General features: G+C 59.4%; 48 protein-coding genes and 4 tRNA genes (2 of these 52 cut by a window edge). 24 read left to right on the top strand and 28 right to left on the bottom strand.

What is annotated here, in order from left to right; genetic code table 11:
- Both lpdA and AB5Y99_RS18705 read left to right on the top strand, forming a co-directional pair.
- A protein-coding gene (lpdA, locus tag AB5Y99_RS18710) for a dihydrolipoyl dehydrogenase (RefSeq protein ID WP_005336123.1) crosses the window boundary here: on the top strand, positions 1 to 1018 show its 3' portion. The gene continues 410 nt to the left of window position 1, outside the view; only the last 1018 of its 1428 coding nucleotides appear in the window; its start codon lies off the left edge, out of view; the stop codon is at positions 1016 to 1018.
- A 124-nt stretch (positions 1019 to 1142) separates the two neighbouring features.
- Positions 1143 to 2105 (top strand): sensor domain-containing diguanylate cyclase, encoded by a 963-nt coding sequence (locus AB5Y99_RS18705; RefSeq protein ID WP_058057552.1) that lies wholly within the window; start codon positions 1143 to 1145, stop codon positions 2103 to 2105.
- Positions 2106 to 2189: 84 nt separating this feature from the next.
- Here AB5Y99_RS18705 and AB5Y99_RS18700 read toward each other — a convergent pair whose 3' ends face one another.
- Positions 2190 to 4100, bottom strand: coding sequence for a methyl-accepting chemotaxis protein (locus AB5Y99_RS18700; RefSeq protein WP_100654743.1), 1911 nt, complete (start codon positions 4098 to 4100; stop codon positions 2190 to 2192).
- A gap of 234 nt (positions 4101 to 4334) precedes the next feature.
- On the opposite strand from AB5Y99_RS18700, the gene AB5Y99_RS18695 reads away from it, so the two are divergent.
- The 5 genes from AB5Y99_RS18695 to AB5Y99_RS18675 all read left to right on the top strand — a co-directional run bounded on the left by AB5Y99_RS18695 (position 4335) and on the right by AB5Y99_RS18675 (position 13996).
- Positions 4335 to 6596 (top strand): patatin-like phospholipase family protein, encoded by a 2262-nt coding sequence (locus AB5Y99_RS18695; protein WP_368210605.1) that lies wholly within the window; start codon positions 4335 to 4337, stop codon positions 6594 to 6596.
- A 229-nt stretch (positions 6597 to 6825) separates the two neighbouring features.
- A complete protein-coding gene (acnB, locus tag AB5Y99_RS18690) occupies positions 6826 to 9423 on the top strand; it encodes a bifunctional aconitate hydratase 2/2-methylisocitrate dehydratase (protein WP_368210484.1) in 2598 nt (865 codons plus the stop codon).
- A gap of 280 nt (positions 9424 to 9703) precedes the next feature.
- Positions 9704 to 11290 (top strand): EAL domain-containing protein, encoded by a 1587-nt coding sequence (locus AB5Y99_RS18685; RefSeq protein WP_005355079.1) that lies wholly within the window; start codon positions 9704 to 9706, stop codon positions 11288 to 11290.
- 162 nt (positions 11291 to 11452) lie between these two features.
- On the top strand, positions 11453 to 12859 hold the full coding sequence (locus AB5Y99_RS18680; protein ID WP_317114168.1) for a D-arabinono-1,4-lactone oxidase: 1407 nt from the start codon (positions 11453 to 11455) through the stop codon (positions 12857 to 12859).
- Between the two features lie 9 nt (positions 12860 to 12868).
- On the top strand, positions 12869 to 13996 hold the full coding sequence (locus tag AB5Y99_RS18675; RefSeq protein ID WP_317114167.1) for a GTP-binding protein: 1128 nt from the start codon (positions 12869 to 12871) through the stop codon (positions 13994 to 13996).
- Here the strand turns inward: AB5Y99_RS18675 and AB5Y99_RS18670 are convergent.
- Together AB5Y99_RS18670 and AB5Y99_RS18665 are read right to left on the bottom strand one after the other, a co-directional pair.
- Positions 13981 to 17088 (bottom strand): efflux RND transporter permease subunit, encoded by a 3108-nt coding sequence (locus AB5Y99_RS18670; protein WP_368210480.1) that lies wholly within the window; start codon positions 17086 to 17088, stop codon positions 13981 to 13983. The genes AB5Y99_RS18675 and AB5Y99_RS18670 overlap by 16 nt on opposite strands.
- Entirely contained in the window at positions 17085 to 18185 is a 1101-nt protein-coding gene (locus AB5Y99_RS18665) for an efflux RND transporter periplasmic adaptor subunit (protein ID WP_335841155.1), read from the bottom strand. The genes AB5Y99_RS18670 and AB5Y99_RS18665 overlap by 4 nt, the downstream gene beginning before the upstream one ends.
- 90 nt (positions 18186 to 18275) lie before the next feature.
- Between AB5Y99_RS18665 and AB5Y99_RS18660 the strand changes: the two genes are divergently transcribed.
- Complete coding sequence (locus tag AB5Y99_RS18660) at positions 18276 to 18884, top strand: TetR/AcrR family transcriptional regulator (protein ID WP_368210477.1); 609 nt, start codon at positions 18276 to 18278, stop codon at positions 18882 to 18884.
- Between the two features lie 11 nt (positions 18885 to 18895).
- Positions 18896 to 20299, top strand: a complete 1404-nt coding sequence (gene mdtD / locus AB5Y99_RS18655) for a multidrug transporter subunit MdtD (RefSeq protein WP_368210475.1) — start codon at positions 18896 to 18898, stop codon at positions 20297 to 20299.
- Here mdtD and AB5Y99_RS18650 read toward each other — a convergent pair.
- The 3 genes from AB5Y99_RS18650 to folB all read right to left on the bottom strand — a co-directional run bounded on the left by AB5Y99_RS18650 (position 20271) and on the right by folB (position 21766).
- Positions 20271 to 20759 carry a YbaK/EbsC family protein gene (locus AB5Y99_RS18650; RefSeq protein ID WP_368210474.1) on the bottom strand — a complete coding sequence of 163 codons (489 nt, stop codon included), beginning with the start codon at positions 20757 to 20759 and terminating at the stop codon, positions 20271 to 20273. The genes mdtD and AB5Y99_RS18650 overlap by 29 nt on opposite strands.
- Positions 20760 to 20885: 126 nt before the next feature.
- The gene (gene folK / locus AB5Y99_RS18645; RefSeq protein ID WP_201907863.1) at positions 20886 to 21395 is read right to left on the bottom strand and encodes a 2-amino-4-hydroxy-6-hydroxymethyldihydropteridine diphosphokinase; all 510 of its coding nucleotides are present in this window, start codon (positions 21393 to 21395) and stop codon (positions 20886 to 20888) included.
- Positions 21395 to 21766 carry a dihydroneopterin aldolase gene (gene folB / locus AB5Y99_RS18640; RefSeq protein WP_040068960.1) on the bottom strand — a complete coding sequence of 124 codons (372 nt, stop codon included), beginning with the start codon at positions 21764 to 21766 and terminating at the stop codon, positions 21395 to 21397. Before folB ends, folK begins: the two co-directional genes overlap by 1 nt.
- Positions 21767 to 21923: 157 nt before the next feature.
- On the opposite strand from folB, the gene plsY reads away from it, so the two are divergent.
- Positions 21924 to 22538, top strand: coding sequence for a glycerol-3-phosphate 1-O-acyltransferase PlsY (gene plsY / locus AB5Y99_RS18635; protein ID WP_368210472.1), 615 nt, complete (start codon positions 21924 to 21926; stop codon positions 22536 to 22538).
- Positions 22539 to 22596: 58 nt separating this feature from the next.
- On the opposite strand, the gene citG is transcribed toward plsY, so the two are convergent.
- Genes citG through AB5Y99_RS18595 form a run of 8 tightly spaced genes read right to left on the bottom strand, consistent with a single transcriptional unit; the run spans position 22597 to position 29957 of the window.
- Complete coding sequence (gene citG, locus AB5Y99_RS18630) at positions 22597 to 23436, bottom strand: triphosphoribosyl-dephospho-CoA synthase CitG (RefSeq protein ID WP_323892349.1); 840 nt, start codon at positions 23434 to 23436, stop codon at positions 22597 to 22599.
- A complete protein-coding gene (citX, locus tag AB5Y99_RS18625; protein ID WP_368210470.1) occupies positions 23411 to 23959 on the bottom strand; it encodes a citrate lyase holo-[acyl-carrier protein] synthase in 549 nt (182 codons plus the stop codon). Before citX ends, citG begins: the two co-directional genes overlap by 26 nt.
- Positions 23956 to 25476: a citrate lyase subunit alpha gene (gene citF / locus AB5Y99_RS18620; RefSeq protein WP_323892348.1), complete on the bottom strand. Its 1521-nt coding sequence runs from the start codon at positions 25474 to 25476 to the stop codon at positions 23956 to 23958. The genes citX and citF overlap by 4 nt, the downstream gene beginning before the upstream one ends.
- A gap of 10 nt (positions 25477 to 25486) precedes the next feature.
- On the bottom strand, positions 25487 to 26362 hold the full coding sequence (gene citE, locus AB5Y99_RS18615; protein ID WP_323892347.1) for a citrate (pro-3S)-lyase subunit beta: 876 nt from the start codon (positions 26360 to 26362) through the stop codon (positions 25487 to 25489).
- Positions 26359 to 26652, bottom strand: coding sequence for a citrate lyase acyl carrier protein (gene citD / locus AB5Y99_RS18610; RefSeq protein ID WP_155603920.1), 294 nt, complete (start codon positions 26650 to 26652; stop codon positions 26359 to 26361). Before citD ends, citE begins: the two co-directional genes overlap by 4 nt.
- 17 nt (positions 26653 to 26669) lie before the next feature.
- Positions 26670 to 27659, bottom strand: a complete 990-nt coding sequence (gene citC / locus AB5Y99_RS18605; protein ID WP_368210466.1) for a [citrate (pro-3S)-lyase] ligase — start codon at positions 27657 to 27659, stop codon at positions 26670 to 26672.
- 48 nt (positions 27660 to 27707) lie between these two features.
- Positions 27708 to 28568: a fumarylacetoacetate hydrolase family protein gene (locus AB5Y99_RS18600; protein WP_323892345.1), complete on the bottom strand. Its 861-nt coding sequence runs from the start codon at positions 28566 to 28568 to the stop codon at positions 27708 to 27710.
- A gap of 27 nt (positions 28569 to 28595) precedes the next feature.
- The gene (locus AB5Y99_RS18595) at positions 28596 to 29957 is read right to left on the bottom strand and encodes a 2-hydroxycarboxylate transporter family protein (protein WP_323892344.1); all 1362 of its coding nucleotides are present in this window, start codon (positions 29955 to 29957) and stop codon (positions 28596 to 28598) included.
- Positions 29958 to 30312: 355 nt separating this feature from the next.
- Here AB5Y99_RS18595 and AB5Y99_RS18590 point away from each other — a divergent pair, with 355 nt between their 5' ends.
- From AB5Y99_RS18590 to AB5Y99_RS18560, 7 genes are all read left to right on the top strand, one after another.
- A complete protein-coding gene (locus AB5Y99_RS18590) occupies positions 30313 to 31938 on the top strand; it encodes a sensor histidine kinase (RefSeq protein WP_323892343.1) in 1626 nt (541 codons plus the stop codon).
- Positions 31928 to 32641: a response regulator gene (locus AB5Y99_RS18585; RefSeq protein ID WP_323892342.1), complete on the top strand. Its 714-nt coding sequence runs from the start codon at positions 31928 to 31930 to the stop codon at positions 32639 to 32641. Before AB5Y99_RS18590 ends, AB5Y99_RS18585 begins: the two co-directional genes overlap by 11 nt.
- Before the next feature lie 377 nt (positions 32642 to 33018).
- Positions 33019 to 33094, top strand: a tRNA-Phe gene (locus tag AB5Y99_RS18580).
- Positions 33095 to 33146: 52 nt separating this feature from the next.
- Positions 33147 to 33222 (top strand) — tRNA-Thr (locus tag AB5Y99_RS18575).
- 3 nt (positions 33223 to 33225) lie between these two features.
- Positions 33226 to 33301: transfer RNA gene (locus tag AB5Y99_RS18570), tRNA-Phe, on the top strand.
- Between the two features lie 8 nt (positions 33302 to 33309).
- A tRNA-Asn gene (locus AB5Y99_RS18565) sits at positions 33310 to 33385 on the top strand.
- A gap of 105 nt (positions 33386 to 33490) precedes the next feature.
- A complete protein-coding gene (locus AB5Y99_RS18560) occupies positions 33491 to 34663 on the top strand; it encodes a nucleoside recognition domain-containing protein (protein ID WP_368210463.1) in 1173 nt (390 codons plus the stop codon).
- A 63-nt stretch (positions 34664 to 34726) separates the two neighbouring features.
- Here AB5Y99_RS18560 and AB5Y99_RS18555 read toward each other — a convergent pair whose 3' ends face one another.
- Positions 34727 to 35419, bottom strand: a complete 693-nt coding sequence (locus AB5Y99_RS18555; protein WP_368210461.1) for a B3/4 domain-containing protein — start codon at positions 35417 to 35419, stop codon at positions 34727 to 34729.
- 443 nt (positions 35420 to 35862) lie between these two features.
- Between AB5Y99_RS18555 and AB5Y99_RS18550 the strand changes: the two genes are divergently transcribed.
- Positions 35863 to 36318 (top strand): hypothetical protein, encoded by a 456-nt coding sequence (locus AB5Y99_RS18550; protein WP_201908697.1) that lies wholly within the window; start codon positions 35863 to 35865, stop codon positions 36316 to 36318.
- Between the two features lie 61 nt (positions 36319 to 36379).
- On the opposite strand, the gene AB5Y99_RS18545 is transcribed toward AB5Y99_RS18550, so the two are convergent.
- From AB5Y99_RS18545 to argC, 6 genes are all read right to left on the bottom strand, one after another.
- Positions 36380 to 37015, bottom strand: coding sequence for an FMN-binding negative transcriptional regulator (locus AB5Y99_RS18545; RefSeq protein WP_139732675.1), 636 nt, complete (start codon positions 37013 to 37015; stop codon positions 36380 to 36382).
- Between the two features lie 119 nt (positions 37016 to 37134).
- On the bottom strand, positions 37135 to 38517 hold the full coding sequence (gene argH, locus AB5Y99_RS18540) for an argininosuccinate lyase (protein ID WP_368210459.1): 1383 nt from the start codon (positions 38515 to 38517) through the stop codon (positions 37135 to 37137).
- A gap of 210 nt (positions 38518 to 38727) precedes the next feature.
- Positions 38728 to 39963, bottom strand: coding sequence for an argininosuccinate synthase (locus tag AB5Y99_RS18535; protein ID WP_033115910.1), 1236 nt, complete (start codon positions 39961 to 39963; stop codon positions 38728 to 38730).
- Positions 39964 to 40035: 72 nt separating this feature from the next.
- A complete protein-coding gene (locus AB5Y99_RS18530; RefSeq protein WP_368210456.1) occupies positions 40036 to 40947 on the bottom strand; it encodes an ornithine carbamoyltransferase in 912 nt (303 codons plus the stop codon).
- 25 nt (positions 40948 to 40972) lie between these two features.
- The gene (argB, locus tag AB5Y99_RS18525; RefSeq protein ID WP_043851575.1) at positions 40973 to 41752 is read right to left on the bottom strand and encodes an acetylglutamate kinase; all 780 of its coding nucleotides are present in this window, start codon (positions 41750 to 41752) and stop codon (positions 40973 to 40975) included.
- Between the two features lie 22 nt (positions 41753 to 41774).
- On the bottom strand, positions 41775 to 42782 hold the full coding sequence (argC, locus tag AB5Y99_RS18520) for an N-acetyl-gamma-glutamyl-phosphate reductase (RefSeq protein WP_368210454.1): 1008 nt from the start codon (positions 42780 to 42782) through the stop codon (positions 41775 to 41777).
- 271 nt (positions 42783 to 43053) lie between these two features.
- Here argC and argE point away from each other — a divergent pair, with 271 nt between their 5' ends.
- Both argE and ppc read left to right on the top strand, forming a co-directional pair.
- On the top strand, positions 43054 to 44199 hold the full coding sequence (gene argE / locus AB5Y99_RS18515; RefSeq protein WP_139494798.1) for an acetylornithine deacetylase: 1146 nt from the start codon (positions 43054 to 43056) through the stop codon (positions 44197 to 44199).
- Between the two features lie 231 nt (positions 44200 to 44430).
- A complete protein-coding gene (ppc, locus tag AB5Y99_RS18510; protein WP_069554237.1) occupies positions 44431 to 47064 on the top strand; it encodes a phosphoenolpyruvate carboxylase in 2634 nt (877 codons plus the stop codon).
- A 105-nt stretch (positions 47065 to 47169) separates the two neighbouring features.
- On the opposite strand, the gene AB5Y99_RS18505 is transcribed toward ppc, so the two are convergent.
- Positions 47170 to 47805: a Vat family streptogramin A O-acetyltransferase gene (locus AB5Y99_RS18505; protein ID WP_236356059.1), complete on the bottom strand. Its 636-nt coding sequence runs from the start codon at positions 47803 to 47805 to the stop codon at positions 47170 to 47172.
- 23 nt (positions 47806 to 47828) lie between these two features.
- Positions 47829 to 48146, bottom strand: a complete 318-nt coding sequence (locus AB5Y99_RS18500) for a hypothetical protein (protein WP_005355042.1) — start codon at positions 48144 to 48146, stop codon at positions 47829 to 47831.
- Between the two features lie 348 nt (positions 48147 to 48494).
- Here AB5Y99_RS18500 and AB5Y99_RS18495 point away from each other — a divergent pair, with 348 nt between their 5' ends.
- Both AB5Y99_RS18495 and AB5Y99_RS18490 read left to right on the top strand, forming a co-directional pair.
- On the top strand, positions 48495 to 49385 hold the full coding sequence (locus AB5Y99_RS18495) for a sensor domain-containing diguanylate cyclase (RefSeq protein ID WP_103252252.1): 891 nt from the start codon (positions 48495 to 48497) through the stop codon (positions 49383 to 49385).
- Positions 49386 to 49856: 471 nt separating this feature from the next.
- A complete protein-coding gene (locus AB5Y99_RS18490; protein ID WP_005340121.1) occupies positions 49857 to 51131 on the top strand; it encodes an amino acid permease in 1275 nt (424 codons plus the stop codon).
- A 66-nt stretch (positions 51132 to 51197) separates the two neighbouring features.
- On the opposite strand, the gene AB5Y99_RS18485 is transcribed toward AB5Y99_RS18490, so the two are convergent.
- Positions 51198 to 51836 carry an exopolysaccharide biosynthesis protein gene (locus tag AB5Y99_RS18485; RefSeq protein WP_368210449.1) on the bottom strand — a complete coding sequence of 213 codons (639 nt, stop codon included), beginning with the start codon at positions 51834 to 51836 and terminating at the stop codon, positions 51198 to 51200.
- A gap of 252 nt (positions 51837 to 52088) precedes the next feature.
- On the opposite strand from AB5Y99_RS18485, the gene AB5Y99_RS18480 reads away from it, so the two are divergent.
- Complete coding sequence (locus tag AB5Y99_RS18480) at positions 52089 to 52712, top strand: outer membrane beta-barrel protein (protein ID WP_368210603.1); 624 nt, start codon at positions 52089 to 52091, stop codon at positions 52710 to 52712.
- Between the two features lie 90 nt (positions 52713 to 52802).
- Here AB5Y99_RS18480 and AB5Y99_RS18475 read toward each other — a convergent pair whose 3' ends face one another.
- Positions 52803 to 53726, bottom strand: coding sequence for a GGDEF domain-containing protein (locus tag AB5Y99_RS18475; protein WP_368210447.1), 924 nt, complete (start codon positions 53724 to 53726; stop codon positions 52803 to 52805).
- Between the two features lie 505 nt (positions 53727 to 54231).
- On the opposite strand from AB5Y99_RS18475, the gene amt reads away from it, so the two are divergent.
- Positions 54232 to 55659: an ammonium transporter gene (gene amt / locus AB5Y99_RS18470; RefSeq protein ID WP_005355035.1), complete on the top strand. Its 1428-nt coding sequence runs from the start codon at positions 54232 to 54234 to the stop codon at positions 55657 to 55659.
- Positions 55660 to 55741: 82 nt separating this feature from the next.
- Here the strand turns inward: amt and AB5Y99_RS18465 are convergent, their stop codons facing one another.
- The 3 genes from AB5Y99_RS18465 to AB5Y99_RS18455 all read right to left on the bottom strand — a co-directional run.
- A complete protein-coding gene (locus AB5Y99_RS18465) occupies positions 55742 to 56209 on the bottom strand; it encodes a glycine zipper 2TM domain-containing protein (protein WP_005340126.1) in 468 nt (155 codons plus the stop codon).
- Positions 56210 to 56306: 97 nt separating this feature from the next.
- A complete protein-coding gene (locus AB5Y99_RS18460; protein ID WP_368210444.1) occupies positions 56307 to 56804 on the bottom strand; it encodes a GNAT family N-acetyltransferase in 498 nt (165 codons plus the stop codon).
- A 112-nt stretch (positions 56805 to 56916) separates the two neighbouring features.
- Positions 56917 to 57110, bottom strand: the 3' end of a protein-coding gene (locus AB5Y99_RS18455; protein ID WP_139732665.1) for a nitrous oxide-stimulated promoter family protein. Its footprint extends 211 nt past the window's final position; 194 of the gene's 405 nt are visible here — the last part of the coding sequence; the start codon falls outside the window, past its right edge; its stop codon occupies positions 56917 to 56919.

Genomic DNA, 57110 nt, shown 5'->3' with positions numbered 1-57110 from the left:
CTTCGACAACGCCATTATCGCGGCCGGTTCCCGTCCGGTGAAGCTGCCGTTCATCCCCCACGATGACCCGCGCGTATGGGACTCTACCGATGCGCTGGAGCTGAAAACCGTTCCCGGCAAACTGCTGGTTATCGGTGGCGGCATCATCGGTCTGGAGATGGGTACCGTTTACTCCTCTCTGGGTTCCGAGATCGACGTGGTGGAATTTGCCGACCAGCTGGTTCCGGCTGCCGACAAAGACATCGTCAAGATCTACACCAAGCGCGTCGCCAAGAAATTCAACATCATGCTGGAGACCAAGGTCACCGCAGTTGAAGCGCGCGAAGACGGTCTGTACGTCTCCTACGAAGGCAAGCACGCTCCGGCCGAGCCGGTTCGTTACGACAACGTGCTGGTTGCCGTAGGTCGTGTGCCGAACGGCAAGATGCTGGATGCCGAGAAGGCAGGCGTTGCCGTGACCGAGCGTGGTTTCATCGAGGTGGACAAGCAGCTGCGTACCAACGTGGCGCACATCCACGCCATCGGTGACATCGTTGGCCAGCCGATGCTGGCACACAAAGGTGTTCACGAAGGTCACGTTGCCGCCGAAGTGATCGCCGGCAAGAAGCACTACTTCGACCCGAAAGTGATCCCGTCCATCGCCTACACCGAGCCGGAGATGGCATGGGTTGGTCTGACCGAGAAGGAAGCCAAGCAACAGGGCCTGAACTTCGAAGTCGCCACCTTCCCGTGGGCTGCTTCCGGTCGCGCAATTGCGTCCGACTGCTCCGACGGTATGACCAAGCTGATCTTCGACAAGGAGAGCGGCCGCGTCATCGGTGGTGCCATTGTCGGTACCAACGGTGGTGAACTGCTGGGTGAAATCGGTCTGGCCATAGAGATGGGTGCCGACGCCGAAGACATCGCGCTGACCATCCACGCTCACCCGACTCTGCACGAGTCCGTGGGTCTGGCTGCCGAAGTGTTCGAAGGCTCCATCACCGACCTGCCGAACGCCAAGGCCAAGAAGAAAAAGTAATTTTCTTCCCCGCTTGTCTAAAAAGCCGCTCGAATGAGCGGCTTTTTGTTTTCTCCGTGCAGCCCCGACTTCGACAAAGCCCAATATGCTAAAGATAGGTTTTGGCACTGACGAGAGAGGCACGATGCTAGAAGCACCCATTCCACCCGATGAGGCATTGCGGTTGGAGACCTTGCGGCGGCTCTCTTTGCTGGATTCCGAGGCCGAGGAGCGGTTTGATCGGCTGACCCGCATGGCCCGACGGGTGTTCAATGTCCCCATCGCGCTGGTGAGTCTGGTGGATGAAGATCGCCAGTGGTTCAAATCCTGTATTGGACTGGAGGTCCGTGAGACCGCGCGGGACATTTCGTTCTGTGGCCACGCCATCATGGGCAATGAGACCTTTATCGTGCCGGATGCTTCGCAGGATCCCCGCTTTGCCGACAATCCGCTGGTGGTAGGCGGGCCCGGCATCCGCTTCTATGCCGGACAGCCACTGCGGATCGCCAACGGCTGCAAACTGGGGACACTCTGCATCATCGATACGGTGCCGCGGGAATTGAGTGAGGAGGATGTGGTGCTGCTCAAGGATCTGGCGGCGATGGTGGTGCGGGAGCTCGAAGCGGTGCAGCTGGCCACCATTGATGAGTTGACCCTGATCTCCAATCGGCGCGGGTTCGTGATGCTGGCGGAGAAGAGCCTCTCGCTGGCCAGTCGCTTGCAGATGCCGCTGGCGCTGCTCTATCTGGATCTCAATGGCTTCAAGGGGATCAACGATCGGTGGGGGCATGCAGAAGGGGATCGGGCTCTGATCGCCTTTGCCACTCTGCTCAAGCAGGCTTTTCGGGGCGCAGACGTGTTTGCCCGCATGGGCGGCGATGAGTTCGCCGTCCTGTTGCCCAATGTGCTAGAGGCGCAGGCACAACTGGCCTATGAGCGTTTCAATGCCATGTTGGCCGAGCACAATCAGCACAGTGGTTGCGGCTATGCGCTGACCTGCAGCACCGGGATTGTCTGCTATGACGGGCACGGCTGTGTCTCCCTGGCCGAGCTGCTCACCCGCGCGGATGAGCTGATGTATCAGCGCAAACGGGATGGCAAGGGCTGACTGCTATGCCGGATTAGCCGCCACCAAAACAACAGAGAGCGCCACGGCGCTCTCTGTTGTTGATGACTCAGGTCAAGGTCGGGGTCAGAGCCGGAAGTTGCCGACCAGCTTGTCCAGCTGACCGGAGAGCTGCTGCAGGCTGCGGCTGGACTCGGTCAGCTGGTGGGCGATATCGGCGGTCTCCATTGTGAGCTGGTTGATATCTTCCACGTTGCGGTTGATCTCGCCGACCACGCTCGACTGCTCCTCGGTGGCGGTGGCGACCTGGATATTCATGTCGTTGATCTGGGTGATGTGGGCGGTGATCTGGCCGAGGGCGGCGTTGGCCTCATCGGCCTGGCTCACCACCTCCAGACTCTGGTTGCGCCCCTGTGCCATGGCGCTGACCGCGCGGGCACTCTGCTCCTGCAAGCGGTTGATCATCCCCTGGATCTCGGCAGTCGAGGCGGCGGAGCGGTTGGCCAGATTGCGCACCTCATCTGCCACCACGGCGAAACCGCGACCCTGTTCACCGGCGCGAGCGGCCTCGATAGCGGCGTTCAATGCCAGCAGGTTGGTCTGCTCCGAGATGCTGCGGATGGTTTCGAGGATGCTACCGATGGAGTCGGTCTGGCTCGCCAACGACTCGATAACCCCTGCCACCTGCTCAATCTCGCCTGAGAGGTCGACGATGCCGTGGCGCGCCTGCGCCACCACTACCGCACCTGCATCGGCCTGATCGTTGGCCTGTCTGGCTACTTCGGCTGCCAGCGAAGCGTTACCGGCGATCTCGCTCACCGTGGCCCCCATTTCGTGGATGGCGGTGGCCACCTGCACGGTGCGGTCACGCTGGGCAGTACAGTTGTGCTGGGTCAGCTGCGCCTTGTTGGCCACCTCGTTGGCGGTGGCCGCGAGCTGGCGGGAGTTTTCCGCTACCTGCTCGATGGAGCCGTGGATCTTGGCGACGAAGTTGTTGAAACCGGTGGCGACCTGACTCAGCTCGTCACGTCCTTCCACTTTCAGGCGCTGGGTAAGATCCCCATCGCCGCTGCCCAGCTCCTTGAACAGGCGGGCCAGCTCGTTGAGCGGGCGGCTGACCGAGCCTGCCAGCAGCATCCCTATCAGCCCCATGGCGAGCGCAATCACCAGCGAGATCATCAGGATCTCGTTGCGGGTCTGATCCAGCTCGGCATAGATCTCGGCTTCTGGCACCTGGGCCACCAGATACCAGTCGAGCAGCGGGATATAGCTGCTGGCCAGTACCATGGGCTCGCCATTGACTTCGGCGTTGATGACGGCAAAGGGGCGTTTGGCCAGCAGGCTGCCGGTATCACCGCTGGCAATGTTGCCAAGTGTGTCACGCTCGATGCGATTAGCCTCGGGGTGCAGCTTCACCTTGCCGCTGCCATCGACCATAAAGACGATGCCGCTCTCTTCCAGCCGGAAGTTGGAGACCATGGTCACCATGGTGTCGAGGGATTTGGCAAAGCCGGCCAGCCCGCGCCCGTTGAGCTGCTGGAAGTTTACGAATAGCTTCACCTCGCCGTTGCTCTCGCGGAAGATGCTGAGGGTCATCTCCTTCTGGCTCTTGGTGTAGTCATAGAACCAGGCATCTTGTGTGGGGGTCAGGTTGCGCAGAAAGCCATCCTGGTTGTAGTAGGCAGCGGTCTGGCGATCGGCGAAGGAGGCGGTCACCAGACCATACTGGTTGGCCACATCCTTGAGCTGGTTGATGAGGATTGGCTCCTGCTCTTTGGGCATGCCCCGATCCACCCAGTCGAGGATAAAGCGGTCGGTGGCCAGTTGGCGGGCGGCCTGGGCGATGCCGTGGAGATCCTGTTCAATCTCCTTGCTGATCCGCTGGGTCAGGTTGGGGAGTTCCTGCTCGAACATCCGGTTTTCGATCAGTTGCTGGGCCGAGCGTTGACTGAAGTAGCCTACCAGCAGGCAGGAGACGACCACGGCCAGGGTGACCGTGGCCAGTATTTTCTGTTTAAGAGTGAGGGTTGCCAGCATAAAGGTGCTCAAAAGGTTGAGATTGACGACGCTCATATTAGCGGCAGCGCGGCGCTACCCATGAGGCTTGCAGCCCTTTATTTGCGGATTACGTTTGCGCTCACAGGGGCGGCGGCGTGTCCCTTCGCCATGCAGCACAGGCGGGATGCGGATTGACGGTTGCGCTAACTGCCGGGCCCCTTATAGTAGAGGCCATCCTTGGTGACTGACCCTCTGAATAATATGGAAAATATGATGCGCAGCTTAGGTGCGGGATGGACCCGTCTGCTTTTGGTGATGCTGGCGGCCTGCCCGCTGCTGGCTGTGGCGGCACAGGGAGATCGCCCGAAAATTGCGGTGGTGCTCAGCGGCGGCGGTGCCAAGGGGTCGGCCCATATCGGCATCCTCAAGGTGCTGGAGCAGAAACGGATTCCGGTCGACATCATAGTCGGTACCAGCATGGGCTCTTATGTGGCGGGGATGTATGCCATGGGGCTCAGTGCCGAAGAGGTGGAGCGCACCACCTTGGCCATCGACTGGAACAAGGGCTATCAGGACAAGGTGGGTCGCGACGAATTGTCGCTGCGCAAAAAGCAGCAGAACGAGCAGTATCAGCTGCGCACCGACATAGGGGTGAATGGTGACACCACCCAGTTGCCGGACGGTTTCTTCCAGGGCCAATCCATGGCCAGCCTGCTGCGGGGGGCCACCTCCAACCTGCCGGTGCAGGAGAGCTTCGATGATCTCCCCATTCCCTACCGCGCCATGGCGACTGACATGGAGACGGTCACCCCCTTTGTGCTGGATCACGGCAGCCTGGCCAAGGCGATGCAGGCCTCAATGTCCATTCCCGGCGCCCTCAAGCCGGTGGAGTGGGAGGGGCACATCCTGGCGGACGGCGGCAGCGTCAACAACATGCCGGTGGATGTCGCCAAGGCGATGGGGGCCGACGTGGTGATCGCGGTGGATATCGGTGCCAAGCTGCGTACCCGGGAGTCCCTCAAGTCAGGGTTGGCGATGATCGACCAGCTCACCACCTACATGACCCAGGTGGGTACCGACAAGCAGAAGGCGCTGATGGGACCGAAGGATATTCTGATCGCCCCCGAGTTTGGCGATATGGGGATCGCCGACTTTGCCCGCATGCCGGAGGGGATCAAGATCGGTGAGGCGGCGGCTGACAAGGTGTCGCTGCAACTCGATAAGCTGTCGCTCACCAAGGCGCAGTACCACGCCTATCGCAACCAGAAGCTGAGCCGCCGTGCCGAGCGTAGCGGTCAGCCCGCCTACTTCATCGACAAGGTGGAGATCATCAACAAGTCGCGCCTCTCCGACGAGACGGTGCGCGCCATGCTGAAAGTGCGGCCGGACAAGGTACAGACCAATGAGAGTCTGGAAGCGGGCATTCGCCGCCTCTATGCCCTTGAGTCGTTCGATCGCATCACCTACGAGGTGGAGGAGCGTGATGGTGAGAACGTGCTGCTGGTGGATGCCAGCGAGAAGAACTGGGGGCCGGGCTACCTCAACTTCCAGTTCGGTTTCACCGATGACTTCGAGAACACCTCCAACTACAACGTCGGCATGTCCTACACCCTCACCAACGTCAACGAGTGGGGGGCCGAGTGGTTGACCGAGGCATCACTGGGCACGGCCAAACATATCAAGACCGACTTCTATACCCCGCTCGAACCCTCCCAGACCTTCTATGGTGAGGCGAGTCTGGCCTATGACCAGACCCTGCGCCGCCTGTTTTTCCCCAATCCGGATCCCGAGGCGGTTTCGATAAGCTATCTCGACTCCGAATACTCCTTCTTCAGCGGTGATCTGGCGGTGGGCTGGAACCGCCAGCCCTGGAGCCGCCTGTCTATGGGGCTGGAAGGGCAGACGGGTAGTATCGAGATCAAAAACTTCAAAGAGCTGCAAGGGGATGCCACGGCGTGGGGCCCCTATGTCCGCTTTGAACACGACAATCTGGATAGCCGCTATTTCCCCTATCAGGGGGTGAAGTGGGATATGAAACTGGGCCACTCCCACGTCAGTGTGGATGGACTCGAGTCGGCAGATGGTCGCAGTGAAGGCTGGAATTATCAGCTCTCGATGATCAAGCCCTGGTCATGGGACAGGCACAGCCTCAACCTGATCCTCGAAGGGGGTGGCTCGGGCAGTGAAGAGGTGGTGCCGCTGCATATTCAGGATCTGGGCGGGCTGTTCCGCCTCTCCGGTTTCCAGCGCTACCAGCTGAGCGGTCGCTACAGCCTGTTTGGTGGCCTGCGCTACATCTATCGGGTGGCGGACAATGACTTTGGTGCCCTCAAGATGCCTCTCTATCTGGGTGGCTCTCTGGAGCAGGGCGGGGTCTGGAACAAGGGTGAGGATATCAGTCTGGAGAGCTCGTTTACCGCCGGTTCGGTTTATGTCGGGGTGGAGAGCTTCCTCGGCCCTGTGTTCCTCGGCTACGGCATGGCGGAGGGGGGCAATGACGTCTTCTATCTGCAATTGGGCAGTACGTTCGAATAATGCCTAAATGATGCCAATTTGTTAACTTTAGTTGAGGGCGTTCAATTAATTTTCAAAAAATACCAGTCTGTTTAATTGGTTACGATTTTGTGGTGAATAAGTAAACAGGGTTTGGATTTTAATTAGTCGTTAAAACTTATATAGTGGGGAGCACCCTACGGGGTGTCCCGCAAGGACGATCGCCGCGAGCGTGGGCGAACCCCAAAAAAAGACCAAAGAGGAATTAGTCGTGCTTGAAACATACCGTAAACACGTCGCAGAACGTGCCGCCGAGGGCGTGGTTGCCAAACCTCTGGATGCAGAGCAGGTCGCCGCCTTGGTTGAGCTGCTCAAGAACCCGCCCGCTGGCGAAGAAGACTTTCTGAAAGAGCTGTTGTCCTCCCGTATTCCCCCCGGTGTTGATGAAGCGGCCTATGTCAAAGCCGGTTTCCTCACCGCCGTCGCCAAGGGCGAAGCCCACTCTCCCATCCTGACTGCCGCCGAAGCTGTCGAGCTGCTGGGCACCATGCAGGGTGGTTACAACATTCAGCCGCTGATCGACCTGCTGGATCACGCCACCCTGGCGCCGCTTGCCGCCAAGGGGCTCTCCCATACCCTGCTGATGTTTGACTCCTTCCACGACGTGGAAGAGAAGGCCAAGGCGGGCAATGTCCACGCCAAACAGGTGATGCAATCCTGGGCTGATGCCGAGTGGTTCCTCTCCCGCTCGGAGCTGGCCGATAAGATCACCGTCACCGTGTTCAAGGTGACCGGCGAAACCAACACCGACGACCTCTCTCCGGCACCGGACGCCTGGTCCCGCCCGGACATTCCGCTGCACGCGCTGGCGATGCTGAAAAACGCCCGTCCCGGCATTACCCCCGACAAGGATGGCGCCGTCGGCCCCATCAAGACCATCGATGCCCTGAAAGAGAAAGGCTTCCCGCTGGCCTATGTGGGTGACGTGGTCGGTACCGGCTCTTCCCGTAAATCCGCCACCAACTCGGTGCTCTGGTTTATGGGCGACGACATTCCGTTCGTGCCGAACAAGCGCGCTGGCGGTGTCTGTCTGGGTGGCAAGATTGCCCCGATCTTCTTCAACACCATGGAAGATGCCGGCGCACTGCCTATCGAAGTGGACGTCTCCAAGCTGGAAATGGGCGATGTGATCGACATCTACCCCTATGCCGGCAAGATCTGCAAACACGGCACCGAACAGGTGCTGGCGCAGTTTGAACTGAAAACCGACGTGCTGATCGACGAAGTGCGCGCCGGTGGCCGTATCCCGCTGATCATCGGCCGCGGCCTCACTGACAAGGCCCGCGAAGCGCTGGGTCTGCCGTTCTCCACCGTATTCCGTCGCCCGCAGCCGGTGGCCGATACCGGTAAAGGCTTCACCCTGGCCCAGAAGATGGTGGGCAAGGCGTGCGGCGTGAAGGGCATTCGCCCGGGCACTTACTGCGAGCCCAAGATGACCACGGTCGGCTCTCAGGACACCACGGGCCCGATGACCCGCGACGAGCTCAAAGATCTGGCCTGCCTCGGCTTCTCTGCCGACCTGACCATGCAGTCCTTCTGCCACACCGCGGCCTATCCGAAGCCCATCGACGTACAGACCCACCACACCCTGCCGGACTTCATCATGAACCGCGGCGGTGTGAGCTTGCGTCCGGGTGACGGGGTCATCCACTCCTGGCTGAACCGCATGCTGCTGCCGGATACCGTGGGTACCGGTGGTGACTCCCACACCCGTTTCCCCATCGGCATCTCCTTCCCGGCGGGCTCCGGTCTGGTGGCCTTCGCCGCCGCCACCGGCGTGATGCCGCTGGACATGCCGGAGTCCGTGCTGGTGCGCTTCAAGGGCGAGCTGCAACCGGGCATCACTTTGCGTGATCTGGTCCATGCCATCCCCTACGCCGCCATCCAGAAAGGGCTGCTGACCGTCGAGAAAGCGGGCAAGAAGAACATCTTCTCCGGCCGTATCCTCGAGATCGAAGGCCTGCCGACCCTGAAAGTGGAACAAGCCTTCGAACTGGCTGACGCCAGCGCCGAGCGTTCCGCTGCCGGTTGCACCATCAAGTTGGATAAAGAGCCGATCATCGAGTACCTGAAGTCCAACATCGTGATGCTGAAATGGATGCTCTCCGAAGGTTACGGTGACCCGCGCACCATCACCCGTCGCATCAAGGGGATGGAAGAGTGGCTGGCCAACCCGACCCTGATGGAAGCGGACAAGGATGCCGAGTATGCCGAGATCATCGAGATCGATCTGGCCACCATCAAGGAGCCGATCCTGTGTGCGCCGAACGATCCGGACGATGCCCGTCTGCTGAGCGACGTGGCTGGCGACAAGATCGACGAAGTGTTCATCGGTTCCTGCATGACCAACATCGGTCACTTCCGTGCAGCCGGCAAACTGCTCGAGAAGTATCAGGGCGAGCTGCCTACCCGCATGTGGATTGCGCCGCCCACCAAGATGGACAAGGATCAGCTGACCGAAGAGGGCTACTACGGCATCTTCGGCCGGGTCGGTGCCCGCATCGAGATCCCGGGCTGCTCTCTGTGCATGGGCAACCAGGCGCGGGTAGCGGAAGGGGCCTCGGTGGTCTCCACCTCCACCCGTAACTTCCCAAACCGTCTGGGTAAAGGTGCCAACGTCTATCTGGCCTCTGCGGAGCTGGCAGCCGTTGCCGCCATCCTCGGCAAGATCCCGACCGTGGCGGAGTACCTGCAATACGCCAAGGCGCTGGATGCCACTGCGGCAGACACTTACCGCTACCTCAACTTCAACGAGATCGCCTCCTACACCAAGAAGGCTGATGCGGTGATCCTGCAGCAAGCCGTTTAACGGAGTTCTTGCGCGATTTGCGCGATAAGAAGCCAATAATGCCGCGTATTTACGCGGCATTATTTATTTGTGTGTTATTCACCGTCTTTTTTGAAGATTGTTTGCACGATCCTTGCTAGAGAGATCCAACCACCTGTTTGGTGGTTCGTTTTATAAACGCTTTGGGTTATGTTGTTCGGTTATGTGCGGTAATGATGAGGCATCGTTATCGAGGGAAAGTGGATATCTGTTCACTGGGTGCTTGCGTTGGCAGGCCTGACGAATTGCGGCGTGGTTCTTTATGTTTCTGTTCAGGATCGATCTCTCCCGAACCGGGTTACGCTTCGGCGGTGCCTTGCTGGTCTTTACCCTGCCGCTGCTGGTGGGAGCTTGGCTCATCCACAGCAATTATGTGCAGGAGCTGAAAGCGGAATCCAGTGCTTCGGCCCACAAGGCCAGAACCCTGATGGAGTCGATGCTGGATCATGCGGAGCAGGCCAATCGCTCTGTGCTGCCTCTGGTGAATGCTCCCTGTCGCGACAACCTGCTGGTGCTGCGCAAGAAGGTCGCCATCGAGCCCTTCCTGCGTTCGGTCAATCTGGTGCGAAACGGCATCATCAATTGCACTTCGCTGTTTGGTGAGGCCAATGATGCCGATGACGGCTCCATCTACACCGGCCGCAAGCTGCTGCTGATGAGTGGCAACCGGGTGCGGCAAAATCACCCGCTGCTGGTGGTGCGCACCGAGCAGGGAAAGGATGCCGCCTTGAGCGCCATCGACAGTACCCAGCTTAGCTTCATGCTCTCCATGAGCGGAAAATCCAGTGCGCTCTATCTGCAGGTGGGATCGGCCTGGCTCAATGAGTCTGGCCGCTATCTGAGCGAGGCGCCCACCCTCCATCGCGGGATCAGCCAGGCCCTCACCTCATCCCATTATCCTTTCACCATCCATGCCGGTTATGCCATGCCGGTCTACTGGAAGTCGCTGTGGGCCGCGCGGCATGTGGCGTTGTCGTGGCTGGCGGTTTCCTCGCTTTTGCTGGCCTGGCTGGTGTGGTGGGTGCTGGGGCGTCCCGGCTCGCCAACAGATGAGTTGCGACGTGCCCTGCGGGCCAGGGAGTTTGTACCTTATCTGCAGCCGCTGATTGCCAGCCACGATGGCAAGATGATGGGCGCCGAGGTGCTGATGCGCTGGGAACATGTCAATGAAGGGGTGATCCGGCCCGATCTCTTTATCCCGCAAGCGGAGGAGTCGGGACTGATCGTTCCCATGACCACCCATATCATGAAGCAGGTGGCGACAAGGTTGAACCGCTCTCAGGAGCAGTTGCCCGATGGGTTTCATATCAGCTTCAACATCAGCGCCGCTCATTGCCACGATTTTGCCCTGCTGGCCGAGTGTCGCGCCTTTCTCGGTCACTTCCTCCCCGGCAAGGTGGTACTGGTGCTGGAGCTGACCGAGCGGGAGCTGCTGATGTCCGATCCCCAGACTCTCTCCCTGTTCCGCCAGCTGGACGAGATGGGGGTCAAACTCGCCATCGACGACTTTGGCACCGGCCACTCCAGCCTGGCTTACCTGCAGCAGTTTCATGTGGATTACCTCAAGATCGACAAATCCTTTATCGCCCGCATCGGTACCGAGTCGCTCTCGGAACATATCGTGGATAACGTGATCGATCTGGCGACCCGGCTCGGTCTGGCGCTGGTGGCGGAAGGGGTGGAGAGCGAGCGTCAGGCTGACTACCTCAGGGCCAAAGGGGTCGATTATCTGCAGGGATACCTGTTTGCCCGCCCCATGCCGCTGCGCCAGTTCTGCGAGGAGCTGCTGCCGGAAGAGGCACAAACCCGCCAGCCAGATGGGGTGCGAGGCATCCCGAATGCGACCTGATTTATCGGTGACAGACGGGCGGACAAGCTCCCGTCTGGCAGGGTAGGGGAGTGCTCTCTCCCTATCCCCCCTCGAGTGCAGGGGCTTGTTTTCCATGCCTTGTGGCTCGCTTTTCGGTAGAATCGGCGCTCATTTTGACGTCAGTAAAAGATGAGGCGCGGTATGACGGTTCAGTTCCAGGCATTTCACAGCATCAAGGCGATCGGTAATCGGGAGGTGCTGTTCAACTGGTCGAGAACCAATCCCCTCGGGGCGCTGGATCAGGTGTGGCGCCCGAAAACCCGCGACGAGTTGCAGGCGCTGCTGCGGGAACACCCCGAGCGCAAGCTGCGCCTTATCGGCTCCGGCCTATCCTTCGAACCCATCCACAGCGTCTATGCCGAGGGCAGTCAGGCACTGCTGGTGGACTTGCACCACCTGCGCGGCCAGCTGGCGAAAACGGCCGATACCGTGACCTATCAGGCGGGTACGCCCCTCGATACCGTTTATGCCGAGCTGATCGCCATGGAGCGGATGCTGCCCGCATCCCCGGGCGTTATCGGCATCCAGACTCTGGGCGGCGCCCTCAGCACCGGCACCCACGGTCAGGGGCTGCACCAGTCTGCCCTGTGCGATGCGGTGGAGGCGATGACGGTGATGCTGGCCAATGGCGACATCATCCGGGTGGATCGCACCGATCCGCGCTTCGGTGCCTTCGTGATGGGGATGGGGATGCTCGGCATCCTGCTCGACGTCACCCTGCGCACCGTACCGAACCGCATTATGCGCTGCACCAAGTTCACCACCGACTACCCCTTCCTGCTGGAGCACAACGAACGGCTCAACCGCGAGCACGGCTTTGTGAAGAGCTGGTGGTTTGCCTGGACCGGTGAGAGCCACATCTGGCTGGTGGATCCCGCCTCTGATGAGGAGGTTGCCCGCTATCGCGCCGGTGGCAGCGAGCCGCTGCTGCTGGATGGCGATATCGACGCCCGCATGAACGCTGCTCTTAATGCCACTATCGACGCCACCATGCAGAAGATGGCCAAAGACACCAAGGATGAGGCGCTGGCTGGCGAGCACTTCGAGACGGTGCGTCGTTTCAAGGATGCCTCCGATCTGGTGGGCAACGTCTACCAGATCCTCTGCAAGGGGATCCCGGCCCCCCAGATCAACTGCGAGGTGGCGGTACCGCTGCATCGGATGAACGAGGCACTGGAGACCCTGCAAGCGTGGCAGCAGGCCAACCCCGGCGTGCTGCACTACCCCTTTATTCTGCGCTGCACCGGCCCCTCTGAGGCCTGGCTCAGCGCCGCTTATGGCCAGTCGGTCTGCTGGATCGGTTTTCTGGTCTATCTGGCGTCGGACGGCACCTTCGTCAACGGCTCCATGGAGCAGATGCGCGAGCTGCAGCAACTGCTGGCGCCGCTTGGCGGCATTCCCCACTTCGGCAAGCATCTGGCGATGGATCTCTACGACTTCCCGGCCCTGCTGCCGCGCTGGAACGACTTCGTAGCGTTAAAAGCCGAGCTCGACCCCCACGGCCGCTTTGAAAACCGCTGGCTCAGCGATCTGTTTGCCAACCGGTAAGGACCTGACATGACCGATATGCAAGATACCCGTATCCCAGTGACCCTGCTGACCGGCTTTCTCGGCAGCGGCAAGACAACTCTGCTCAACCACTGGGTCAAGCAGCCGGAGCTTGGCGAGTGCGCCGTGCTGATCAACGAGTTCGGCTCGGTGGGGCTGGATCACCATCTGGTGCAACAGGTGGATGAGCAGGTGATGCTGCTCGACTCTGGCTGCATCTGCTGCTCGGTGCAGGGCTCTTTGGTGGAGGCGCTGCAGGGGCTGTTTATGAAGGCCATCCAGCGCAAGATCAAACCGTTCAAGCGGCTGATTATCGAGACCACTGGTCTGGCAGATCCGGCCCCCGTGCTATTTACCCTGCGCGAAGAGGGCTTTATCGCCCAGCGCTACCGCTTCGATGGCACTGTCACCGTGGTGGATGCCGGCCATATCGAGCAGCAGCTGGCGGCTCAATATGAAGCGGTGAAACAGGTGGCGCTGGCGGATCTGCTGGTGGTGAGCAAGGGGGATCTGGTGGAGGACGAACAGCTGGCGCGGGTCGAAGCCCAGCTGGCTGCACTCAACCCGGCGGCCCCGATCCAGCAGGTGACCAATGGCGAACTGTCGCCAGCAGTGCTGGAGAAGCTCGGCGCCTACAACGAAGCGGCGGGGCGCGATGTGCGCCAGCTGCTTGCCTGGCTGCGCACCGAATCCCCCAAGCAGGGGCTGGCGTCACCGATGCAGCCGAAGATGCAACCGTTCGCCGCCAAGGTGGGCACAGCTGCGCCCACCCACTTCGAGCACGGCAACATCGAGAGTTTCTCTTTGCGTATCGGCGAGCCGCTCAAGCCCTCTCGTCTGCTGGCCGCCATCGATGCGGTGCAGGCGCAGTATGGCGATGCCCTGCTGCGTCTCAAGGGGATTTTGCAGCTGGAAGGGGAGAGCCAGCCGGTGGTGATCCACGGCGTCCACGGCCAGCTCTATCCGCTGCAGGCGCTGGGCGACTGGCCGGAGGGCAAGGCTCAGTCCCGACTGGTGTTTATCGTGAAAAGTCAGGACAAGGCCGGTATCGAGCATCTCTTTATGGCGACCCTCAAGGCCCCCGAGCCCACTCTGGAAGAGCGGCTCAAAGCCATGCTGGGTCAGCCCGACAACTGATCTTGCGCGTTGCAGCTCTCCTGTACCGGGTCAGGACGGCGGCGGTTGAACAACACAAACGCCACCGGCACAAAGTAGAACGAGAGCAGGGTCGCCAGCGCTGTGCCACCGGCGATGGCGATGGCAAAGGGGGGCCAGAAGCCGCCGCCCCCCAGCAATAGCGGGATGAAGCCGCCCACCGTGGTAATGGTGGTCGAGACGATGTGGCGGCTGCAACCGGCCACCAGATCGCGGATCTGCGGCAGATTGCCCTGTTGTGCCAGCGGGTCTGCCTTCAGCTCGGCCAGAATGACGATGGCGGCGTTGATGGCCAGCCCCATCAGTCCCAGCAGGGCGATGATCACCGTAAACCCGAAGGGGTACCCCAGCAGCCAGACCCACAGCAGCCCGAGCCCAGCCGACTGGATCGCCACCAGGGTGACGATGCCTGCCAGCCGGAACGAGTTGAAGCTGAGCACCAGCACGGCCACCAGCAGCACGGCGACCAGGCTGACGTGAGCCATCAGATTACCCACCGATTCATCCCGCTTGGCGGCTTCCCCGCCAAACTCCAGTCGATAGCCCGGCGGCAACGCCAGCGCCTTGGCGGCCAGCCGCTCTTTGACCTGCTCCAGCACGGTTTGCGGCAGTACGCCGACCGCCAGATAGGCCTCCAGCACATTGACCCGCTCACCATCCCGACGGCTGATCTCCCCCCAGCTTGGCAGCAGTTCGGGAGTGGCCAGCGCCCGCAAGGTGAGATTGGCAGCCCCTTGCTGGCCGGTGCCGGTGAGCGACAGCGGCACATTGAGCAGCGCATCCGGATCCTGACGCAAGGGCTCGGCCAGTCGCACCCGTACCGGGATTGACTCGGTGCCTTCCAGCACAGTGCCGCCCAACCTGCCATCCAGTGCGCCAGCCAGCCGGGAGGCAACATCGGTCAGGCTCATGCCTGCCAGTCGGGCGGCCTCCTCATCGACCTGCAACCAGAGTTTGGGGGCCCCGGCCTGCAAGGTGGCGCGGGTCTGCACCACGGCCGGGGTATTGGCGAGCAGACTGCGAAGCTCCTCTCCCAGACGGTGCAGTTGTTCAAGGTCGGGGCCAAACAGCCGCAGCTCGACCGGGGCATTGAAAGGCGGCCCCTGTTCCAGCTTGCGCACCAGGATCTGCGCTTCGGGAAATTTTGCATCGAGCCGCTGCTGAAGTTGTGGAATGAGCCGCTCGGCGGCATCGGCATCCTGCAGGGTGATCATCCCCTGGGCGTAATCGGCCCGCCCCTGTTTTCTGGGCACCAGGTTGTAGTAGAAGCTGGGGGCGTTGTCGCCCACCACCCAATCCTGGCGAACCAGCTCGGGGAGACTGGCCAGCTCGGCAGAGATCCCCAGTGCCAGCTCGCGGGTGCGCGCCAGGCTCGCCTGTGGGGAGAGGCTGGCCTCGATGTGGATCATGTCCCGGTCGGCAGGGGGAAAAAACTGTTCGGTGAGGCGGCCCGCCACCCAAAAACCGAGCAGGGGCAGCAGACTGACCAGCAGCAGGGTGCGCCAGGGATGAGCCAGCGCCATGGCGATGCTCTGCTGGAAATGGGCGCTCACCCGGGGCAGGTGCAAGCCATCCTGATACCAGCGTCCCCCCTGGTCACTGCCAATCCAGCGGGCTGCGAGGCCAGCCACCAGGGTGTGGGCGATGAGGTAGGATCCCAGCAGCGAACAGATCACCGCCCAGGCGATGCCGCCGACAAACTCGCCCGCCGGGCCCGGCATCAGAATGATCGGCATAAAGGCGAGCATGGTGGTGAGGGTGGAGCCCAGCAGTGGCAGCCAGAGGTGGCCGATGGCTTCCAGTGCGGCGGCACTCATGGCCATGCCGTGGCGGCGCTGATACTGCACCCGATCCGCCATGACGATGGCGTTGTCCACCATGATCCCGAGCGCCACCACCAGACCGGTGACCGACATCTGGTGAATGGGCAGATTGATCAGGTTCATGCAGGCGAATGAGAACGCCACGGTAAGCGGCAGCGACAGGGCCACGATAATGGCGGCCTTGACCCCCAAGGTCACCAGCAGCACCGCCACTATGATGAGGAAGCCCTGCACAATGTTGATGAGCAGGGTGTCGAGCCGCTGATCGGTATAACGCTGCTGATCGAAGCTGGTGACGAGGCCGATATTATCCGGCAAGTCCTGTTGCAGCTGGGCCAGCATGGTATCGACCCGTGCCGACCAGAGGTCGATGCGGTGATCCTGTGCCATGCGCAGGCCGACCACCACGGCCCGCTCACCATTGGCAAAGGCCAGCTGGCTCTCCGGCTGGTGCAGGGTACGTCTTACCTCGGCCAGATCGCCAAGGCGCAGGGTCTGGCCCTGCTCGCCGGTGCGCAGCGGGATCTGGCGGATCCGCTCCAGGGTATCGAGGGCACCGCGGATCTCTACCTGAAAGCGATTGTGGCTGCCCTGCAACTCCCCAGCGGCCACTTTGGCATCGGCACCACTCAGCGCCTGGGCAAGCTGTTCGCCACTCATGCCGCTGGCACTGAGGGCGAGGGGATCGAATCGCACCTCGATCTCCTCCTGCGGTGCCCCGACCCGCTCGACGTATTCGGTGCCCGGCAACTGGCGAGCCCGGCGTTCCAGCTCGGCGCTGTAGCGGGCGAGGCGATCCAGTTGTGGCTGGCCCGGCCCGCGCCAGACCACATTGACCAGCCGGGTGAAGGGGTAGCCCTTCTCGTCATCCAGCTTGGGGGCACTGGCGCCGGCTGGCAGTCCGGCGGCAAGATCTGCCAGCCGATCACGGACTCTGGACCAGACGGGCTCGACATCGCTGACCTCATCCTTGAGCTCCAGATTGATGATGGAGAGGCCGGGGCGAGAGCTCGACTCGATCAGCTTGATCTCGCTCTGGGCCCGCAGCCGGTTCTCGATGGGCTCGCTCACCAGCGCTTCCACCCGTTCGGCGCTGGCCCCGGGGAAGTGGGTAACCACGCTGGCAAAACGGCTGGTGAGCTGGGGATCTTCGGTTCTGGGCAGGATCTGCAATGCCGCAAGGGCGGCCGTCAGCAGCAGCGCGACCGTCAACAGCAGCAGGCGGCCATTCTCGATAAACGGGCGGATCATGACTGTGGCTCCGGATGGCCTGCCTGATGATCCATGCTGGTTGTCAGGGTGACCTGCTGGCCCGGCACCAGTTTATGCAGGCCATCGGTCACCAGCTGTTCTTGTCCATTCAGGGCTCCACTGATCCAGGCTCGTTCGCCATCTTGCTGCAGCAGGGTGACGTCCCGACTGACCACCCGGGGTGGTGTTTCATCGTTGAGCAGATAGAGGGTCCAGCTGCCGCGCAATCCCTGGGTCAGCGCGGTGAGCGGCACTTCGTAGGCGCGGGTAGGCTCGCGGGTCTGATGCAGCAGGGTGATCAGTTGCCCCTCTGCCAGTTGTTCGCCGCCCCTGGTCAGCTGGAAGCGGGCGGTGCGGGTGTGGGTCTGCCCGTCCACTTGTACTCCCAGATTAAGCAGGCGCCCCTCCAGTGATTGCGCACCGCTTTGCAAGGGGTAGTGTTGGTCGACGATCAGGGTCTCGGCCTGTTTCACCGGCACGCCGATATCGGCCTCCCACTGGCCGCTGCGGGTCAGGGAGAAGAGAGGCTGGCCTGCGGCCACCACAGCCCCCAATGCCTGCTCGCGGCTGACTACGATTCCGTTGAAGGGCGCGCGCAGCTGTGATTTCTCCTGTTTGACCCGGTTGGCTTCGAGGGCGGCGGCCAGCTGGTTGGCGCTTGCCTCCAGCATGCGGACTTTGCCTTGCTGTTCATCCAGCGCCTGACGGGAGCTGAACTGCTGCTGGCGCAAGGCGGTGAGCCGGTCGAGCGTCTGCCGGGCAAGGGTCAGCTCGGCCTCGTTCTGGGCGGCCCGGGCGGCCAGCTCTTTGGCTTCCACTGCCAGCAGCCGGGTATCCAGTGTGGCCAGCAGTTCGCCAGCCGCGACCGGCTCTCCGCGTCCCTTGTGCAGGGTGGCGATCCGCCCTGCCAGCTCGAAACCTATCTGGCTGTGCTCAGGGGCGATCACCCGGCCATTGAAGCGGTGCAGCACCGGGTAGTGATCGCTGGCTTGCAGCGGCTGGGCGATCACCCGGGTCAGGGCGGGTGTTTCTTCTGACTCTGTGACCGGGCTGCAGCCACTCAGTAACAGCGCCAGCAGGATTAAGCAAAGTGTCATGACATCATCCTCTGGTTGACATAACATCAAATCACACCGGTGAGTCTAGTTTTTCGAAACTAGACTGTCCAGTTTGATTGTGGAGGAAAAATGAACATTTCACCCCGTAGTCAGCAGAAGCGGGCTGCGATCCTCGATGCTGCCGGGCGGCTCTTCTGTCAGCACGGTCTGCATCTGGTCAGCATGGACATGGTGGCCAGTGAAGCGGGCGTCTCCAAGCAGACGGTCTACAGCCATTTTGCCAACAAGGAGTCGCTGTTTGCCGAAGCGGTGGGCAGCAAGTGCGTCAGCAGTGAGCTGATGCCGGAGGTATTGTTGCGTGGCAACAATGTGCGGGAGAGTCTGATTGCCTTTGGTCGCAGCTTTCGCAAGTTGATCCTGAGCGATGATGCCATCAATATCTTTCGCACCTGCATCAGCTGCAACGATGCCCAGCTGGCCACCCTTTTTTTCGAGGCGGGCCCGCTCTATGTGACCAATATGCTGTCCAACTGGCTGGAGCAGCAGAAGCAGCAAGGCCTGCTGTGCCATCAAGACAGCGAACAGGCCGCCTTGCAGCTGTTGCTGATGTGGCAGGGCAAGGAGCGCATGCTCCGTGAGCTGGGTCTGCCGTTGCCCCAGAGCGCTGCCGAGCAGGATGCCTGGACCCTGAGTTGTGTCGATCTCTTCCTGACCGCCGCCGCTCCCCCGCAAAAATAATGGAGGTGGCAATGAGCCACACAGTGACAGATGCCCAGCGCAAGTGGCTGCCCCTGCTGGCGGCGGTCGGTTTCTTTATGCAGGCGCTGGATGGCACCATTCTCAACACCGCCCTGCCCAGTATGGCCGAGACCTTGGGAGAGAGCCCGCTGCAGATGCAGTCGGTGATCATTGCCTATATGTTGACGGTGGCGTTGCTGATCCCTGCCTCTGGCTGGCTGGCAGACAGATTCGGCACCCGCCGCATCTATCTGACCGCCATCTCGCTCTTCACGCTCGGCTCGCTCGCCTGTGCCGCCTCCAATTCGCTCTCCATGCTGGTGGCCGCCCGGGTGTTGCAGGGGATTGGCGGTGCGCTGCTGATGCCGGTGGGACGGTTGGCGGTGCTGCGGGTCTATGACAAGCACGAGCTGCTGCGGGTGATGTCGTTTGTCACCATTCCGGGGCTGCTCGGCCCGCTGATGGGGCCGGCGCTCGGTGGCTGGCTGGTCGAGGTGGCGAGCTGGCACTGGGTATTTCTCATCAACCTGCCGGTGGGGCTGCTCGGCTTTATCGCCAGCTGGCACTTTATGCCGGAGCTGCGGCAGCAGACCGCCCGGTTCGACTGGCAGGGCTTTGTGATGTTCAGCGTCGGCATGGTGCTGGTGTCGGTCGGCTTGCAGGGACTGGGGGAGCACAGCATCTCCACCGGTTGGGCGCTGTTTGCACTGATCTTCGGCTTGGCGGCGATGGCGAGCTACTGGCTCTATGCCGCCAATGCACCGCAGCCGCTCTTTAGCCTGAGCCTGTTCAAGACCGCCACCTTTGCCATCGGCATCTGGGGCAACCTGTTTGCCCGCCTTGGCAGCGGCGCCATGCCTTTCCTCACCCCGCTGTTTCTGCAACTGGGGCTCGGCTTCTCCCCGAGCAAGGCGGGGATGACCATGATCCCCACCGTGATTGGCGCCATGCTGACCAAGACGCTGGTGAACAAGCTTATTCCGAAGGTGGGCTATCGCCGCATCCTGATCGGCAACACCCTGCTACTGGGGGCGATGATCGCCAGCTTCTATTTCATCGACAACCAGCTCCCCTACGGGGTCTTGCTGGGCTGGCTGGCGATCTTCGGCGCCATCAACTCGCTGCAGTTCTCCGCCATGAACACTCTCACGCTGCAAGATCTCAGCCCGACCCTGGCCAGCAGTGGCAACGGTCTGCTCTCGGTAGTGATGCAACTCTCCATGAGTTTGGGGGTGGCGATTGCCGCCAGCCTGCTTGGGCTCTTCTCGGCGGGCACCTTAGTGGCCGAGGGTCAGTGGCTGGCAGGGTTCCATCTTACCTACCTCTGTGTCGGGTTGCTCTCCATGCTGGCGGCGCTGATCTTCGCCCAGCTGGCGCGCGATGGGGCTACGCCGTCGGCGAGGGCAGATAGCTGACCTCGCAGGGGAGCTGCGCCAGCACTTCGGCCAGATGCTCGGTCGCCAGCAGAAAGGTCTGCTCCGGGTGGCCCGGAGTCCAGGTGAAGGCGGTGTGGTTGAGCAGTTGCGGATCCACCAGTAGCGGAATATCGGCGCGGGGCAGGAAGGGGCAGACCGCCCCCGGCAGGCAGCCGATCTCCGCCTGCATCTCTTCGGCGGTGCAGATGGAGGGTTTGGTGCCGAGCGCGGCCTTGACCGCCTTGTTGTCGAGCCGCCCGTCCCTGTGGGTCAGCAGCAGGGCGAAGCGGCCATCCTTGAACTTGAGAAACAGGGTCTTGCTGAACTCAGCCTGCCAGCCGAGGCGGGCCTTGACCTTTTCATCGGTGGCGTAGTCGAGGATGGGTTCATGCTCATAGCGCTGGTGGGGCAGTTCGGCCAGCAGCTGGCAGTTAAAGTGGTGAATGGTATCGAGTGGCATGGGGTTCTCCTGTAGTGGGCGCTATCCTGCCAGCCTCGCAGGGTCAGGCCCAATGACACTTTCTTATCCGTGATAAGCAACCCTGTCCGTGAAAACAACAAGGGCGCCGTGAGGCGCCCTTGCGGATCAGTGATGCTGCAATTCGCACGCTTCCCAGTGAAAGGGAATGGGGCACAGCTGCTGGGAGGCCTTGTCATAGGCTTGCCACAGCTCGCCCATGGTGCGGCCATCGACGGGGTGGCGCAGTTTGGGGGCCAGCTCGGCCAGCGGCCACAGCACGAAGGCGTTGGTGAGCACTTCACCGCGCGGCAGCACCAGCGGGGTGTCGCAGACCAGATCGCCATAGAGCAGCAGGTCGAGATCCAGGGTGCGCGGGGCGAACTTCTTGGCATCCGGCTCGCGGCCGTGGGCGAACTCCATGGCCCGCAGTCGCTGGCAGACGGTGGTCAGCGGCAGATTGGTCTCGGCAGCCGCCACCAGGTTGTAGAAGGGGCGGCCGTTGAAGCCGACCGCCTCGCTCTCGAATACCCGGGAGACCCGCAGCTCGCCAAATTCGGCGTGCAGGGCATCGAGCCCGGCGCGAATATGGCGATCCCGCTCGATGTTGGAGCCGAGGCTGATATAGATGGTGGTCATCAGTTGCTGCTCGCGGCCGGGGTGCGATGGCGCAGGATCTCGACGCCGACCCCGGCGGCATTGGGCACGGCGCCCGGCTTGGTGAGGGTCACCTTGACCCACTGTACCCGCTCGTCGGTCAGCACCAGCATGGCGACCTGCTCGGCCATGGTCTCGACCAGCTCGACCACCTTGCCGCTGACATGCTCGCAAATCTTGTTGGAGAGGTCGGCATAATCCAGTGCCAGATTGATGTCGTCGGTTGCTGCCGCGGGGCGGTTGTCGAACCCCATCTCGAGGTCAAAACGGAGCTTTTGGCGAATGCCCTTCTCCCACTCATATACACCTATGGTGGTCAAAACTTCGAGTCCGCGAATAAACACCTTGTCCATGACTGTACTTCTTCTTTACTCTTGATGGGCTGTGATGACAGCGCAGGGATGCTGGCCGGGCAACAGGCTTGCCGAGGCGCTCTGGGTGGGCATGGGCCCATGCCAGCGTATGTGGCCCGCATCATACCCCATTCATATCGTGGTAAAAACGACCAAGATGACGGCCCTGACGATTTTGATGATTATTCTGGCCTACCTGGGTGGTTCACTATCCAGTGCTGTGCTGGTCTCCCGTTGCTCCGGTCTGCCCGACCCGCGGGATCATGGCTCCCACAATCCGGGGGCAACCAATGTGCTGCGCCTCGGTGGCCGGATGGCGGCGCTGGTGGTGCTGCTGCTCGATGTGCTCAAGGGCACTGTGCCTGTCTATCTCGCCTGGTATCTGCAGATCAAACCCGTCTACCTCGGCTTTATCGGGGTCGCCGCCTGCCTCGGCCATATGTATCCCATCTTCTTTCATTTTCGTGGTGGTAAAGGGGTCGCCACGGCACTGGGGACCATGATGCCCATCGGTTTTACCATGGGGGGCGCCGTGATTGGCACCTGGCTGCTGGTGCTGCTGGTGAGCGGCTACTCCTCGCTGGCCTCCATCATTACCGTGCTGCTGACGCCGCTCTTTACCTATCTGCTCAAACCCGAATATACCCTGCCAGTCTCCCTGCTCTCCTGCCTCATCCTGATCCGCCATCACGAGAACATCTCCCGCCTGCTCAAGGGGGAGGAACCCAGAGTCTGGGGGCGAAAAGGAGTAAAGCAGAAAGAGGAGTCGTAGCGACTCTGCAGGCAACCCCTTGGGGGAGTGCAGCGTTAATCATGACCCGCCGTGATGGTCAGCTATGGGCCAGTTCGGCCAGTACGCAGGCGACTGCTAGCAAGTCGGCACTCCCGCCAGGGCTCAGGTGCTTGGCGATCAGCGCTCTGTCCATATCTTGCAGTCTGGTCAAGTCCCAGCCATTGTTCAGCAGGTTTTGCGCGTAGCTTTGAACGTAGCGCAGGCCAGCAATACCGCCTCGGGAGACCAGGTTACTGTCGTTATTGGTCGCCATCAGCCTTAACAAGGCATGGTGCAACTGTCGCTCCCCTTGCTCGGCATGCCAATGTGGCAGGACGAAGCGCCTTATCGTAGCAAAACCGCTTTCCACTTCACCTCGCGCTCCCGTCAGGGCAAATTGCTGAAATTGACGCTCACCTGCCGTGCTGGGATGGTGTGTGTGGTGCAACTCTCGACTGACCAGTCCCTGACAGATTTCACTGACCGTCCGGCAAACATTGTCGCAGGTCACGGGCTTGTTTTGTCCCTGCAGACGACCGGCGGCAAAGCAGAGCAGACCCAGTGAAAAGATCCCGCCTTTATGGGTATTCACCCCGCCCGTTGCGTTGAGCATATCCTGTTCGCAGGCCATCCCAGCCGGGCGTACCAGCGCCAACTGTCCATCCTGGGTTTGCTGGGCATTTGCTCTGCCCATCTCTTCAAAGATGGTCAACCAGGGGGTGATTGCGGCAATGCTGCGTAAAAACAGTGGGTAATCCATATCGGAGTGCGAGCCCGAGTTTGCTTGATCCACCAAACCCGGTTTGGGGGTCAAATCCAGCTCCTGAAGCAGTGCACGGGCCGCGATAGCTGGGACATCGATGGCATGGCGTTTAAGGGCGAGTAGTGAAGCAGTCATCGATTAACTCCTCGATTCGTCTGACTAGCTCTGGGAGCTGGTGGCGGCGGGAGCGGGCACAACCGTGCGCCGGTTCATCACATATCAGGCACTGACGGAGAGGTTCGCCCAGGGCGCGTCGTCCGATCTGGCCGGACTGATGACAAATGACATCGAGATCCCACAGTCTGCCAAGGGGGTGAGTTCGCTCCAGCGCGACACAGGCGGTTTTAATGTCGGTGGCGGCGTGGGCAATGGACCATAGTCCTTCCGGGCCTGTGGGTAGCCACAGAACCTGGTGGTCCAAGACTTGCCATTGCTGTGCTTGCAGTAGTTGTTGGCACTGTGTGATCGCGGTTTGCATGCATTGGCGGTAACGGGGGCTATCTTTTATGGCCCCTGGCGTGACCAGGGTGAGTGAAATGATGGGGTTCTGGTAACGAGTCAGCCACTCTTGCTGGCGTGCTGCGCGGCACTCCTTTGCCGCCAGCAGTTGCTCCAGGCTGACCCCCGCCAGAGCGGGGGACTCTTTATCACTGATCAACTCTCTTTCACCTCTTGTACTGTATCGATAACACTCCCGTCGCGATAGCGGATCACGCCGACAATCTTGTCGGTAAATTCGATCGCTTTCGGTTTACCCGTCAGCGAGATGGCTTTCTCATAAAGTGCCTCGATATCGACCAGTTTCAGCCCCGCAGCGGCCAGTCGCGCACGAATTTCCGGACGTGCCGGATTCACCGCGATCCCGTGATCGGTGACCAGTACATCGATGCTTTCGCCCGGTGTCAGTCGAGTGGTGACCTGCTTCACTACGGTCGGGATGCGGCTGCGCAGCAAGGGCGCTACCACAATGGTGAGATTGGCGGCCGCGGCGACATCGCAGTGACCGCCGGATGCACCACGCATCACCCCGTCCGAGCCGGTGATCACGTTGACGTTAAAATCGACGTCAATCTCCAGTGCGCTCAGAATGACGATGTCCAGTTGGTCGCAGCAGGTCGCCTTGCTACCCGGGTTGGCATAGACGTTGGTGGAGATCTCAATGTGATTGGGGTTGCGAGCCAGAGATGCTGCTGCTTGGCCATCAAAGCATTGGGTATCAAGCAGCTTTTCAATCAACCCTTTTTCATGAAGATCGACCAGACTGCCGGTGATACCGCCCAGGGCAAAACGGGCTTTGACGCCATTGCGCTCCATTTTTTCTGCCATGAAGCGGGTACAGGCTGTTGATGCCGCGCCGGAGCCGGTCTGCATCGAGAAGCCATTCTTGAAGTAACCCGAGTGTTCAATCACATCGGCGGCAAAGCGGGCAATCAGTAGTTCGCGCGGGTTGCTGGTGACGCGGGCTGCGCCCACGCTGATTTTTGCCGGATCCCCAACGCTCTCCACTTTGACGATGTAATCGACCTGATCCTGGACCAGGCTGGCAGGCATATTGGGGAAGGGCACCAGCTCTTCGGTCATCAGCACCACATGACGGGCGAAGTGGGCATCGACCATCGCATAGCCGAGCGAACCACAGCAGGATTTGCCGTGGGTGCCATTGGCATTGCCAAACTCGTCGCTGCAGGGGACGCCAAGAAACGCTACGTCGATCTTCAGTTCGCCATCTTGCAGCAGTTTGACTCGTCCGCCATGGGAGTGGATCTGGACCGGTTCATCCATCAGACCATGGGAGATGGCGTCGGCCAGCTTGCCGCGCATGCCGGAGGTGTAAATCCGGGTGATCACCCCGTTTTTGATGTGCTCAATCAGCGCATCATTACAGGTCATCAGGGAGCTGGAGGCCAGGGTCAGATTTTTGAAGCCCAGTTTGGCCAGCGTGGCTACGACCTGATTGATCACCTTGTCCCCTTCGCGAAAAGCGTGGTGGAACGAGATGGTCATGCCATCTTGCAGGCCGCAACGTGCAACCGCCTGCTCCAGGGATTCACACAGTTTGCGATTGTGCTTGGCAGCCTGATCTCCCAGCCAGGGGGTTGCGTTGTAGGCTCCGGCGAACGGGATCAGTGCCCGCAGGTGAGGAAAGTTGAGATGGAGTCGTTCAGTCTGTTTCATGGTTGAATCCTTAACGGCGCACGCCGGAGGCCGCGGCGCGCTCCAGCACTACTTGGGCGTGATTGATAATGGGGGCATCCACCATTTTCCCGTTGAGGGAGACCACCCCCAATCCGTTGCGCTCACCCTCTTTGGCGGCCTCAATGATCCGCTGCGCGTGTTCGACTTCCTGTTGCGTCGGGGCATAAGCGTTATGCAATAGGTCGATTTGGCGCGGGTTGATCAGGGATTTGCCGTTAAAGCCCATGCGGCGGATCAGCTCGACTTCCCGTAAAAAGCCGGCCTCGTCATTCACATCCGACCATACGACGTCAAAGGCATCGATACCTGCGGCACGCGCTGCATGCAACACGGCGCAGCGGGCGTAAAACAGTTCGGTGCCATCTCCCCGCTCAGTTTGCATGTCCATGACATAGTCAAAGGCCGCGAGGGCGATCCCGATCAGGCGCGGTGAGCTGCGGGCGATGGCGACCGCATTGATCACGCCAACCGCGGATTCGATGGCGGCCATCACTTTGGTCGAGCCAACCTCCCGGCCACATTCCAGCTCAATTCGTTCCAGATGGCCTTCCAGCTCATAGATATCATCGGGGGTATCGGTTTTCGGCAGGCGGATCACGTCCACACCACCCCGGACTGCCGCTTCCAGATCGAGTAGGCCAAAGGGGGTGTTCAGTGGATTGATACGCACTACGGTTTCGATATCCCGATACATGGGGTGCTGCAAGGCGTGGAAGACCAGCAATCGGGCCGAGTCTTTCTCCCGCAGTGCGACGGCATCCTCCAGATCAAACATGATGGAGTCGGGATTGTAGATAAAGGCGGTCGAGAGCATGGCGGCATTGGCCCCCGGCAGGAACAGCATGCTGCGGCGAAGTTTTTTCATTGCAGTTTCTCCCAAGCAATCTGCTGCACATCGGTGGCACGCAATATTGCGCTTTGCAGGCGGGCACGAATGACGCAGTCCAGCGCCCCTTTGTCCTCGATGATGATCAATCCCCGGGTGATGCCCATGGCATCGAGTGTGCTCTCCACGACCTGGCGGATCTGTTCGCCAAACTGTTTCATCACTTCGCTGTAGATTTCGATCTCCAACCCTTGGTCAGAGGGGGCAATCTTTACCATCAAGTCGCTGGACTCCTGAGTTCCTGCCAGCGCCTCTCTTACTATGTTCATGGTGAATTCCTTAACTGCTATGCGACTTCCGCGCTGTAATGGGTTTCGAGATAGGCAAGGGTGCTCTCGGGGACGATCGTTCTGATCCGGGAAAAGAGCTGCTGCTGAAGTAAGCGACGGACTTCTGACGCTGAAATCGCTTTGTTGGCATCCTTGATACGCGGTATTTCCACTACATCAATCGTGTCAGCCAGCAGGTCATGCAGCGTCTGATTGTATTGCCGGGAAATCTGGCAAAACGGTTCCGTGCCGATGAAGCGATGGGTAATGCCCAGCGCGGGGGCGATATGGTCGCGAAAGGTAATCACGTCTATTTCGCTCCAGGCTTGCAGCACCTTGCCGCTTTCTTTCAGGAAGTAGGTCGGAAATGTGGCGCGGGAGATAATGTATTTTGAACCTTCATGCACGGTCACATTCGCTAGGTTCGCCACACCGGCACGCACCATTTGCAGCCGGGCGTGGAACGGGAAAAAGGAGGCATCTTCCCGTACGACAAACAGATGAACCCAGTCGCACTGTTTGGCCGCTTGGGTGATCAGGTGATAATGACCAAGGGTGAACGGATTGGCATTCATCACAATCGCCCCGACCTCTTTGCCTTCATGCCGGTAAGGAAGGAGCGAACGACAGTAACGGTCAACGCCACCGGGGGTGTTTTCCATCAGAATGGCATCATCGCCACTTTGGGCAATGGGCCAGAATCCACACTGTTCAAAACGCTCCCGGTTGGCTGGTTTGGTACAGAGGAACAGGTGAAAATGGCCCTGTTCCAGGGCCAGATGTTCTACTTCTGCCAGCAGCCGGGTGCTCAGGTTGGCACCGCGCAACTGTTTGTCGACCGCCACGCATTTAATGACGTTGTGTGCCAGACCGGCACATCCCACCAATTTGAAGCCTGACCAGGCCTCGACAAAGAGGGTGATGTCGACATCCAGCCCCAGGCCATTGTTCGCGAGCAGGCCACGAAGCCGCTCAAGGCGCTCCGGCTGTTTGGCAACGTCGGTCAATCTGAAGTCAATTGTGGGTAGTGACTGCATAGTCTTGTCCGGGTTCTCTTAGGCCGCACTTTGCACATCTGCGGGTGATTCGACGATCACATTGCTCAGGCGGCCAACATGTTCAATTTCGACCTCGATGCGATCTCCGGCTTTCATGAACAGTGGCGGGTTGCGTTTTTTGCCAACACCACCGGGTGAGCCGGTGATGATGACATCCCCCGGGCTGAGGCGAGTGAAGGTACTGATGTACTCGATCAGGTCAGCAATTTTGTGGATCATGCTGCTGGTGTTGTCCTCTTGCACCATGATCCCGTTTAGCCAGGTGCGAATGGCCAGTTGATGCGGGTCGGGGATCTCGTCAGCGGTGGTCAGCCACGGGCCGAAGGCACCGGTTTGCCGCCAGTTTTTACCAGCGGTAAACCAGGTGTGCTGCCAGTCCCGGGCCGAACCATCCATATAGCAGCTATACCCGGCGACATGGCTGAGAGCATCCTGTTCGGCGATATGCTCGCCGCCTTTGCCGATAATGACCGCCAGCTCGCCTTCATAATCGAATTCGCTGGAGTGATATGGCTTAATGACGGGGCTGTTGTGGCCAGTCTGGGAATCAGCAAATCGGACAAAAAGCGTGGGCGCCGGATTATGTTGATCAAACTCCTGACGTTTGGCGGCATAATTCATGCCAACGCAAAGAATTTTTCCAGGCTGTTCAATGACCGGTAAAAAGGTAATCTCAGCAATATCCAGATCAACAGGATCATGTTGATAGTTTGCCGCTTCGCTGAGCGCATTGGCATCAAGCAGTGACTTCAGATTGTTATAACGGTGGCCAAGGCGGCGTCCTAAATCGACCACGCCTTGCGCGCGGACAATGCCGTAGCTACTCATACCTTGATACATAAAACTTGCGAGTTTCATCGCGTGTTCCTTATTACTTCTATTCAATCAAATGAGGAAATTGCCCAATACCAGCAGCGCAATGGAGACATTGATTGCACCGCCAATACGGGTTGCAATCTGGGCAAAAGGCATCAAGCTCATGCGGTTGCCGGCAGTCAGAATGGCCACGTCACCCGTTCCGCCCTGGCCGCTTTGGCAGCATGAGACAATGGCGACATCAATAGGGTGCATACCGATTTTTTTACCCACGAAGAAGCCGGTCACAACCAGTGCTGATACCGTGCTAATAATCACCAGCAGGTTGGTCAGAGTGAAGGCATTCACCAGTTCTTGCCATGGGGTGATGGCGACACCAACCGCAAACAGCACGGGGTAGGTCACGGATGTTTGAAAGAATTTATAAACAACCTGAGAACCTTCCAGAATTCGCGGTGAGACACCATGGGTCAGTTTCACCAGTACGGCGATAAACAGCATGCCGACCGGTGCAGGCAGGCCAATCAGTTCATGACCAAGCATGCCGAGCATATAAAGCAGGACTGCCAGCAATACCCCTGAAGCTAAGGTTGTCACATCGGTCTTGCCAGTAAATGCGCCGGACAAATTGGCGATTTTGTCATCGCGGCTATTGCTGTTGGGTATTAACTGGCCTTCGCCGGTCAAATGTGGGTAGCGTTTGCCAAGTTGGTTCAGGCAACCTGCAATAATAATTGCGGTCAAACTGCCCAGCATTACCATTGGCAGAATACGGCCAAGGGCAACCCCCTGATCCATGTGGAGGAGCGTGGCATAGCCGATAGATAGTGGAATTGCGCCTTCTCCTACCCCCCCTGCCATGATTGGCAAGATAATGAAGAAGAAGATCTGGAATGGTTCAAGACCTAATGCCAGGCCAACACCCATGCCAACGATCATGCCAACGATTTCGCCACACAGCATCGGGAAGAAGATACGCAAGAAGCCCTGGATTAGTACCTGGCGATTCATGCTCATAATGCTGCCAACAATAATGCAGCAGATATAGAGATAAAGAATGTTGGTGGATTTGTAGAATTTTATTGTTGATTCGACGACTGAGTCAGGTAGCAGACCATAATAGACCAGCGCAGACGGAATAAAGGTCGCACAAATCGCGGCTGCACCAAGTTTACCAACAATAGGGAGTCGTTTGCCAAATTCACCACAGGCAAAACCGAAAAATGCCAGTGTGGCAACCATAACAACTATATCACTGGGTAATTTGCCACCCAGACAATCAATAGCAATCAGTACTCCAGCCAATATAAAAAGAGGCAGTGGAATAATGCCTACCTTCCAGGTGTCCATGATGTACCACCACCGCTCCTTGAGAGAGAGCGATTTGGTATTCAGTGCTCCTGGTGCATCCAAGTTGTCTATTGCACTCATAGTCAAGCCATCCTTTCAGTTATTTGTCATCGCCAAGATATAGACATCCCTGATTGCTTTGTGTGAGTGACCGCATGATAAAGTCATGATTTTAATGGTGGCTATGGATTTTATGGTTTCTTTTTATCCTGCGTGATCGATGTCATTTTTTATAGTATGGATTTTATGGTTTCTTTTCAATCACGGCCGATTTTGTAACAGAGAGCACTAACTTTATTAATTGTCCCGTGCATTGTCGCCTTAGGGCTGCAGGTATGTTGTGGAATAGCTCACAACATTTTTATTGTGAGCCACCACATTGCATAAAAGCTGATAAGCTAAATGCTGGTTTTTATTGTTGCATAATGTTATGAAAATGTCGTTCCAAATCAGATTGTTTGTCTCGTTGGCGTTGTTTTCTCTGGTACTCTCTCTGGTATTGGGGGGCATGTATTACACAAGTTTTAGTCGCCAGTTGTATGAGCATATGGGTGAACGGGCAAAAATACAGGCAGAAGAGATTGCCTTGATTCCGACATTACGCTTTGATGTGCTGAAGAATGACACTGAAGCGATTAAATTATTAATGGAGAAACTGGCTGCACGAAGCGATGCCAGTTTTATCGTCATCGGTGATACGCAAGGGCGTCATTTGTACCATTCGGTGTTTGATGATCGGGTGGGGACCGCTCTGATAGGCGGTGATAATGCGGAAGTGTTGGCTGGAAAAAGCATAGTGACCCTGCGTCGTGGGGGCTTGGGCGTGTCCCTGCGTAGCAAGGTGCCAATTAGAGATGATGCCGGGCGCGTTGTCGGGATTGTCTCGGTGGGGTATCTGACGAGTTATCTTGATAACATCACTATCAGCAAGGTAGTTAATATATTGATGGTTGCGATCTCTTTCCTTGCTGCGCTATTTGTATTTTCATGGTATTTCACTCGAAGTATCAAAAAACAGATGTTTGCGTTGGAGCCACGAGAAATTGGCTTGCTGGTGCGGCAACAAAAAGCACTGATGGAGTCGATATTTGAAGGGGTGATCGCTATTGATAGCCAATTACATATTGAGGTTATTAACCATGCTGCACGGACATTGCTTGATTTTCCTCAATCTGCCCACTCTTTACGTGGTCAGCCGATTGGTAATGTGATAAGCCCAGTGCCATTTTTTGATAAAAATATTATGCTGGCAAATGATACGCATGATGAAATTTGTACTTTTAATAATTTAACGGTGATCGCCAGTAGAGTCAGAATTATGCTGGGAGATGATTTGCAGGGGTGGGTGATAACATTCAGAGATCGTAAAGAAATCGATTCATTGAGTGCCCAATTAAGCCAAGTGAAACGATATGTTGATAATCTTAGGATTATGCGGCATGAACAACTGAATCGGATGGCTGCCTTGTCAGGCATGCTTCATATGGGGCGATATGATGAAGCAATTCGTTATATCCAGGCTCACTCTGAATATGCGCAAGAGTTGCTTGATTTTATCTCGTTGAATTTCAGTTCACCGACAGTATGCGGTTTGCTACTGGGCAAGGTTTCACGCGCCACCGAGAAAGGAGTGGTGTTACAATTTGACCCAGCTTGCTCGATGACGAATGAGTTTGGCACGCTTGCGGAATCTGAACTGATATCGATTATTGGCAACCTGCTGGATAATGCCATTGAGGCAACCCAACGTGCGCCATTACCTCATGCCCCGGTAGAGATATTGATTAAACTGACACAGCGAGAATTGATTGTTGAGGTGGCTGATCAAGGGATTGGAATTAATAATAACATTAGAGAGCATATTTTCCAACGAGGGGTGACAACCAAGGTTAGTGGTGACCATGGTATAGGTCTGTATTTGGTCAATAGTTATGTGACGCAGGTGGGCGGCTCCATCGAGGTGACGAATAACATCCCCCGTGGAACAATATTTTCCATCTTTATACCCGTAGCTGAACATATTAATAATTCAGGACTGGAAAAACATAATCATGCGATATGAACCGATAGACGTCCTTATTGTTGAAGATGAGAATGAGCTGGCACAGTTGCATTCGGAGTCGATCCAGAAGCATCCCTGTTTACGGCTGGTGGGTATCGCGTCATCACTGGCTGATGCACAGGCACAGATCGCCAGCAAGCAGCCACAGCTGATTTTGCTGGATAACTATTTACCCGATGGGAAAGGCATCACGCTCATCAATCACCCGGATCTGCTGGCCAATACCTCGGTCATTTTTATTACCGCTGCCAGCGATATGAATACGTGCAGTCAGGCGATCCGTAACGGGGCCTTTGACTACATCTTGAAGCCCGTATCATGGCGGCGCCTTGACCAGTCTCTTGAGCGTTTTGTTCAATTTATCGAGCAACAGCGGCTTTGGAAGATTGTTGACCAGAAGAGTGTCGATTCACTTTATCTGTTGCAGGCCAAAAATTATCGTCTGGATAACAGTGCCAAGGGGATCGAAGAGAGTACGCTGACCTTGGTACAAAAGCTGTTCAACGATGCAGATTGCCAATTCTTTTCAGTGGATGATGTAGTCAGTGCAACAGGCCTAAGCAAAACCACCACCCGTCGTTATCTCGAACACTGTGTCGAGAGCGGTTTTCTGCGGGTTGATATGCTGTATGGCAAGATTGGTCATCCGAGGCGGATCTATTGTCGCGTGGTGGATGGTGGTGATACTTCCCAAGCTGGCTGACTCAGTGTGGCTAGGAGGGAATAAGTCCCATAGCCGATACAGGAGTGTCAGGGCAGTCCAACCCCGTGACCACTCATAATGGGGCGGCCCTCTTTCTGCTATGAGAGGTGATGGCTAGCTGACTCACAATTGGGCTGCTGGCGGAGCTTGGTCCTGCGTCAAACACTCAGCCATGACGACAGCCAATAAGGGGGAGGCTCTCTGCCTGTAGCCAGCCGTTCTGACGACCTCTCTTATTGATCTCTGGCTGCCCCACACTCGGGAAAATGCCGAAAAGTGCTCATAGTTGTGCAATTTGCGCAAAAAAGAGACGAACGAGACAAAAAGTGAAATTTCCCGTTGACCATCCGCCTTAAAATCCGTTTAATAGCGCCCACGCCCAGATAGCTCAGTCGGTAGAGCAGGGGATTGAAAATCCCCGTGTCGGCGGTTCGATTCCGTCTCTGGGCACCAATTTTGGTGCCATGAAATAAAAAATTTGTTCATGCACAATGGTTTAAAGTGTGCCGGCTTAGCTCAGTAGGTAGAGCAACTGACTTGTAATCAGTAGGTCACCAGTTCGATTCCGGTAGCCGGCACCATTTGCCCAGATAGCTCAGTCGGTAGAGCAGGGGATTGAAAATCCCCGTGTCGGCGGTTCGATTCCGTCTCTGGGCACCAATTACAATTCCTCCTTAGTTCAGTCGGTAGAACGGCGGACTGTTAATCCGTATGTCACTGGTTCAAGTCCAGTAGGAGGAGCCAATTCAAAAAGCCCTTGTCGCAAGACAAGGGCTTTTTTCTATTTGGCGCAGCCATTTTTTAACCATAAAAACAACCACACACGCACAGATGAACCGCAGGATAGATATGGAAAATCATGTAGTTACAGAGTCAAAGGGGCGACTTGCCGCCATTAGGAACTGGATGGAACCCGTGCTGGTACTGCTTATTCTTGGCAGCCTGTTCGGTTACCTCGGCAGCCAGATGGGCCTCTCTGCCATGGTCAACACCCTGTTCAATACCGCCCACCAGCTGCTGCTCAATACCGTGCTCTTTATCATGGGGATTACGGTGCTCTCCGGTGCCCTGAGCCAGCTCTTGAGCGAGTTCGGGGTGATCCGCCTGCTGGAGGTTCTGCTGGCCCCCCTGATGAAGCCGGTGTTTCGCCTGCCCGGTCGCACCGCGCTGGCGGCCCTGATGACTTTCTTCTCCGACAACCCGGCGGTGATCAGCCTCGCCAAGGACAGCCGCTTTCGCAAGGGCTTCACCCCCTGGCAGCTGGTGTCGCTGACCAACTTCGGAACCGCCTTCGGCATGGGGCTGATCGTGGTCACCTTTATGGCCACCCTGCAGCTGCCGAGCGGTGAATCCACCGCCAGCGCGGCGCTGATCGGGTTGCTGGGTGCTCTGGTGGGCTCGGTGGTCTCTACCAGACTGATGCAGCGGATGATCCGCCCACTGGTGGGGGAAGTCCTGAACGATGACGCTGTATCGTCCGACGGCCGCAAGGTAGGGGTGACCAAAGAGGCGGCTCCCGGCTGGCTGCGGATCCTCAACTCTCTGCTCGATGGCGGCAAATCTGGCGTGGAGCTGGGGATGGCGGTGATCCCTGGCGTGCTGATCATCAGTACCTTCGTGATGCTGCTCACCTTCGGCCCCGGCGACAAGGGCTATACCGGCGAAGCGTTTCAAGGGGTTGCCCTGCTGCCGGTGCTGGCCGCCAAGGTGAGCTGGCTGTTTGACCTGCTGTTCGGCTTCCAGCAGCCGGAGCTGGTCGCTTTCCCGGCCACCTCGCTTGGTGCGGTCGGTGCCGCCATGTCACTGGTGCCCCCCTTTATCGCCAAGGGGTGGATCACCGGTAACGAGGTCGCGGTGTTTACCGCCATGGGGATGTGCTGGAGTGGCTTTCTGAGCACCCACACCGCCATGCTCGATGCCCTCGGTTATCGCCACCTCACCTCCCGCGCCATCGTTGCCCACACCATCGGCGGCCTGTGCGCCGGTGTGGCAGCGCACCAGCTTTATATGCTGCTGGGCTGAGCAGAGTGAAAAGAGAGAGGGGCGCTGCGGCGCCCCTCTCTCTATCCTGCTGACGAAAATCGCCTATTCGTTATGGCCGATCAGGCTCTGTGTGATCACCGCCTCCGGCATCATCTCCCGGAGCCCGGCGATCAGTTTTTCCCCCGCCTCATGCAGCGCAGCCAGCGGCATCTCGGGCAGGCTATCCAGAATGAACCACATCTGGCCCGAATCGACACTCAATCGGGTGCGCACACCCTGCCGCCAGTTCCAGCGCCGACAGGTGACCCCCTTGTCATCCCGCCAGACCACCTCGCCGGGTTCCGGAGATTCGTGGGTGGGTTCGCCCCCTTTCATAGTATCGAACTGCTCGCTGCCATCGGCCACCACCAGTCGCGGCAGCCCATCATAGGCGAGCAGGTTTTCGCCCCCCACCGGAATGGCGTAGCGGATGCTGATGGCGTTGTAGAGATCGACTACGGGATCGATGGCCGGCAGGTTGCCATCGCGGGCGACCCGCTTTCTCAGAGCCTCGGCGGAACAGGGAGTCCGCTGCGGCTTGGCACCGAACTTTCTGAACAGATCGCCCCAGGCGGCGAGATGCGCCTCTGCCCACGGTACATCGGCGGTCAGCATGGCGCTGCAGGCCTCATCAAGGGCTCGCGCCCCCACGTTCGGGTCGACCACGGCGGCGGCCTGCACCGTGATGCTCAAAGCGCGAAAGCCGGGAGCCAACTGGCTGACTTCGGGGGAGATATGGGGGGTGATCAGGGACATAGCGACTCCATAAATGAAAATGGCAGGGAGAAGGCGGCTGCCGGCCAGCATAGCGGTGACGGCAAATTCGGTTTGAGAGCCATCTTGCGCGAACATCTTAGATAAGAAAATTTACATGATCTTAATGGCTATAAGTTTTATGAATTAAAACTGATGTGATCGAGGGGATGGTGGGCATGTACCAGCATATAGCGAAGAGGAGCCCTGCCGTCTCCGGTTTGCTGCGGCAATGCCCCTTTGCCGCCTCGATCTGCAGCGGCAGTCGCTGGCCGCCCGGCTCTCTTGTGATGACCTCAGTTGCAGTGCCCGAACACAAGGCGGCGATTCAAATCACTCGGTGACTCAATGAGTTGATTTCGTCCTGCGCTGTTCACTAAATTCTGGCCCCACTTATGCACTCCTCCTGGCAACACCATCAAGGGTCGTTGTCGCGGAGAGATATCATGATCAGCAGCCTGCTTCCCCTTGCCTCGATCGCCCTCAAGCTGGGCAGCCAGCTGCTTGGCAGCAGTAGCAAACCCCAGCCCGTGCAGCCTGCCGTACAGGAGGAGCACCTTGCCCCGACCGTCCAGGGGTTGTTCCAGCGGCTCGGCATCAAGGATGCCGACAGCGAGCAGAACCGCTCGGCCATCAACCACTTTATGGGGGAGCTGATGCAGACCTTGGGGCAGGAGAATGGTGGCCAATCCCTCCCGGCTGCCATCGACAGCGCCCGCAACCAGCTGGCGAGCGGTACCCAGAGCACCCGCCTCGATGCGCTACAAAGCGAGCTCGATACCCTCAAGGATTCCCTCGGTGCCAGCCATCTCAACCTCGACCAGCTGCTCGGAGCCTTTAAACAGACCTTGCCCAATGGCAAGGGGGAGGGGGTGGGCAAGCTGCTAAATGCCAGCGCGTGAACGGTGGCAGGCAATAAAAAACGGCAACCGAGGTTGCCGTTTCTGTTTGTGGTTTAGCACGTTATGAGCGAGGTGATGGCGGGTTCTCCATGTCGCAGGCTACTTCTACCAGCCCTCTTGCTTGTAAGGCGTGAGCTGCTTCTTGCCGATCCGCTTCATCCTTGTTCTGGCCCAGTTTGAATTTGCCAACCAGCCGCTCTATCTCGATCTCAATGCCGACGACGGCCTGCACCATGGTTTTCATATATTCTCTCGGCGCATCCGCCATTTTCCATGGGATCGGTTCTCCGGCTTCATGATGACGAGTCAGACTTGCCAGCAGGCGACGTACGAAGCGGGCATCATCGCGAATCTGAATGCGACCGTGAGCATGCACCACACTGTAGTTCCAGGTTGGCACCTGCTTGTGATGATCATGCTTGCTTGGATACCAGCTGGGAGAGATGTAGGCATCCGCAGCCTTGAAGATCACCAGCACGTTGTCCCCATCCCGCACCTCTTGCCAGAGAGGATTGTTGCGTGCGACATGGGCTCGCAAGATTCCCTGCCCTCCGGTTTCCTTTGCAAACTCAAATGGCAGATGATTGGCATCCAGCCCCTGTGAGCCATGGGTGATCAGAGCTCCTAGCGGATGTGCCTGCATCAGTTGATACAGAGCTTCGGGATCATCGGTGGTGAAATGAGGTGGCAGATACATGCAGATTCCTTCTATCGAGCGCTGACATCCATTCAACAACTACAGGCATCCAGTCAGCGGGACAAGCCATTTCGGGCGCAAAAAAGAGGGCTGGAGCCCTCTATCTGCGTTAACGGTAACTAGCTGCGCTTGGCCAGCCATGTTTCGGCGGCAGTCAGGGCTGCCTCAACCTGCTCGCGGGCGACGCCGCCTTTGGCGACCCGCTTGGCGAGGGTCGCTTCCAGCTCCAGGTTGGGGTAGACGTCGAACTCGATCACCGGGCTGAAGCGCTGGAACTCGCCGATGGAGAGCTCCTCCAGCGGGCGGCCCACGCTGATGGCAAAGACCACGGTTTCGCCGACGATATGGTGCGCTTCACGGAATGGAATCCCCTTGGCCACCAGATAGTCCGCCAGCTCGGTAGCGTTGGCGTAGCCGCCCTGCGCCGCTGCCATGGTGCGCTCGCCATTGACCTTCAGATCGATCAACACCAGCGCCGCCATGTCGAGGCAGTCGTGCCAGGTGTCGAGGGCATCGAACAGCCCCTCCTTGTCTTCCTGCATGTCCTTGTTGTAGGCCAGCGGCAGCGCCTTCAGGCTCATCAGCATGCCCATCTGGGCGCCGACCACCCGGCCGGTCTTGCCACGAATAAGCTCGAGCGCATCCGGGTTCTTCTTCTGCGGCATCAGCGACGAGCCGGAAGTGACCGCATCGGACAACTCGACAAACCCAGCCTCGCCGGTGTTGTAGAAGATGAGATCTTCGGCAAAGCGCGACAGGTGGGTCATGGAGAGGGACGCCACGTGCATCAGCTCCACCACGTGATCCCGATCGGAGACCGAATCCAGGCTGTTGCGGGTGGCGCCGCTAAAGCCCATGTCGAGCGCCAAGGCTTCGCGGTCGATGGCGTAGGCGGTGCCCGCCAGTGCGCCGCAGCCGAGGGGGCTGGTATCGAGGCGCTTGAGGGCATCCTGCAGCCGGGAGTAGTCCCGCTCCAGCATCTCCACATAGGCCAGCGCCCAGTGAGCGAAGGTGACCGGTTGGGCGCGCTGCAGGTGGGTGTAACCGGGCAGCACCGCGGCCTGATTGGCACGGGCTGAGGCGACCAGTCCCTGCTGCAGGGCGGTGATGGAGCCGAGCAGCAGCTCACCCTGCGCCTTGCACCAGAGTTTCAGGTCGGTGGCGACCTGATCGTTGCGCGAGCGGCCGGTGTGCAGCTTCTTGCCAAGATCGCCGACGGCGGCGATGAGCTGGCTCTCGACCCAGGAGTGGATATCTTCGGCGTCCGAGCTCAGGATCTGCTGGGGATCCTGCTGCACCGAGGCGAGCAGCACCTCCATCGCCCGTTGCAATTTGCCCTGCTCATCGGCAGTCAATACACCCACTTTCACCAGCGCGCGGGCCCAGGCCATGGAGCCCTGAATATCCTGCTCCGCCAGCCGGTAATCAAACCGCAGCGAATCGTTGAACTGCTTGAACCGGCTATCTGCTCCCTGACTGAAGCGTCCACCCCAAAGTGCCATACTGCTCTCCTTGAATGCGTTGTCGGCGGCGCCCTGGCCACCGAGCTTGAAATCGTGCCCTGTTTTTCTGCGAGCCTGTTATCTCACAGAAGTGGCCCGGGCGCTGCCGCTCTTGTCACACCCGCCGATGATGGGTCAGGGGCCATGCCCTCGGCCTATAGAAGAGGGGGCCATGCCCCCTCAACGGAATCAACGGGTTATCTCGCTTGCTTAGCCGTGGGTGTGATCGCCACCGATAGCCTGATGTTGTTCCTTCATGGCGCGGATCCGGCTGGCCAGGGTGTAGAGACGGATAAAGCCTTCGGCATGGCTCTGGTCATACACTTCATCGGCCCCGAAAGTGGCGAAGTCTTCGGAGTAGAGGCTGTTCGGCGACTTCTTCTGCACCGCAGTGACCTGACCCTTGTACATCTTCAGCACCACTTCACCATCCAGATCTTCGGCGATGGCGTTGGCAGAGGCGAGGATCGCCTTGCACAGCGGGGTGAACCAGCGGCCGTCATAGACCAGATGGGAGAACTCGGCACCCAGCTTTTCCCGCCAGGCGCGGGTCGGGCGATCCAGTACCAGCTCTTCCACCGCGCGCAGCGCGGCGACCATCACGGTACCGCCCGGGGTTTCGTAGCAGCCGCGGGACTTCATCCCCACCATCCGGTTTTCGGTGATGTCGATGCGGCCCACGCCGTGCTTGCCGGCACGCTCGTTCAGGGTCATCAGGATCTGGTGCGGGCTGAGCGGCTGGTCGTCAACGGCCACCACTTCACCCTGCGCCACGGTCAGCTTGACGTACTCCGGCTGATCCGGTGCCTGCTCGGCCGGTACGGTCCACTGCCAGACCGCTTCGGAGGGCTCGTTCCAGGTGCTCTCCAGCTCGCCACCCTCGGTGGAGATGTGCCAGGCGTTGGCGTCGCGGCTGTAGATCTTCTTTAGGGTCGCCTTGCAGGGGATGTTGCGGGTCTCCAGATAGGAGAGCAGATCTTCCCGGGAGCGCATGTCCCAGATCCGCCACGGGGCGATCACTTTCAGCTGGGGCGCCAGCGCGGCGACCGCACCTTCGAAACGCACCTGATCGTTACCCTTGCCGGTGCAACCGTGGGAGATGGCATCGGCCCCTTCCGCCAGTGCGGCCTCAACCATCGCCTTGGCGATCACCGGACGGGCCATGGAGGTGCCCAGCAGATAGGTGCCTTCATAGACGGCGCCGGTCTTCAGGGTCGGGTAGACGTACTCTTTGACGAACTCTTCCCGCAGATCCTTGATGATGCACTTGGTGGCGCCGGAGGCGATCGCCTTCTGCTCGATCCCTTCCAGATCGTCGCGCTCCTGACCGACGTCGGCCACGAAAGCGATGATTTCGGCGTCATAGTGCTCCTTCAGCCAGGGAATGATGGCCGAGGTATCCAGTCCACCCGAGTAAGCCAGTACGATCTTGTTGATTCCGCTCATTTTACTTCTCTCCATGATGATTCGATAAAGGGTCGTGATTCAGGTTGAGTGCCGCGTTACTTGCCGCCCGGGCTATTTATATCCAAACAGGGTCAGCAACACGGCGTTCTGGATATGCATCCGGTTTTCGGCCTCGTCCATGATGAGGGAGGCGGGGCCATCCATCACCTGCGAGGTGATCTCCAGCTCCCGATGAGCCGGCTGGCAATGCAGCACGTGCTGGATGCCGGTGCGGTCGAGCAGGGCCTGATTGATCTGGTAAGGCATAAAGAGGTCTTTGACCTGCTCCATCGGGGTGTTGTCGCCCATGGAGACCCAGGTGTCGGTGTAGGCCACGTCGAACCCTTCGATATCCGCCACGTCATCGCTGATGTGGATGGTCGCCCCCGACTTGGCCGCCAGTGCCTGCGCCTGCAGGAAGAGCTGGGTATCCGGGCCGTGGCCTTTCGGGCAGATCAGGGTGACGTCGGTGCCGAGGGTCGCCCCCAGCAGCAGCAGAGAGTGGCTGACGTTGTTGCCATCACCGAGGTAGGCAAGCTTCACCTTCGACAGGTCGTCGTAGTGCTCGGCAATGGTCATAAAGTCGGCCAGCCCCTGACAGGGGTGGTAGAGGTTGCACAGGCTGTTCACTACCGGCACTGTGCCGTGCTCCGCCAGCTCGACCAGGGTCTGGTGATCGAACACCCGAGCGACGATAGCATCACACCAGCGGGACAGGTTGGCGGCGAAATCCTTCACCGACTCCCGCTTGCCCAGCGCGCCGTTCTGCTGATCCAGATAGACGCTGTGGCCGCCCAGTTTGGCGATACCGATGTCGAAGGTGACCCGGGTGCGCAGGGAGGGTTTCTCGAACAGGGTGACCACGCTCTTGCCGGCCAGCGCCTGGCTGTACTTCTTCGGGTCGGCCTTGACCGCTTTGCCCAGCGCAATCAGCGCCTCGATCTGGGCTTTGTTCAGATCACTGTCTTTCAGAAGATGTTGCATCGGATGTTCCTTGTTCCGGTGGAGATCAAATGGCCACTTGGGTGCCGACCGCGCCGCCAGCCAGCAGCTTGAGCAGCTGATCCGGGTAACGCCAGCTGGCGACACAGACCGGCTTGCCGAGGGTCTGGGCGGCGTGCAGGGCCGCTTCTACCTTGACCGCCATGCCATCGCGGATCACCCCTTTCTCCATCAGATCCAGTGCGGTCAGCTTGTCGAGCTGGGGCACCAGCTTGCCCTTGCCATCGAGGATCCCGCTCACATCGGAGAGCATCACCAGATCTGCACCGAGCGCCTCGGCAATGGCGGTGGCCGCCTGATCCGCGTTGACGTTCATCAGCTGCCCGTCGGCGGTGATGCCGATGGAGCTCACCACCGGCAGGAAGCCCTGACCGAGGATGCCTGCCACCAGTGCCGGGTTGCCCGGCTTGCACTCGCCGACCGCGCCGAGATCCGGGTCGAGCTGGGTCACCTGACACAGGCCGCCATCCGCCAGACAGAGACCCACCGCCGGAATGCCGGTGGCGATCGCCTTGGCCATCATCTGTTTGTTGGCAGTGCCCGCCAGCGCCCCGGCAATGAAGGGGATCTGCTCGAACGGGGTCACCCGCAGGCCGTTCTTCTTGGTGGAGGTGAGACCCAGCCCCTTGAGCAGGTCATCCACCAGACAGCCACCGCCGTGTACCAGCACCAGCGGGCGGTGCTGATCGTCGAGAAAGGTTTTGAGGGTGGCGAACAGGGCGGTCAGCGCCTCGTCGTTCTCGATAAGGGCGCCGCCCAGCTTGATTACCAACGTCTGTTTGTCCATGTTCGAGATCCTTCCTAAGTCCTTAAATCAGGCCGGTGGCCGGTTCAAAACCAAATTTGATATTTATGCACTGCATGGCTTGCGAGGCAGCGCCCTTGAGCAGGTTGTCGATGGCCGAGACCACCACCAGCATGTTGCCCTGCTGTTGCCAGGCGATATCGCAGTAAGGGGTGCCCGCTACGCCACGGATGGAGGGCATCTGGCCGGTGAGGCGCACCAGCGGCTTGCCTTCGTAAGCCTTGAGGAAGGCCTGATCCACTTGAGTGGGGGTGGCGCCGTCCGCCAGCTGCACATAGATGGTGGCCAGAATGCCGCGCACATAGTTGCCAAGGTGGGGCTGGAACAGCACCTCCTTGCCGAGGTGATGGCTGATCTCCGGCTGGTGTCTGTGATTGAAGGTGCCGTAGGGATTGAGGCTCACTTCGCAGAAGCTGGTGTTGATGGCTGCCTTGCGCCCGGCGCCGGAAACCCCGGAGACGGCGTTGATGATGGGCTGCCACCCCTTGGCAATCAGGCCATCCTGCTGCAGCGGCTTGAGGGCGCACAGCGATGCGGTCGGGTAGCAACCGGGCACCGCAATCAGCTGGGCGGTTGCGATGGCATCGGCATTCCACTCCGCCAGACCATAGACGGCCTGATCCAGCCACTGCTCGCTCTGGTGGGTGAAGCCGTAGAAGTTGTCGTAAAAGCCCTGATCCTTGACCCGGAAAGCGCCGGAAAGATCGAACACCGGCAGCCCCTTGGCGAGAAACTTGGGGGCCAGCTCGGCGCTCACCTCGTGGGCGGTGGCCAGCAGCACCAGATCGGCCTGGGTCAGGATCCGGGTCATGCCATCCTCGTCCAGTGGCAGCAGCGGCTGATCGAGGGCGCCGACCCACTGGGGATGCAGGGATGAGAAGCGCTTGTGGGCATCCTGACTGCCGGCGGAGACATAGAGGCCGAACAGTTTGAGTTGTGGGTGGTTCTGTACCAGTGCGGCCAGTTCGGCTCCCGCGTAGCCACTGGCACCGACGATAACGGTGTTAAGCATGTTGAATATTCCAAGTCAGAGTTCGAGATTCACAGCATGACGCTGCAGTGCACAAGGGTGTTCGATCGCCCCTTTGCACAAGTGCGGAGGGGCAATTCAGGCGGGTGTGTGTCGTCGGTTATAGATCAGGTGACAGAACATTAACTTTCCCTTACAACTAGAAGCCTTTGTTGATGAGCCAGATATTCAGGTAAAATTACAGAATATTCATGCACTCACTTTGCATTTGTATTTTCTAACAGAAACATTCCGGGGACGCAAGGAGGAGCTGATGGCCAATCTGGATTTTTTTTCACTTTATAAGAATATTATTGCGATTCCCTCTATCAGCAGCACGGATCCCAAGTGGGATCAGAGCAACGAGGCGGTGATCCGGCTGCTGGCCGACTGGTTCGGTCAGCTCGGTTTTCAGTGCGAGGTGACGGCGCTCCCCGATCTGCCGGGCAAGTTCAATCTGGTGGCGACGCTCGGTCAGGGGGAGGGCGGTCTGCTGCTGGCGGGTCACACAGATACGGTACCGTTCGATGAGGGGGGCTGGAGCAAGGATCCCTTCAAGGTGACCGAAGAGGGCAACCGTCTCTATGGCCTCGGCACCATCGATATGAAGGGCTTCTTCGCCTTTATCGTCGAGGCGCTCAAAGAGATCGACCTCACCAAGCTGACCAAGCCGCTGCGTATCCTCGCTACCGCCGACGAAGAGACCACCATGGCGGGGGCCCGCGCCATCGCCGCCGCGGCGGAGCTGAAACCCGACTACGCCGTAATTGGCGAGCCGACCGGGCTGGTGCCTGTGGTGGCCCACAAGGGGCATATGTCGGAGGCGATCCGCATTACCGGCAAGAGCGGTCACAGCTCGGATCCCGCCAACGGCGTCAACGCCATGGAGATCATGCACAAGGCGATGGGGCAGGTGCTGCGCTTGCAGCAGGATCTGAAAGATCGTTACGCCGACCACCGCTTTGCCGTGCCGCAGCCGACCCTGAACCTGGGTTACATTCAGGGGGGCGACAGCCCGAACCGCATCTGCGGCTGCTGCGAGCTGCATATCGACCTGCGACCCACCCCGCAGGTGGGGCCAGACGAGTTGATGGGGATGCTCAAAGAGGCGCTGTCGCCCATCGAGATCCACCAGCCCGGCTGCCTGCATCTGCAACACCTGCACGAGCCGATCCCCGCCTACGCCTGCGCCGATGACTCTGTGCTGGTACGCGAAGCTGAGAAGGCGAGCGGTCGCGCCGCCGAGTCGGTCAACTACTGCACCGAGGCGCCGTTTATCCAGCAGCTTGGCTGCGAGACCATAGTGATGGGCCCCGGTCATATCACCCAGGCGCACCAGCCGGATGAGTATCTCGACCTCTCCTTCGTCAAGCCGACCACCTCGGTGTTGCAGCACCTGATCAGACGTTTTTGCCTGTAGCGGCGGCGGTGAAAGGGGCGTAAAAACTGTAAGTAAGTTACATAACAAGCCGGTTGTGGAGTGGTGATGGAAATACATGTTCTGAATCGGCCTGTTATTTGACCTTGCGCAGACAATCTGGGTAGATTGTCACCCTAAGATGACGGAGCATATGTTGTAATCGCACAACAATAAGTGAGGTCGTCTAGCACCCCGGATGGGTGTCAGGCACCAACAAGATAAGGATGTGGAATGAACGAAAAGTACGCCGCACTACGCGCCAACGTAGGTATGCTGGGTCAGCTGCTGGGTAAATCCATCAAGGATCATCAGGGTCAGGCCTTTCTCGACAAGATCGAAACCATTCGCCAATTGGCCAAGTCCTCCCGCAAGGGCAATGAATCAGACCGGGAACGTCTGCTCGATACCCTGCGCACCCTGAGCGATGATGAACTGCTGCCGGTGGCTCGCGCCTTCAGCCAGTTCCTCAATCTGGCCAACGTGGCGGAACAGTTCCACACCATCTCCCGTCGCTGCGAAGAGCAGGTCTGCACCCCGGACCCGCTGGAGCAGATGTTCGACAAACTGAAAGCGTCCAACCTGTCGCAAGAGGCCATCATTCAGGCCGTGCGCGAGCTGGATATCGATCTGGTGCTGACCGCTCACCCCACCGAGGTGACCCGCCGCACCCTGATCCACAAGCACGTACAGCTCAACGACTGCCTCGAGGCGCTGGAGCTTTCCGACCTGCTGCCCCGCGAGCGGGACAAGATCCTCAATCGCATCGAACAGCTCATCAATCAGGCGTGGCACACCAACGAGATCCGCGAACAGCGCCCGACTCCGGTCGACGAGGCCAAGTGGGGCTTCGCCGTGGTGGAGAACAGCCTGTGGCCCGCCATTCCCGAATTCATGCGCAATCTGGACGAGCGTCTGCAACACCATCTGGGTGTGCGGCTGCCGCTGGATGCCGCGCCGGTCAAGTTCACCTCCTGGATGGGCGGTGACCGCGACGGCAACCCCTTCGTCACCGCCAAGGTGACTGCCGAAGTGCTGGAGCTGGGCCGCTGGATGGCGGTGAGCCTGTTCTACAAAGACATCAAGGAGCTCACCTCCGAGCTCTCCATGTCTGACTGTACCGACGCAGTGCGCGCTCGCGTTGGCGATCACCCCGAGCCTTACCGTGCGCTGGTGCGCGAGCTGCGTGAAGCGCTGCGCGAAACCAAGGAGCACCTCACCGCCAAGGTGCAGGGCCAGGCGAGCGAGAGCCAGGATCTGGTCAAGACCACCGCCCAGCTGCGCGAGCCGCTGGAGCTCTGCTACCACTCATTGCACGCCTGCGGCATGGGCAACATCGCCGATGGCATGCTGCTGGATGTGCTGCGCAAGGTCGCCTGTTTCGGCATCCATCTGGTCAAGCTCGATATCCGTCAGGATGGCGAGCGTCACGGGCTGGTCTTCTCCGAGCTGACCCGCTATCTGGGTCTGGGTGACTACGCCGAGTGGAGCGAAGATGACAAGCAGGCCTTCCTGCTCAACGAACTGAACTCTCGCCGCCCGCTCATTCCCCACGACTGGGAGCCGAGCGCCGAGGTGCGCGAGACGCTGGATACCTGTCAGGTTATCGCCGAGCACGACCCCGATGCGTTCGGTATCTACATCATCTCCATGGCCGGTGCGCCGTCCGATGTGCTGTCGGTGCAACTGCTGCTCAAAGAGGCGGGTTGCAAGTTCCGCATGCCGGTCGCCCCGCTGTTTGAAACCCAGGATGACCTGATGGCAGGCACCGCCGTGATGGAGCGCCTGCTCTCGGTGGACTGGTATCGCGGCTACATTCAGGGCCGTCAGTACGTGATGATCGGCTACTCCGACTCTGCCAAGGATGCGGGCATGATGGCCGCTGGCTGGGCCCAGTACGCCGCCATGGAATCCCTGGTGGGACTTGCCGAAGCCAACAACATCCGCCTCACCCTGTTCCATGGCCGTGGCGGTACCGTCGGTCGTGGTGGTGCGCCAGCCCATCAGGCCATCCTCTCCCAACCGCCGGGATCCCTGCGCGGCGGTCTGCGTACCACCGAACAGGGGGAGATGATCCGCTTCAAGTTCGGCCTGCCGAAAGTGGCGATCAAGAGTCTGGAGCTCTACACCAGCGCCGTGCTGGAAGGGAACCTGCTGCCGCCGCCCAAGCCGAAAGAGTGCTGGCGCGAGGTGATGGAACAGCTGGCCGCCGACTCCTGCGAGCACTACCGCAGCATTGTGCGCGGTCATCCGGACTTCGTCCCTTACTTCCGTGCCGCCACCCCGGAGATGGAGCTCGGCAAGCTGCCGCTCGGCTCCCGTCCCTCCAAGCGCAAGCCCAACGGCGGCGTCGAGAGCCTGCGCGCCATTCCGTGGATCTTCGCCTGGACCCAGAACCGCCTGATGCTGCCGGCCTGGCTCGGTGCCCACAAGGCGCTGCAGCAGGCGATCGACGGCGGCAAGCTGGCGGTGCTGGAAGAGATGAGCGCCCAGTGGCCCTTCTTCCGCACTCGCCTCGAGATGCTGGAGATGGTGTTCCTCAAAGCGGATGTCTGGCTCGCCGAGTACTACGACACCCGTCTGGTGCCGCAGGAGCTGTGGGGCCTTGGCAAACAGCTGCGTCAGGAGCTCGCCGAATCGATCGAGGTGGTGCTGAAACTGAGCCCGCGCGGGGATCTGCTGGAGGATCAGCCCTGGATCAAGGAGTCCATCAAGCTGCGCAACCCCTACACAGACCCGCTCAACGTGCTGCAGGCCGAGCTGCTCAACCGCTCCCGCAACCACCCGGAGACCCTGCACCCCGAGCTGGACAAGGCGCTGATGGTCACCATCGCCGGTATTGCCGCAGGTATGCGTAATACGGGTTGATTACCAGTCCAGGCCAACAGGCTTCAGCGATATCCATCAAGCCAAAGGGCGCCGACAAGGCGCCCTTTGTTGTTTCTACGATCTCGCTTGGTTTACAGGTTGTCTCTATGGGGTTGCCGCTTCCAGCGCGGCTATCTCGCCGCCGCTGATAAGCGGCAGGTTGCGGCTGATCTGCTCCACCGGCCAGTCCCACCAGGCGATGGCGTTGAGACGGGCGATGGTGTCGTCGTCGAAGCGGTAGCGGATCACCTTGGCTGGGTTGCCGCCGACCACGGCGTAGGCGGGCACGTCACCGGTGACCACAGAGCGGGCGGCGATGATGGCACCGTTGCCTACCTTGACCCCCGGCATGATCAGAGCGTCATAGCCAATCCAGACATCGTTGCCGATGACGGTATCGCCCTTGTAGGGGAGGCTGCCCGGGGTGGGTGCGGCATGCTCCCAGCCATTGCCGAAGATAAAGAAGGGGTAGGTGGAGAAGCCGGAGGTCTGGTGGTTGGCGCCGTTCATGATGAACTTCACCCCGCGGGCGATGGCGCAGAACTTGCCGATGATGAGCTTGTCGCCGATGAAGGGGAAGTGGTAGAGGACGTTGCGCTCGAAGCCCGCCGAATCCTCCGGGTCGTCGTAATAGGTGTAGTCACCCACCTCGATATTGGGCCCCTTGATGGTGTTCTTGATAAAGCACACCTGGGGAAAGCCGTTCATGGGGTGGGGATTGGCGGGATCGGGTCCGTGCATCTGGTCTCCTTGGATGGGCCGGGCTAGAGCGCCGGGAAGTAGCAGGCGCTCATGTCGATGGGGTGATCGGGGCAATTGGGCAGATAGAACTGCCAGCCCGCATCGGAGAAAGCGCGCAGTTCGGTTTCGACAAACTTGATGGCGAGGCTCAGGGCCTGCAGGCTGTCGATGCCGTAGATAAAGGTCTTGTCGCTCAGCCCTGCCAGCTTCACCTTGCAGCGCCAGTCACCGCTGGCGGACTTGGGATCCGGCTCGGGGGCCTTGATGGCGATCTTGAGGGTGAGCTGTTCCCCTTCGGTGCTGATAGCGTCGAAGCGGGCGGTAACGATGGCGTTTTTCATCTGGCGATTCCTTTTCCGTGGTACAGCCCCTGCGGTTGCGGGTGGCTGGCTCCCTGATGGCTGATGAGGTGAAAACTGGACTCAGGACGGCCAGCGTAAATGAACTTGTGAGTTGAAACAATGGGATATGCGCGACCGGGTGAGGGGGCTTTCGCCGCCGTGAGCGAGCGTAGTGGCTGGAGTAGCAACGCGCTGGCCACCGGTGGTGGCCGAGAGGCTGGCGGGCTGCTAGATGTAAAGGATTGTTGGCTGTGGCCGCAGATTTTTCTGCGCTGCCGATGAGGGCGCGTGAGTCCTCTTGAGGCAGAATATCTCCCCCCTGTTTGACGTTGAAGTACAGGAGTCTCCGTGGCGCTTTCGGTAACCCAGCTTTATGAAGTGATGGCCCAGCTGCCAGATCCCGTCTTTATCCTCAGTGAAGATGGCTATTACGTGGAATATATCGGCGGCATGGAGCAGCAATCCTATCACGATGGCAATCCGCTGGCGGGCAAGCAGTTGGCCGATGTGCTGCCACCCGAGATGGCCATGTGGGTCAAGGCGCAGGTGGCCGAGTCGCTGGCGAGCGGTCAGGTGCGAGTGGTGGAGTATGAGCTCTCAGCCGCCGAGGTGGGGGGGATTAATGCCGCCGCCGGGCCGCAAGGGATACAGCGTTTTGAGGGCAAGATTGCGCCGCTGCCCTCCCTCTATGACGGCAAGCGGGCGGTGGCCTGGGTGACCCGCAATATCACTCGCCAGTACGAGTTGCAGCAGCGACTGCTGCGCCAGAGTGAAACCGACCAGCTGACTGGCCTCCATAACCGCCGTTTCTTCTTCGAGCACTGCCAGCCGTTGCGGGCAGGGGAGGCCCCCTGTGGTCTTATCATGCTCGACATCGATCACTTCAAGCAGCTCAACGATCGTTACGGCCATCAGCAGGGAGATCGGGCCTTGCAGCGCTTTAGTTGTTGTATCGATGCCCTGTTGCGGGCGGATGACCTCTTTGTGCGCAGCGGTGGCGAGGAGTTTCTGATCCTGCTGCCGCGGATCGATGAAGCCGGTTTGCTGCAGATGGCGGAGCAGATCCGTGCCGCCGTCGAAGCGCTGCCTGCCGATCCGGTCGCCATCACGGTCAGTCTGGGCACAACTCTGGTGCAGCCGGAGGAGGAGATCAATCAGGCGCTGGCCCGGGCCGACGAGTGGCTCTATCGGGCCAAGCGGGCAGGCCGCAACCGGGTGGCGCACTGCCCGGCAGGTTGAAAGTGCCGCCTCGGTCGCTGTCGGAAATAGCCTGCGCTTTTACCCTGAATAAATTGGCTGACATCACTGTCAATTAGTAGAAAAGTTGGCCGTATTATTTAACTCATATTCCACAGCTTAAGGTGTTAATATTATCGGCCTGTTCGCTGGTCTTATTTATGTTGTTGGGCAACAGCATGAGGTTTTATCGGTATGTTATCAAACAGGCGTGAATCGGGTTTTGGGTGACGAATGTGATACATCCCGTTGTCTTTTGAAACATTCCGATTCAAACAGTCATGAATTATTAACCTTGACCCGGATAGCGATTTCAACGATGGTAGCGTGGCAGCTCCGTTTCTCTCCGGTGGCCCTGTTGGCCGCTGGCGGCGTTGTTTTTTCATGTGCATGGCGATATGCAACGACATATCTCCAGCCTGTTATTCGGGCCAATAAAAATAATGATGACAGACTAATAAGGTATATATTGCAATGAGTGTTTCTATTGCTGAAAAGAGTAACCCTGTTTCAAAATTGAAATGGGAGAAAAGCGATTCGGTATGGACCATGGGCCTATATGCCACTGCTGTCGGTGCCGGTACGTTATTTCTCCCTATTACTGTTGGCAGTAATTCCCCAGTTATTTTGCTATTTATTTTATTGCTGGCTTTTCCGCTCTCTTATTATTCCCACCGGGCATTGAGCCGCTTTGTGCTCTCCAGCTCCCACAAGGAGGGGGATATCACCCATGTGGTGGAGGAGCACTTCGGTGCCAAGGCGGGCAAGCTGTTGATGCTGGTCTATCTGATGGCCTTCTACCCCATCATTCTGGTCTACAGCATCTCCATCACCAATGCGATCCAGAGCTTTGTAGTCCACCAGCTGGGGGATGCCGAGCTGCCGCGCGGCTTGCTGGTGCTGGGGGTGATGCTGGGTCTGCATCTGGTGCTGCTGGCCGGCAAACAGATCGTGGTGTCGGCCATCAGCGTGCTGGCACTGCCGATGGTTGCCTTTCTGATTGGCCTCTCCATCTATCTGCTGCCCCAGTGGAGCCTCTCCTATTTCAGCGAGAGTCAAGCGGTGGACTGGCGTGATCCGGCGTTCTGGAAATCCCTCTGGCTGATCGTGCCGGTGATGGTCTTCTCCTTCAGTCATGCGCCCATTATCTCCTCCTTCAGCGCGGCGCAGAAAAAGCGCTGTCAGGAGAGTGCCGACCTGCGTGCCAAGCGGATCATCAAGTGCAGCAGCATGCTGATTTGCGGCAGCGTGCTCTTCTTCGTGGTGAGCTGCGTGATGAGCCTGAGTCAGGCCGAGATGGCGCTGGCCCGCACCGACAATATCTCCGTGCTGTCGGCGCTGGCGAACAAGTTCTCCAATCCGCTGATCGCCTATGTGGGGCCGCTCATCGCCATTCTGGCCATGTCCAAATCTTTCCTCGGCACCTCCATGGGGGTGAGCGAGGGGACGGTGAGCATGGTGAGCGGTGCCTGTCAGGGGCTGGGGCTCTCCCTCAAGGAGTCGACCATCGCCCGGGTGTCATCAGTGATCCTGTTTATGGTGACCGCCGTCATCACCTATCTGAACCCCAACGTGCTCGACATCATCGAGCGCGTCAGTGGCCCGCTGATCGCGGTGATCCTGTTTCTGCTGCCGGCCTGCTCCATCTATCGCTTGCCCGCACTCAAGCGTTATCGCGGGCCGAGTACCCTTTTTGTGTTGGTGATGGGGCTGCTTGCCATCTCGGCCCTTATCTACGATCTGCTTTGACCGGGCGGTATCCCGCACAAATCAAAAAGGGCGACCATCTGGTCGCCCTTTTTCTGTGCGTCGGGGTTAGCCGAGCAGGCCGCTGGCGCTCTGGCCCGCCATCAGCAAGCCGATGGCCAGCACGCTGAACCAGACCAGGGTTGCACTTACCAGCAGATAGCCGCTGGCAATGAACAGACCGTCCCGCTGCAACATGCCGGTGGCCAGCAGCAGGATGGCCCAGGCAGGCATGGCGTTGGTGAACGGGATGGCGCCCAGGGGCAGCATCAGCAGCAGGGCGGCCAGCATGATCAGCAGGCCGTTGCAGCGGTTGATGGTACTGCTGCCGGTCAACAGCAGCAGGCGCGGGCGGATGAAGCGATCGATGCGGGCCAGCAGATCCGCCCCCTTGTGCAGGGTCGGCTTGAGCTGGTCGGCAGCGAAGCGGCGCTCCATCAGCATGGCGGGCAGCCAGGGCACCCGATTGAGGGTGATGCCGATGCCGATAAAGAGGATCAGCAGGCCAAACGGGGTGCTGACCCCGGGAATGGAGACCGGCAGCAGAAAGGGGACGGTGAGCAGCACGCAAAACAGCAGCATGCCCTGTTCGCCCACCAGCTCCAGCATCTGGCGCAGGCTGATGTGGCTCTCGTCGATGGCATGCGCGGTGGCCCGCAGGGTATCCGCGAGGGTGGTTTGGGGGTCGTGAAGTTGCGCGGCAACCATTCCCTGATGTCCTTTTGAGTAGTGATAACGGGCCCCGATGACCCGATTTGGCGCCAGCATACGTGGCAGAGGTTAACCGTCGATGAATGGTGGTAGGGGGGGCTTAGCGGTGCCAGTGAGGAGGCTCGGCGGAGGTTCCGGCGAGAGGGAAATCCCGCGATGAAAGTGATCCGGTACAGCCGCCATTTAGGATGGGCCTAGGACGCCTCTGGTATGCTTTCTGCACAATCACACAGGGAGCAGGGGATGATGATGAAGAGAGCCGGGATAGCGATGATGGGGCTGTTGCTGCCACTGGGGCAGGCCTGGAGTAGCGAGGGCGCGACCACATCCGGTTGGCAGGTGACGCCATTTTTCGGCTACAGCTCAGCCATCGACTTCGAGAAGAGTGACGAGGTGGTGCAGCCGGTGCCGCTTTCTGCATCGTTTGATTCACTGCAGGGACAGGGCTCCGGCAGCTGGGGCCTCTTTATCAGCAAGGAGGTGGATGATCCCGGCATGATCGAGCTGCTCTACAGCCATCAGTCCACCACCCTCTCTCCCGACCAGCCGGATCGCCTGACGGTGGATACTTTGCACTTTGCCGGTGCGCTGACCCTCTCTGACAACCTGATGGCGCCCTACATCGGCGCCGGGATCGGGGTGACCCGCTTTGCCGCCTACGACAGCGAGGTGACCCCTTCCATGTCGCTGGCGCTTGGGGTGCAACCGCGCCTCGCCGAGCATCTGGCGCTGCGGGCCGAGGTGCGCGGTTATGGCTCGCTGGTCAACGACAACAACCAGTTTCTCTGCAACCCGGAGCAGTGCGTGTTCAAGGTGCGCGGGGAGCTGGTAACCCAGTGGCAGGCCAATATCGGTCTTACCTTCCGCTTTTAGGTGAGGGGATTTTCCCTATGAAACTGGGGCCTTTGGGCCCCTGTTTCAGCAGCAATGTTTCGCCGTTATCGGCAATCAACCTGCAGATCTTCATACCTCCTTGTTAGTCGGCATCGCCCATACCGCGCAGTTTCTGCCCGCCTCCTTGGCGCCATAAAGTGCCTGATCCACCCGTTTGAACAGCGAGACGGCCGGCTCCTTGGGCTCGCGGATCCCCACTCCCAGGCTGACCGTCATGGTATGGGCCGGGTCGGGGGCTATGGTGCGGGTCGCAGTGAGCAGGGTGTTGGCCAGTTGCAGCAGCTCGGCTTCGTGGGCGACGGGCAGCAGCAGGGCAAACTCTTCACCCCCGACACGGGCCGCCAGCGCACCGGGCGGGCAGTGCTGTTGCAATAGCTCGCCAAACTGCTGCAACACCCGATCCCCGATATCGTGGCCGTAGTTGTCATTGATCCCCTTGAAGTGATCCAGATCCAGCAGGATGAGGGCGTGGCAAATCCCCTGTTCCAGAAACAGCTGCTGATGAAAGTAGCGCCGGTTTGGCAGCCGGGTCAGATCGTCGAATAGCGCCTGCTGTCTGAGCTGGGTATTGATGTGGAAGAGGTGGTGCATGGTGCTCAGGATACCGATGCTGCTGAGCAGGATGCCGCTGGAGCGGAGCAAATCCTCGGCATAGATGGCGAGCCAGAGTGGCTGCGCCACCAGCTCATCCATGATGTCGGCGGTGGCCCCCATTATCCACAACATCAGACCGCAGGAGAGCATGCGGTAGGTGTGGGTGGGCAGGTGGGCGCACTGCACCACCCAGAACAGGAACAGCATGGTGAGCCAGTTGATCACCTCGAAGCCAAAGCTGACGGCGTAAAAGCGCTCGTAGGGGAAGTGGGGCAGCAGCAACAGATGAAGGGCCATGATGGCCAGCATCACTATCCCCAGCAGCGCGATGTGGGCGCGATGCTCCCGGTCGAGATGACGGTAGTGGGAGAGGCTGATGTCGAGACGATCGAACTGCATGGTGTTCCTCGGATTGGGCCTGCCATCAGGTTGCAAACAAGAGGCTGCGTAATGGCATGCCGTGGTCGGATAACAGGAAACGGCTGGTCTGTCAGTGTAAACGAGCGGGCCCGCAGCGCGCGATATCGATGACGTCAGCTTGTGGGCTGGCTCAGGGTTTGCGCACTTCTGGTGCGTGAAGTATCGCCTGCCCTGTGACAGGGCGACCCTGGGCAGGTTAGCGCAGCTCATGCGCCAAATTGGTGCGTTGATGATGTGTGATCTTTCTAATGCAATGATTTAAAAGGATTTAAATTTATGGCCCGCTTTATGCTTTTTAGATGTCAGACGGTCTCTTGCGGTCATCGGCGGCAGATGCAGTGATGAGGAAGTGGCAAGAGGTATCCCCGTGCCGGGCACGGGTGTGATTCTGGCGGGTTGCAGCAACACCTTGCGGTTCGCCACAGATTCAATCAGGGAAACGGAGCCGGTCTTGTACCGGTACGACAGGGAAGGAGAGTGCTCTATGGTCAAAAAATGGATGATGGCGGGTCTGACGATGTTGCCTGCCTTGCTGGTTACCCCAAGTTGGGCCGAAGAGGTCGCTCAGGTACAGGCGGCGGTGGCACCGGTTGCCGCCATGACAATCAACAAGGGTGACAACACCTGGATGCTGCTCTCGGCGGCGCTGGTGATCCTGATGTCGATCCCCGGTCTGGCCCTCTTCTACGGTGGTCTGGTGCGGGCCAAAAACATGCTGAGCGTGCTGATGCAGGTCTTTACCCTGTTCTGCCTCATCTGCGTGCTCTGGGTGATCTACGGCTATTCGCTGGCCTTTACCGAAGGGGGCAATTTCTACGGCTCCTTCAGCAAGGTGCTGCTCAAGGGTGTAACCCCTGACTCCATCGCCGCCACCTTCAGCAAGGGGGTAGGGATTAGCGAGCTGATCTATGTGGTGTTCCAGGGGGCCTTTGCCGCCATTACCTGCGGCCTTATCGTGGGGGCGTTTGCCGAGCGCATCAAGTTCGCCGCCGTGCTGCTCTTCTCGGTGATCTGGTTCACCTTCGCCTATATCCCGCTGGCTCATATGGTGTGGTACTGGGCGGGTCCGGATGCCTATACCAGCGCCGAGGCTGCGGCCACAGCGACCGCCACTGCCGGTTATCTGTTCCAGCATGGTGCGCTGGATTTTGCAGGCGGCACAGTGGTGCACATCAACGCCGCCGTGGCGGGTCTGGTGGGTGCCTATCTGGTGGGCAAGCGTCTGGGCTACGGTCGTGATCCCATGACCCCCCACAGCCTGACCATGACCATGATCGGTGCCTCCCTGCTCTGGTTCGGCTGGTTCGGTTTCAACGCGGGCTCCGCGCTGGAAGCCAACGGTATCGCCGCACTCGCCTTTATCAACACCTGGGTAGCACCGGCTGCGGCAGCTCTCTCATGGACGCTGGCCGAGTGGGTGATGAAGGGACGTCCCTCCCTGCTGGGTGCGGCATCCGGTGCGGTGTCCGGTCTGGTGGTGATCACCCCGGCAGCCGGTTTCGTCGGTGTGGGCGGTGGTCTGGTGATGGGCCTTATCAGTGGCGTGGCGGGTCTGTGGGGTGTCCACGGTCTCAAGCGCCTGCTGGGGGCCGATGACAGTCTGGATGTGTTTGGCGTGCACGGGGTGTGCGGCATTCTCGGTGCTCTGCTGACCGGCGTTTTTGCCAGCCCGGATCTGGGCGGTACCGGGGTGTGGGACTATGTCACCAATCAGGTTGCCGAGGGTTACTCCATCCTGACTCAGGTGAAGATCCAGGCCATCGGGGTCGGTGTCACCCTGCTCTGGTCTGGTGCCGTGGCGGCGATTGCCTTCAAGGCGGTCGACATGCTGGTGGGTCTGCGGGTGAACGGCGATGCCGAGCGGGAAGGGCTGGATGTCACCTCCCACGGCGAGAAGGCTTACAGCATGTAATCCCGAATGCCAGACAACAAAAAACCGCCGGGATCGGCGGTTTTTTTATGACTCTAAAGCTGCAAAGCCTGAGTTCACACGCTTAGTTCACGACGGCCACGTTGATGCTGCCGTTACCCTGGGTCATGCGCACACGCGCGCCCGGGGTGAAGGTGGGGCTGGCTTTCTGCACCACCACGATGGCTTCGCCGTTCTCTTTCTTGATCTCCAGCTCGACGCCGTCGACCTGATTCATCTTGTTGCCGATGGCGTTACCTGCCGCTGCACCGGCGATGGCGCCGCCTGCGGCTGCGATGTCGCGTCCGGTGCCGCCACCGACTGTGCTGCCCAGCAGGCCGCCGACCACGGCGCCGCCAATGGTGCCAATCAGGGAGTTCTCATCGGCCTGGATCTTCACCGGGCGGGTGGAGATGATGGTGCCGTAGCTGACGGTCTGCACCTGTTTGGCGCGGTCTTTGGTGTAAACATCGCCAGAGTAAACGTCACTGTTGGCGCATCCGGTGATGGTGGTCGCTGCCAGCAGGGCAATAAGGGTCATACGCTTCAACATGGTGGGCCTCCTGGGCTGCACGTAATTTGAACAATCCGGTTGATGAGTGAACTTTACTCCAACCCCGTCACACATGAAATCGGCAAAATGTAACCAATTATGCGTTCTGTAACCGGTTTTGTCCTTGAATCGCAGCTGTACCGGAGAGGGTTTTAACCAGCAGCAGACGGTCTTCTCCGGGGCCGAAATAGTCGGCTACTTCCGCCTGCAATGTGTAACCGAGCCGGTAGTAGAGGCGCTGGGCCGGATTGGCCGGATCGACCGTGAGCCGCAGTTCGCTGATCTGCAGCGCCTGCTGGTTTGCCTCCATCTGGCGCATCATTCGCTCGGCCAGACCGAAACCGCGCGCCTCGGGCAGTACCGCCAGCGAGAGTACCCAGCCTTGCGACCGCTCCTGACCAAATCCTCCCAGCACATAACCCACCATCTGCCCCTCGTATTCGGCCACCAGCAACAACTCGGGCCACAAATCCATCGCCTGACGGAAGAAGAAGGCGGGATAGACATCTTCGCCAAACACCTTGGCATCGATCTGCCAGATGGCGTGCATGTCATTGTGGGTGGCGGTGCGTAGCAGGGGCGGGTTGTGGTGCATCAGGACTCCATCGGCAGCAAACGGATCAGCAACGCCGCTGACCTTGGGGTCAATGGCAGAAAAGGAGCCATAGGGTAGTGGTCATCCCCTGCCGGATGCAAGGGATTGGCGGTTATGGCGGCAGGGGGCGGCTCTGGGGCAGTTTGGGGGCCTTGCGCAAGCCGTCGAGCAGGTGGCGAAGGGTGAGCCAGGGGTGGCGCAGCAACATGCGCGGGCCGCTCCACTTCATCACCTGCTGGATCTGTTTGCGCATCGCCGGGGCGTAGCAGTGGATATTGCAGTTGGCGCAGGTGGGTTTGTGGCCGT

Source organism: Aeromonas sp. R4-2, assembly GCF_040908295.1.
Taxonomy (GTDB): domain Bacteria; phylum Pseudomonadota; class Gammaproteobacteria; order Enterobacterales; family Aeromonadaceae; genus Aeromonas; species Aeromonas veronii.
Note: the sequence above shows the minus strand (reverse complement) of the source record. Positions and strands in the feature narration are given on the sequence as shown.

Bases quoted from the DNA above. Each gene is read 5' to 3' on its own strand.
- AB5Y99_RS18530 (WP_368210456.1), bottom strand. From the start codon at position 40,947: ATGCAACATCTTCTGAAAGACAGTGATCTGAACAAAGCCCAGATCGAG.
- AB5Y99_RS18485 (WP_368210449.1), bottom strand. From the start codon at position 51,836: ATGGTTGCCGCGCAACTTCACGACCCCCAAACCACCCTCGCGGATACC.
- AB5Y99_RS18505 (WP_236356059.1), bottom strand. From the start codon at position 47,805: ATGCACGGACCCGATCCCGCCAATCCCCACCCCATGAACGGCTTTCCC.
- citF (WP_323892348.1), bottom strand. From the start codon at position 25,476: ATGAAACAGACTGAACGACTCCATCTCAACTTTCCTCACCTGCGGGCA.
- folK (WP_201907863.1), bottom strand. From the start codon at position 21,395: ATGACCACCATCTATATCAGCCTCGGCTCCAACATCGAGCGGGATCGC.
- AB5Y99_RS18475 (WP_368210447.1), bottom strand. From the start codon at position 53,726: ATGCAGTTCGATCGTCTCGACATCAGCCTCTCCCACTACCGTCATCTC.
- citG (WP_323892349.1), bottom strand. From the start codon at position 23,436: ATGACTGCTTCACTACTCGCCCTTAAACGCCATGCCATCGATGTCCCA.
- AB5Y99_RS18695 (WP_368210605.1), top strand. From the start codon at position 4,335: ATGCGCAGCTTAGGTGCGGGATGGACCCGTCTGCTTTTGGTGATGCTG.
- AB5Y99_RS18675 (WP_317114167.1), top strand. From the start codon at position 12,869: ATGACCGATATGCAAGATACCCGTATCCCAGTGACCCTGCTGACCGGC.
- AB5Y99_RS18595 (WP_323892344.1), bottom strand. From the start codon at position 29,957: ATGAGTGCAATAGACAACTTGGATGCACCAGGAGCACTGAATACCAAA.
- AB5Y99_RS18560 (WP_368210463.1), top strand. From the start codon at position 33,491: ATGGAAAATCATGTAGTTACAGAGTCAAAGGGGCGACTTGCCGCCATT.
- AB5Y99_RS18535 (WP_033115910.1), bottom strand. From the start codon at position 39,963: ATGAGCGGAATCAACAAGATCGTACTGGCTTACTCGGGTGGACTGGAT.
- AB5Y99_RS18500 (WP_005355042.1), bottom strand. From the start codon at position 48,146: ATGAAAAACGCCATCGTTACCGCCCGCTTCGACGCTATCAGCACCGAA.
- ppc (WP_069554237.1), top strand. From the start codon at position 44,431: ATGAACGAAAAGTACGCCGCACTACGCGCCAACGTAGGTATGCTGGGT.
- AB5Y99_RS18550 (WP_201908697.1), top strand. From the start codon at position 35,863: ATGATCAGCAGCCTGCTTCCCCTTGCCTCGATCGCCCTCAAGCTGGGC.
- AB5Y99_RS18590 (WP_323892343.1), top strand. From the start codon at position 30,313: ATGTCGTTCCAAATCAGATTGTTTGTCTCGTTGGCGTTGTTTTCTCTG.
- AB5Y99_RS18705 (WP_058057552.1), top strand. From the start codon at position 1,143: ATGCTAGAAGCACCCATTCCACCCGATGAGGCATTGCGGTTGGAGACC.
- citE (WP_323892347.1), bottom strand. From the start codon at position 26,362: ATGAAAAAACTTCGCCGCAGCATGCTGTTCCTGCCGGGGGCCAATGCC.
- amt (WP_005355035.1), top strand. From the start codon at position 54,232: ATGGTCAAAAAATGGATGATGGCGGGTCTGACGATGTTGCCTGCCTTG.
- AB5Y99_RS18545 (WP_139732675.1), bottom strand. From the start codon at position 37,015: ATGTATCTGCCACCTCATTTCACCACCGATGATCCCGAAGCTCTGTAT.
- AB5Y99_RS18555 (WP_368210461.1), bottom strand. From the start codon at position 35,419: ATGTCCCTGATCACCCCCCATATCTCCCCCGAAGTCAGCCAGTTGGCT.
- AB5Y99_RS18585 (WP_323892342.1), top strand. From the start codon at position 31,928: ATGCGATATGAACCGATAGACGTCCTTATTGTTGAAGATGAGAATGAG.
- AB5Y99_RS18490 (WP_005340121.1), top strand. From the start codon at position 49,857: ATGAGTGTTTCTATTGCTGAAAAGAGTAACCCTGTTTCAAAATTGAAA.
- AB5Y99_RS18685 (WP_005355079.1), top strand. From the start codon at position 9,704: ATGTTTCTGTTCAGGATCGATCTCTCCCGAACCGGGTTACGCTTCGGC.
- AB5Y99_RS18660 (WP_368210477.1), top strand. From the start codon at position 18,276: ATGAACATTTCACCCCGTAGTCAGCAGAAGCGGGCTGCGATCCTCGAT.
- AB5Y99_RS18480 (WP_368210603.1), top strand. From the start codon at position 52,089: ATGAAGAGAGCCGGGATAGCGATGATGGGGCTGTTGCTGCCACTGGGG.
- argH (WP_368210459.1), bottom strand. From the start codon at position 38,517: ATGGCACTTTGGGGTGGACGCTTCAGTCAGGGAGCAGATAGCCGGTTC.
- AB5Y99_RS18460 (WP_368210444.1), bottom strand. From the start codon at position 56,804: ATGCACCACAACCCGCCCCTGCTACGCACCGCCACCCACAATGACATG.
- argC (WP_368210454.1), bottom strand. From the start codon at position 42,782: ATGCTTAACACCGTTATCGTCGGTGCCAGTGGCTACGCGGGAGCCGAA.
- argB (WP_043851575.1), bottom strand. From the start codon at position 41,752: ATGGACAAACAGACGTTGGTAATCAAGCTGGGCGGCGCCCTTATCGAG.
- folB (WP_040068960.1), bottom strand. From the start codon at position 21,766: ATGGACAAGGTGTTTATTCGCGGACTCGAAGTTTTGACCACCATAGGT.
- AB5Y99_RS18680 (WP_317114168.1), top strand. From the start codon at position 11,453: ATGACGGTTCAGTTCCAGGCATTTCACAGCATCAAGGCGATCGGTAAT.
- AB5Y99_RS18650 (WP_368210474.1), bottom strand. From the start codon at position 20,759: ATGCCACTCGATACCATTCACCACTTTAACTGCCAGCTGCTGGCCGAA.
- argE (WP_139494798.1), top strand. From the start codon at position 43,054: ATGGCCAATCTGGATTTTTTTTCACTTTATAAGAATATTATTGCGATT.
- AB5Y99_RS18465 (WP_005340126.1), bottom strand. From the start codon at position 56,209: ATGTTGAAGCGTATGACCCTTATTGCCCTGCTGGCAGCGACCACCATC.
- AB5Y99_RS18670 (WP_368210480.1), bottom strand. From the start codon at position 17,088: ATGATCCGCCCGTTTATCGAGAATGGCCGCCTGCTGCTGTTGACGGTC.
- AB5Y99_RS18665 (WP_335841155.1), bottom strand. From the start codon at position 18,185: ATGACACTTTGCTTAATCCTGCTGGCGCTGTTACTGAGTGGCTGCAGC.
- plsY (WP_368210472.1), top strand. From the start codon at position 21,924: ATGACGGCCCTGACGATTTTGATGATTATTCTGGCCTACCTGGGTGGT.
- mdtD (WP_368210475.1), top strand. From the start codon at position 18,896: ATGAGCCACACAGTGACAGATGCCCAGCGCAAGTGGCTGCCCCTGCTG.
- citD (WP_155603920.1), bottom strand. From the start codon at position 26,652: ATGAACATAGTAAGAGAGGCGCTGGCAGGAACTCAGGAGTCCAGCGAC.
- AB5Y99_RS18600 (WP_323892345.1), bottom strand. From the start codon at position 28,568: ATGAAACTCGCAAGTTTTATGTATCAAGGTATGAGTAGCTACGGCATT.
- AB5Y99_RS18700 (WP_100654743.1), bottom strand. From the start codon at position 4,100: ATGCTGGCAACCCTCACTCTTAAACAGAAAATACTGGCCACGGTCACC.